The organism is Psychrilyobacter piezotolerans, from assembly GCF_003391055.1.
Taxonomy (GTDB): Bacteria; Fusobacteriota; Fusobacteriia; order Fusobacteriales; family Fusobacteriaceae; genus Psychrilyobacter; species Psychrilyobacter piezotolerans.
The window spans coordinates 1-57,671 of record NZ_QUAJ01000014.1; the positions used below are offsets into that span (position 1 = coordinate 1).

The 57,671-nt window shown below is 34.6% G+C and carries 55 protein-coding genes and 1 pseudogene (1 of these 56 running past the window's edge); 6 read left to right on the top strand and 50 right to left on the bottom strand.

Annotated elements, in window-relative coordinates:
- The 11 genes from DYH56_RS08750 to ulaG all read right to left on the bottom strand — a co-directional run bounded on the left by DYH56_RS08750 (window position 1) and on the right by ulaG (window position 8,667).
- A complete protein-coding gene (locus tag DYH56_RS08750; RefSeq protein WP_114642469.1) occupies window positions 1-930 on the bottom strand; it encodes a transketolase family protein in 930 nt (309 codons plus the stop codon).
- Window positions 931-945: 15 nt separating this feature from the next.
- On the bottom strand, window positions 946-1,779 hold the full coding sequence (locus tag DYH56_RS08755) for a transketolase (protein WP_114642470.1): 834 nt from the start codon (window positions 1,777-1,779) through the stop codon (window positions 946-948).
- Window positions 1,780-1,910: 131 nt separating this feature from the next.
- Window positions 1,911-2,552: a fructose-6-phosphate aldolase gene (gene fsa / locus DYH56_RS08760; RefSeq protein ID WP_114642471.1), complete on the bottom strand. Its 642-nt coding sequence runs from the start codon at window positions 2,550-2,552 to the stop codon at window positions 1,911-1,913.
- Window positions 2,553-2,557: 5 nt separating this feature from the next.
- Window positions 2,558-2,821 carry an HPr family phosphocarrier protein gene (locus DYH56_RS08765; RefSeq protein ID WP_114642472.1) on the bottom strand — a complete coding sequence of 88 codons (264 nt, stop codon included), beginning with the start codon at window positions 2,819-2,821 and terminating at the stop codon, window positions 2,558-2,560.
- 147 nt (window positions 2,822-2,968) lie between these two features.
- Window positions 2,969-3,664: an L-ribulose-5-phosphate 4-epimerase gene (gene araD / locus DYH56_RS08770; RefSeq protein ID WP_114642473.1), complete on the bottom strand. Its 696-nt coding sequence runs from the start codon at window positions 3,662-3,664 to the stop codon at window positions 2,969-2,971.
- Window positions 3,658-4,530, bottom strand: a complete 873-nt coding sequence (locus DYH56_RS08775) for an L-ribulose-5-phosphate 3-epimerase (protein ID WP_114642474.1) — start codon at window positions 4,528-4,530, stop codon at window positions 3,658-3,660. Before DYH56_RS08775 ends, araD begins: the two co-directional genes overlap by 7 nt.
- A 2-nt stretch (window positions 4,531-4,532) precedes the next feature.
- Complete coding sequence (locus DYH56_RS08780; RefSeq protein ID WP_114642475.1) at window positions 4,533-5,171, bottom strand: 3-keto-L-gulonate-6-phosphate decarboxylase UlaD; 639 nt, start codon at window positions 5,169-5,171, stop codon at window positions 4,533-4,535.
- Window positions 5,172-5,249: 78 nt separating this feature from the next.
- A complete protein-coding gene (locus DYH56_RS08785) occupies window positions 5,250-5,696 on the bottom strand; it encodes a PTS sugar transporter subunit IIA (RefSeq protein ID WP_114642476.1) in 447 nt (148 codons plus the stop codon).
- A 21-nt stretch (window positions 5,697-5,717) separates the two neighbouring features.
- A complete protein-coding gene (locus DYH56_RS08790) occupies window positions 5,718-5,996 on the bottom strand; it encodes a PTS sugar transporter subunit IIB (RefSeq protein WP_114642477.1) in 279 nt (92 codons plus the stop codon).
- 95 nt (window positions 5,997-6,091) lie between these two features.
- Complete coding sequence (ulaA, locus tag DYH56_RS08795; RefSeq protein WP_114642478.1) at window positions 6,092-7,549, bottom strand: PTS ascorbate transporter subunit IIC; 1,458 nt, start codon at window positions 7,547-7,549, stop codon at window positions 6,092-6,094.
- Window positions 7,550-7,605: 56 nt separating this feature from the next.
- Window positions 7,606-8,667 carry an L-ascorbate 6-phosphate lactonase gene (gene ulaG / locus DYH56_RS08800; protein WP_255414696.1) on the bottom strand — a complete coding sequence of 354 codons (1,062 nt, stop codon included), beginning with the start codon at window positions 8,665-8,667 and terminating at the stop codon, window positions 7,606-7,608.
- A 228-nt stretch (window positions 8,668-8,895) separates the two neighbouring features.
- Here ulaG and DYH56_RS08805 point away from each other — a divergent pair, with 228 nt between their 5' ends.
- The gene (locus DYH56_RS08805; RefSeq protein ID WP_114642480.1) at window positions 8,896-9,300 is read left to right on the top strand and encodes a helix-turn-helix domain-containing protein; all 405 of its coding nucleotides are present in this window, start codon (window positions 8,896-8,898) and stop codon (window positions 9,298-9,300) included.
- A gap of 96 nt (window positions 9,301-9,396) precedes the next feature.
- Here DYH56_RS08805 and DYH56_RS08810 read toward each other — a convergent pair.
- The 12 genes and pseudogenes from DYH56_RS08810 to mgsA all read right to left on the bottom strand — a co-directional run bounded on the left by DYH56_RS08810 (window position 9,397) and on the right by mgsA (window position 20,872).
- A pseudogene (locus DYH56_RS08810) lies at window positions 9,397-10,709 on the bottom strand (IS3 family transposase).
- 100 nt (window positions 10,710-10,809) lie between these two features.
- Window positions 10,810-11,739, bottom strand: coding sequence for a transketolase family protein (locus tag DYH56_RS08815; protein ID WP_114642469.1), 930 nt, complete (start codon window positions 11,737-11,739; stop codon window positions 10,810-10,812).
- A gap of 15 nt (window positions 11,740-11,754) precedes the next feature.
- Window positions 11,755-12,588: a transketolase gene (locus DYH56_RS08820; protein ID WP_114642470.1), complete on the bottom strand. Its 834-nt coding sequence runs from the start codon at window positions 12,586-12,588 to the stop codon at window positions 11,755-11,757.
- A 169-nt stretch (window positions 12,589-12,757) separates the two neighbouring features.
- Complete coding sequence (gene fsa, locus DYH56_RS08825; RefSeq protein ID WP_114642481.1) at window positions 12,758-13,399, bottom strand: fructose-6-phosphate aldolase; 642 nt, start codon at window positions 13,397-13,399, stop codon at window positions 12,758-12,760.
- A gap of 180 nt (window positions 13,400-13,579) precedes the next feature.
- Complete coding sequence (locus tag DYH56_RS08830; RefSeq protein WP_114642482.1) at window positions 13,580-14,452, bottom strand: ROK family protein; 873 nt, start codon at window positions 14,450-14,452, stop codon at window positions 13,580-13,582.
- A 106-nt stretch (window positions 14,453-14,558) separates the two neighbouring features.
- Window positions 14,559-15,431 (bottom strand): ribose ABC transporter substrate-binding protein RbsB, encoded by an 873-nt coding sequence (gene rbsB / locus DYH56_RS08835; protein ID WP_114642483.1) that lies wholly within the window; start codon window positions 15,429-15,431, stop codon window positions 14,559-14,561.
- Window positions 15,432-15,446: 15 nt separating this feature from the next.
- On the bottom strand, window positions 15,447-16,418 hold the full coding sequence (rbsC, locus tag DYH56_RS08840) for a ribose ABC transporter permease (protein ID WP_114642484.1): 972 nt from the start codon (window positions 16,416-16,418) through the stop codon (window positions 15,447-15,449).
- Window positions 16,408-17,913, bottom strand: a complete 1,506-nt coding sequence (gene rbsA / locus DYH56_RS08845; protein ID WP_114642485.1) for a ribose ABC transporter ATP-binding protein RbsA — start codon at window positions 17,911-17,913, stop codon at window positions 16,408-16,410. Before rbsA ends, rbsC begins: the two co-directional genes overlap by 11 nt.
- An 11-nt stretch (window positions 17,914-17,924) precedes the next feature.
- Window positions 17,925-18,332, bottom strand: coding sequence for a D-ribose pyranase (gene rbsD / locus DYH56_RS08850; RefSeq protein WP_114642486.1), 408 nt, complete (start codon window positions 18,330-18,332; stop codon window positions 17,925-17,927).
- Window positions 18,333-18,423: 91 nt separating this feature from the next.
- Window positions 18,424-19,332 (bottom strand): ribokinase, encoded by a 909-nt coding sequence (gene rbsK / locus DYH56_RS08855; RefSeq protein ID WP_114642487.1) that lies wholly within the window; start codon window positions 19,330-19,332, stop codon window positions 18,424-18,426.
- Window positions 19,333-19,372: 40 nt separating this feature from the next.
- Window positions 19,373-20,344 (bottom strand): LacI family DNA-binding transcriptional regulator, encoded by a 972-nt coding sequence (locus DYH56_RS08860; RefSeq protein ID WP_158539105.1) that lies wholly within the window; start codon window positions 20,342-20,344, stop codon window positions 19,373-19,375.
- 159 nt (window positions 20,345-20,503) lie between these two features.
- Window positions 20,504-20,872, bottom strand: a complete 369-nt coding sequence (gene mgsA / locus DYH56_RS08865; protein WP_114642489.1) for a methylglyoxal synthase — start codon at window positions 20,870-20,872, stop codon at window positions 20,504-20,506.
- 103 nt (window positions 20,873-20,975) lie between these two features.
- Here mgsA and DYH56_RS08870 point away from each other — a divergent pair, with 103 nt between their 5' ends.
- Complete coding sequence (locus DYH56_RS08870; protein ID WP_114642490.1) at window positions 20,976-21,308, top strand: arsenate reductase family protein; 333 nt, start codon at window positions 20,976-20,978, stop codon at window positions 21,306-21,308.
- Between the two features lie 68 nt (window positions 21,309-21,376).
- On the opposite strand, the gene DYH56_RS08875 is transcribed toward DYH56_RS08870, so the two are convergent.
- The 13 genes from DYH56_RS08875 to iolG (DYH56_RS08935) form a co-directional block, all read right to left on the bottom strand.
- On the bottom strand, window positions 21,377-23,368 hold the full coding sequence (locus DYH56_RS08875) for a metallophosphoesterase family protein (protein WP_114642491.1): 1,992 nt from the start codon (window positions 23,366-23,368) through the stop codon (window positions 21,377-21,379).
- A gap of 213 nt (window positions 23,369-23,581) precedes the next feature.
- Window positions 23,582-24,418, bottom strand: a complete 837-nt coding sequence (locus DYH56_RS08880) for a class II fructose-bisphosphate aldolase (protein WP_114642492.1) — start codon at window positions 24,416-24,418, stop codon at window positions 23,582-23,584.
- An 8-nt stretch (window positions 24,419-24,426) separates the two neighbouring features.
- A complete protein-coding gene (gene iolC / locus DYH56_RS08885; protein WP_114642493.1) occupies window positions 24,427-25,437 on the bottom strand; it encodes a 5-dehydro-2-deoxygluconokinase in 1,011 nt (336 codons plus the stop codon).
- Between the two features lie 15 nt (window positions 25,438-25,452).
- Window positions 25,453-26,526, bottom strand: coding sequence for a transaldolase family protein (locus DYH56_RS08890; RefSeq protein ID WP_199533005.1), 1,074 nt, complete (start codon window positions 26,524-26,526; stop codon window positions 25,453-25,455).
- Window positions 26,527-26,615: 89 nt separating this feature from the next.
- Window positions 26,616-28,058: a CoA-acylating methylmalonate-semialdehyde dehydrogenase gene (gene mmsA, locus DYH56_RS08895; RefSeq protein ID WP_114642494.1), complete on the bottom strand. Its 1,443-nt coding sequence runs from the start codon at window positions 28,056-28,058 to the stop codon at window positions 26,616-26,618.
- 9 nt (window positions 28,059-28,067) lie between these two features.
- Window positions 28,068-29,078 carry an inositol 2-dehydrogenase gene (gene iolG / locus DYH56_RS08900; RefSeq protein WP_114642495.1) on the bottom strand — a complete coding sequence of 337 codons (1,011 nt, stop codon included), beginning with the start codon at window positions 29,076-29,078 and terminating at the stop codon, window positions 28,068-28,070.
- Window positions 29,079-29,096: 18 nt separating this feature from the next.
- On the bottom strand, window positions 29,097-29,993 hold the full coding sequence (gene iolE / locus DYH56_RS08905) for a myo-inosose-2 dehydratase (RefSeq protein ID WP_114642496.1): 897 nt from the start codon (window positions 29,991-29,993) through the stop codon (window positions 29,097-29,099).
- Between the two features lie 12 nt (window positions 29,994-30,005).
- Window positions 30,006-31,928, bottom strand: a complete 1,923-nt coding sequence (iolD, locus tag DYH56_RS08910; protein WP_114642497.1) for a 3D-(3,5/4)-trihydroxycyclohexane-1,2-dione acylhydrolase (decyclizing) — start codon at window positions 31,926-31,928, stop codon at window positions 30,006-30,008.
- A 30-nt stretch (window positions 31,929-31,958) separates the two neighbouring features.
- Window positions 31,959-32,744, bottom strand: coding sequence for a 5-deoxy-glucuronate isomerase (locus DYH56_RS08915; RefSeq protein WP_114642498.1), 786 nt, complete (start codon window positions 32,742-32,744; stop codon window positions 31,959-31,961).
- Between the two features lie 21 nt (window positions 32,745-32,765).
- A complete protein-coding gene (locus DYH56_RS08920) occupies window positions 32,766-33,788 on the bottom strand; it encodes an ABC transporter permease (RefSeq protein ID WP_114642499.1) in 1,023 nt (340 codons plus the stop codon).
- A gap of 16 nt (window positions 33,789-33,804) precedes the next feature.
- Window positions 33,805-35,331, bottom strand: a complete 1,527-nt coding sequence (locus DYH56_RS08925) for a sugar ABC transporter ATP-binding protein (protein ID WP_202922763.1) — start codon at window positions 35,329-35,331, stop codon at window positions 33,805-33,807.
- Window positions 35,332-35,437: 106 nt separating this feature from the next.
- Complete coding sequence (locus tag DYH56_RS08930) at window positions 35,438-36,406, bottom strand: substrate-binding domain-containing protein (protein WP_199533006.1); 969 nt, start codon at window positions 36,404-36,406, stop codon at window positions 35,438-35,440.
- A 66-nt stretch (window positions 36,407-36,472) separates the two neighbouring features.
- Window positions 36,473-37,495 (bottom strand): inositol 2-dehydrogenase, encoded by a 1,023-nt coding sequence (gene iolG, locus DYH56_RS08935; protein ID WP_114642501.1) that lies wholly within the window; start codon window positions 37,493-37,495, stop codon window positions 36,473-36,475.
- 305 nt (window positions 37,496-37,800) lie between these two features.
- On the opposite strand from iolG (DYH56_RS08935), the gene DYH56_RS08940 reads away from it, so the two are divergent.
- Window positions 37,801-38,778 (top strand): LacI family DNA-binding transcriptional regulator, encoded by a 978-nt coding sequence (locus tag DYH56_RS08940; RefSeq protein WP_114642502.1) that lies wholly within the window; start codon window positions 37,801-37,803, stop codon window positions 38,776-38,778.
- A gap of 86 nt (window positions 38,779-38,864) precedes the next feature.
- Here DYH56_RS08940 and rplS read toward each other — a convergent pair whose 3' ends face one another.
- The 8 genes from rplS to DYH56_RS08980 form a co-directional block, all read right to left on the bottom strand.
- Window positions 38,865-39,215 (bottom strand): 50S ribosomal protein L19, encoded by a 351-nt coding sequence (rplS, locus tag DYH56_RS08945; RefSeq protein ID WP_114642503.1) that lies wholly within the window; start codon window positions 39,213-39,215, stop codon window positions 38,865-38,867.
- A 107-nt stretch (window positions 39,216-39,322) separates the two neighbouring features.
- Window positions 39,323-40,198: a YjjW family glycine radical enzyme activase gene (locus DYH56_RS08950; RefSeq protein ID WP_114642504.1), complete on the bottom strand. Its 876-nt coding sequence runs from the start codon at window positions 40,196-40,198 to the stop codon at window positions 39,323-39,325.
- A 348-nt stretch (window positions 40,199-40,546) separates the two neighbouring features.
- A complete protein-coding gene (locus DYH56_RS08955) occupies window positions 40,547-42,049 on the bottom strand; it encodes a YjjI family glycine radical enzyme (RefSeq protein ID WP_114642505.1) in 1,503 nt (500 codons plus the stop codon).
- A gap of 151 nt (window positions 42,050-42,200) precedes the next feature.
- Window positions 42,201-43,925 (bottom strand): ABC transporter ATP-binding protein, encoded by a 1,725-nt coding sequence (locus tag DYH56_RS08960; protein WP_114642506.1) that lies wholly within the window; start codon window positions 43,923-43,925, stop codon window positions 42,201-42,203.
- A 334-nt stretch (window positions 43,926-44,259) separates the two neighbouring features.
- Window positions 44,260-45,138, bottom strand: a complete 879-nt coding sequence (locus DYH56_RS08965) for an S-4TM family putative pore-forming effector (protein WP_114642507.1) — start codon at window positions 45,136-45,138, stop codon at window positions 44,260-44,262.
- Entirely contained in the window at window positions 45,131-45,787 is a 657-nt protein-coding gene (locus tag DYH56_RS08970) for an SEC-C domain-containing protein (RefSeq protein ID WP_114642508.1), read from the bottom strand. Before DYH56_RS08970 ends, DYH56_RS08965 begins: the two co-directional genes overlap by 8 nt.
- 1 nt (window position 45,788) lies before the next feature.
- A complete protein-coding gene (locus DYH56_RS08975) occupies window positions 45,789-46,979 on the bottom strand; it encodes a nucleotidyltransferase domain-containing protein (RefSeq protein ID WP_114642509.1) in 1,191 nt (396 codons plus the stop codon).
- 54 nt (window positions 46,980-47,033) lie between these two features.
- Complete coding sequence (locus tag DYH56_RS08980; protein WP_147269604.1) at window positions 47,034-47,552, bottom strand: hypothetical protein; 519 nt, start codon at window positions 47,550-47,552, stop codon at window positions 47,034-47,036.
- Window positions 47,553-48,904: 1,352 nt separating this feature from the next.
- Between DYH56_RS08980 and DYH56_RS08985 the strand changes: the two genes are divergently transcribed.
- The 3 genes from DYH56_RS08985 to DYH56_RS08995 all read left to right on the top strand — a co-directional run bounded on the left by DYH56_RS08985 (window position 48,905) and on the right by DYH56_RS08995 (window position 51,562).
- Entirely contained in the window at window positions 48,905-49,918 is a 1,014-nt protein-coding gene (locus DYH56_RS08985; protein ID WP_114642511.1) for a methionine ABC transporter ATP-binding protein, read from the top strand.
- Window positions 49,911-50,567: a methionine ABC transporter permease gene (locus DYH56_RS08990; RefSeq protein ID WP_114642512.1), complete on the top strand. Its 657-nt coding sequence runs from the start codon at window positions 49,911-49,913 to the stop codon at window positions 50,565-50,567. The genes DYH56_RS08985 and DYH56_RS08990 overlap by 8 nt, the downstream gene beginning before the upstream one ends.
- 203 nt (window positions 50,568-50,770) lie before the next feature.
- A complete protein-coding gene (locus DYH56_RS08995) occupies window positions 50,771-51,562 on the top strand; it encodes a MetQ/NlpA family ABC transporter substrate-binding protein (RefSeq protein WP_114642513.1) in 792 nt (263 codons plus the stop codon).
- A gap of 91 nt (window positions 51,563-51,653) precedes the next feature.
- On the opposite strand, the gene DYH56_RS09000 is transcribed toward DYH56_RS08995, so the two are convergent.
- From DYH56_RS09000 to accD, 6 genes are all read right to left on the bottom strand, one after another.
- Window positions 51,654-52,184 carry a hypothetical protein gene (locus DYH56_RS09000; RefSeq protein WP_233500020.1) on the bottom strand — a complete coding sequence of 177 codons (531 nt, stop codon included), beginning with the start codon at window positions 52,182-52,184 and terminating at the stop codon, window positions 51,654-51,656.
- Window positions 52,177-53,187, bottom strand: coding sequence for a DUF3179 domain-containing protein (locus tag DYH56_RS09005; RefSeq protein ID WP_158539106.1), 1,011 nt, complete (start codon window positions 53,185-53,187; stop codon window positions 52,177-52,179). The genes DYH56_RS09000 and DYH56_RS09005 overlap by 8 nt, the downstream gene beginning before the upstream one ends.
- 179 nt (window positions 53,188-53,366) lie before the next feature.
- Window positions 53,367-54,797, bottom strand: coding sequence for a pyruvate kinase PykF (pykF, locus tag DYH56_RS09010; protein WP_114642516.1), 1,431 nt, complete (start codon window positions 54,795-54,797; stop codon window positions 53,367-53,369).
- A gap of 58 nt (window positions 54,798-54,855) precedes the next feature.
- The gene (pfkA, locus tag DYH56_RS09015) at window positions 54,856-55,824 is read right to left on the bottom strand and encodes a 6-phosphofructokinase (RefSeq protein WP_114642517.1); all 969 of its coding nucleotides are present in this window, start codon (window positions 55,822-55,824) and stop codon (window positions 54,856-54,858) included.
- 74 nt (window positions 55,825-55,898) lie between these two features.
- On the bottom strand, window positions 55,899-56,846 hold the full coding sequence (locus tag DYH56_RS09020) for an acetyl-CoA carboxylase carboxyltransferase subunit alpha (RefSeq protein ID WP_114642518.1): 948 nt from the start codon (window positions 56,844-56,846) through the stop codon (window positions 55,899-55,901).
- Window positions 56,847-56,862: 16 nt separating this feature from the next.
- Window positions 56,863-57,671 carry the 3' portion of an acetyl-CoA carboxylase, carboxyltransferase subunit beta gene (gene accD / locus DYH56_RS09025; RefSeq protein ID WP_114642519.1) on the bottom strand. 73 nt of this gene lie beyond the right edge of the window, so 809 of the gene's 882 nt are visible here — the last part of the coding sequence; the start codon falls outside the window, past its right edge; it ends in the stop codon at window positions 56,863-56,865.

Genomic DNA, 57,671 nt, shown 5'->3' on the forward strand with positions numbered 1-57,671 from the left:
TTACATATTTTCTTTTACTTTTGCTACTATATCCTTTGCTCTTAATCCGTATTCATCCAATAATTGGTCACCTGTTCCAGATTGACCGAATTGATCGTAGATTCCTAATTTCTTGATAAGAGTAGGATGAGTTTCTCCTAAAAATTCAGAGATTGCTCCTCCTAATCCTCCTATTACTGAATGCTCTTCACAAGTTACAATAAACTTCGTCTCTTGTGCTGCCTTTAAAATAGTAGGACCATCCAATGGCTTAATTGTAGAAACATTGATTACTCTAGCTGAGATCCCTTCTGCTTCCAGTGTTTTTGCTGCTTCCATAGCTTCATGAACTAACATTCCTGTAGCTGCGATTGTAACATCTGTTCCTTCTTTTAAAGTATCAGCTATTCCAATCTCAAATTTATAATCTGTATCTTTATAGATATCTTCTGTATCTAATCTTCCTGATCTAAGATATACAGGTCCATCATATTCTGCTGCTGCAAATACCATTTGCTTAGTTTCTTCTGCATCTGCCGGACATAATACTACCATTCCCGGGATAGATCTCATAAGAGATATATCTTCTACAGATTGGTGGGATCCTCCGTCCTCTCCTACAGAGATTCCTGCATGAGTTGGAGCTATTTTAACATTTAATTTTGGATATGCTATAGTGTTTCTGATTTGCTCAAATCCTCTTCCTGCTGCGAACATTGCAAATGTAGAAGCGAATGCTACCTTTCCGGTAGTTGCAAATCCTGCTGCTGTAGCCATTAAATCTGCTTCTGCAATTCCTACATTAAAATGTCTTTCAGGGAATTCCCCTTGAAATATTGAAGTCTTTGTAGATTTAGATAAGTCTGCCTCTAAAACCACTACATCTTTGTTTATTCTTCCTAATTCAGCTAACGCTTCTCCGTAAGCTTGTCTTGTAGCTTTTTTACTCATTTTTTTGGCCTCCTATTAGTTATTACAACATTCTACGTGACTTAATTCTTCTAATGCTTTCTCTGTTTCTTCAGATGTGGGAGCTACTCCATGGAACCCGCATACATTTTCCATAAACGAGATACCCTTACCCTTAGTAGTTTTAGCTATAACCATTGTAGGCTGACCTTTATGAGCCTTAGCAGCTTCTAAAGCTCCTAATATTTCCTCGAAGTTATGACCGTCTATTACGATTACATTCCATCCAAATGCTCTCCATTTATCATCTAATGGTTCAACACCCATTACTTTATCTACATTTCCATCTATTTGTAAGTTATTAGAATCTAAGAATGCACATACGTTATCAAGGTTATAGTGAGCAGCAGTCATAGCAGCTTCCCATACTTGACCTTCCTGTACTTCTCCATCTCCTAATAATACATATGTTCTATATGATTTATTGTCTAATTTTGCTGATAATGCCATTCCATTTGCTACTGATAACCCTTGTCCTAATGAACCTGTAGAGATATCTACTCCCGGTAATTTTTTCATATCCGGATGTCCCTGTAAAGGTGATCCAAATTTTCTAAGTGTTCCTAATAACTCTCTATCAAAATATCCCTTCTCTGCTAATGCTGCGTATAATACTGGTGCTGCATGCCCCTTTGATAAAACGAATCTATCTCTGTCTGCCATCTTAGGATTCTTTGGATCGATGTTCATCTCATTGAAGTATAGTGCACTCACTATATCCGCCGCTGATAAAGACCCCCCTGGATGTCCTGATTTTGATTTACAAATCATAGTCACAATATCTTTTCTTATCTGTGTAGCTTTTTCCGTTAACATCTTGATATCTGCCATTTTAACTCCTTTTTAATCTAAAATATACTAACTATTGTCAAGTTATAAAAAATAGTACAGAATTGAGAGTCTTGAATTTTCAACTTAAAATTCAGCACTGACTCCCCCTTCCATACTATAATTCAATCTATTTATCTTACCCCTTCCCAGTCAGCTAAGAATTTAGCTATTCCTGCATCTGTTAATGGATGCTGAGTCATTTTTTCAATTACACCAAGTGGCAGAGTTCCGATATGTGCCCCTGCTTTAGCAGCTTCCTTTGCATGTAATGGATTTCTAATACTTGCAGCAATTATTTCTGATTTTATATTGTGCACATTAAATATTTGTACAATCTCTCTGATTAATTCGATCCCATCTACACCGATATCATCCAATCTTCCTAAGAATGGTGATACAAATGTTGCTCCTGCCCTGGCAGCCAATAGTGCCTGGTTAGGAGTAAAAATTAGAGTTACATTAGTTTTTATTCCTCTTTTAGATAGGGCAGAACAAGCTTTTAATCCTTCTACAGTCATAGGTAACTTGATTGTGATATTTGGATGAATTTTGATTAACTCTTCAGCTTCTTCCAGCATCTTAGGAGCTTCCAGTGAGATTACTTCTGCACTGATAGGGCCATCTACAATAGATGTTATCTCTGTTACAACCTCTTTAAATACCCTTCCTTCTCTTGCAATAAGAGATGGATTTGTAGTTACCCCACAAATAACACCCATATCATTAGCTTTTTTTATGTCTGCCACATTTGCTGTATCTATAAATAATTTCATCTATATTAGTCCTCCATTTTTATTAAATATTGAGTAAGTTGCTCTAATGCTTCTGTCTCATCAATACCATCAGTATATACTTTAACAGTAGCCCCCTCTTTTATTCCAAGAGAAAGAAGTTTGAGAAGGGATGTTCCTTTTACTTTTTTACCATTACCATTTTCCACTTCAACCTTAGAATTAAAGGTTTTTGCAAGATTTACAAAAACATTTCCTGGTCTTGTATGAAGTCCATTTTTATTCGTTATAATTACTTCTTTTACTTCCATTATTTCCTCCTAAACATCTCTCTAATAGCTCTTTTTATGTTTTTGATCTGTTTCCATTTCTTAAGTGTCATTTATCTAAACCTCCAAACCAAAATATTTAAAAATGAGTTCATCGTCTATAATATCCATTTTCATTCCTTTTTTATTTTAGTTTTGCCCATAGTAGGCATCTTTTCCATGCTTTCTATAGAAATGTTTTTCTAATAACTCAGTTTGCATTTGTTTTACTTCATTATTTAATTTTTCTGTACTATAAGCCATTTTGGCTAGTTCTTCTAGTACTACAGCATTATGAACTGCATTCAATGGAGAACTTCCCCATGTAAATGGTCCATGACTATTTACTAAAATAGCTGGCATATGATCAGGATTTAATCCCCTTTCTTTTATAGTTTCTATAATTACTGTGCCAGTTTCTCTTTCATATTCTCCTCCAATCTCAGCAGGATCCATTTTTCTAGTACATGGGATATCACCACAGAAATAGTCGGCATGAGTTGTTCCATATGCTACTAAGTCTTTTCCTGCTTGAGAAAAAATTGTAGCCCATGTAGAATGAGTATGTACGACTCCTTCTATATTTGGAAATGCTTTATATAATTCTATATGAGTAGCTGTATCTGATGAGGGTTTATAATGCCCTTCAACTACTTTCCCATTAAAATCTACTACTACTAAATCTTCTACTTTCATATTATCGTATTCTACACCACTTGGTTTTATTACTATAAGCCCTTTTTCTCTATCAATGCCACTTACATTACCCCAAGTATATGTTATTAATCCTTTTTTAGGCAATTCTAAATTTGCTTCTAGAACTTCTTTTTTTAATTCTTCTAGCATGAATAGTAACCTCCTAATTTCATTTTTTCTATCATCCACTCTTTAGCCTTTTTTATCTCTGCAATAGGATCTTCAGATTTTTCAGTCCACATCTCTATTAATAGCGGCCCTTTATAATCTAACTTTTTTAAAATTTTAAAAAAATTAACAAAATTTACGCATCCTTCACCAAAAGGAACTTCTTTAAACTTACCAGGAAATTCTGAAGTTACAGCTAGTGTATCTTTTAAATGGATAGCGCTTATCTCAGTGATTCCTTTTTTCATCTCTTTCTCTACATTGTTTCCCCATGCACTTAGATTTCCACAATCTGGATACACCGTAAGAAATGGTGAATTTAATATTTTAGAAAATTCAATATATTTTGTAATCGAGTTCATAAAAGGATGATCCATTATTTCTATCGATAACATAACCTGGGCTTGTTCAGCCCACTTCAATGATTGTTTCATTCCATCTATATAAAGTTCTCTTGTTTTTTCATTTCCTTTTTCATAATAAACATCATAACCTGCCATTTGAATATTTCTTATCCCAAGATCAGCAGCTAACTCTATAGCTTTTTTCATAAGTTCTAATGATTTTTTTCTAGTCTCTTTATTTTCACTTCCTAAAGGAAACCTCCTATGTCCGCTAAAACACATAGATGGTACTCTAATTCCTATTTCAAGTACTGCTCTAGTAAATTCAATTCTTTCTTCATTAGTCCATTCTAACCTTGCCAGTCTTTCATCTGTTTCATCTACGGAAATTTCTACAAATTTATAACCAGCATCTTTAGCTATTTCTAATCTTTCTCTCCATGATATATTTTTAGGGAGAGCTTTTTCGTATATTCCCAATTCAAGATCTGTTAACTTATACATATTTACCCCCAGATTTTAGCGATCTCTTCTTTCCATGCTCTAGCTTCTGCTCCTGGATCAACAGCATCTCTTAATGATCTTCCTGCTATAAAACAATGAACAGCTACTCCCTTAAATAATTTTAAAGTATCTTTATTTAATCCTCCCGTTACCGAAACTTTAAATCCCATTTCAATTAACTTGGTTACTTTATCAAGATCTTTTGCTCCCCAAGTTTCTCCTGCAAGAAGTGCATCTCTACTTTGATGGTAAACCACTTGAGTTAATCCTGCATCTTTCCAATTTTGAGCATGTTCATATGTCCAGTCACCATATAATTCTACCTGCAAATCATCGACTTCTTTAAAAGCTGCTTTCATTGTAGGAATAGTTGCAGAACATATTACCGTCATCCAGTTTGCACCAGCGTCATAGCAGTTCTTTGCTACTGTACCTCCTGCATCTGCACATTTAGTATCTGCTAATATAATCTTATCAGGAAAAAGTGCTCTCAGGCATCTAACTGCTCCCATCCCCTCTTGAAGGCAAAGTATTGTTCCTGCTTCTATTACATCTACGTCATCTCCCAATGCTAAAGCTGACTTTAAAGCATCAGGTAAATTATTGTTGTCTAAGGCTACTTGTAGTAAAGGCATATTCATTTATATCATCTCCTATATCGTTATATTAATAATTAATCAATAGTGTTTACATTTTGCTAACACATTAGATAAAAAAAATTATCCTACTATTTTTAAAACATCTTCTATTGTTTTAGCTGCAATCAACTTATCTATATTGTCTTCATCGTCTAAAAGATCTACAATTTGAGGTATTGCAACTTCTGCATGAGCATCAGAGCTTGTTGCAGCCAGTGTGAATAATATTTGAGCATATTCATGATCTTCTGTCCCAAATTTCACTGGATCTTTTAGTATTGTTATTGCAAAACAGTCTTTTATAACACCAGATTCCGGTCTTGAATGAGGCATAGCTATCCCAGGAACCAACATATAATAAGGACCTAACTCTTTTGTAGTCTTTACTATCTCATCGTAATATCTAGGTTCTATCGCTCCTGATTCTACCAATACATCTGTTCCTAATTTTACCGCTTCTTCCCATGTTTTTGCTTCTTGATTTATTAAAATAGAATTATTTTCTATAAGCGAGTCTCTTAAAGTCATTTTTCCCTCCATAGTTACATTTTATTTTAAAACTTCTAATAACCTAGCTTCCATCTCTTTAGCATCCATTATATTTTTTAAAGATACTAAAGTTGTTGCAGGTCTTGCTTTTAATTGACTGATAAGGTGAGTAGAAGCAATTACTACATCATAATTATTTACTATTGATTTAGCTTGTCCTACACTACAGTTCTCTGCTTGACACTCTATTTTATGTGAATCTAATATTTTTTTTGCTTTTATTTTCATCATTGTGCTTGTTCCCATTCCATTCCCACATACTGCTAATAATTTAATCATTGTTATTCCCCCAATTTATTGAATTTATAATTTATCTAGATCTAATCTTTAAATTTAGAAAGATTAGATCTAGATTTATTTTTTATTACCGTTTTTTAAGCATATTCAGCTTCTACTTCTTCATCTGATAGAGGTTCATTATCAAAATAGTGCTCTGGTGATTTAGCTCTTTTGAATTGAATTATAGGAATTGCTAACATTCCTACTATTGCAATTACATATCCAACTATACCTAAGTTATTCATAAGGAATCCTTGTGCTAACCACATTGAACTTTGGTCGATATTTCCATGCCATCCTCCAAAACCTTGTAACTTAAACATTGCTACTGCTACTGCGCCTCCAAGTACTTGAAGTATCCCTGATATGAAAGGTACTATTGCTGCGGCTTTTGCTCCACCTCTTTTTTCTGCAAATATAGCTAAAGTTGCATTATCAAAGAATACTGGTACAAATCCTGTTATGATTAATATAGGAGATTTAAATACAAGTAATCCAGCGATAGCGATAAACTGACCTAATGCTCCAAATATAAACCCAAATAATACTGCATTTGGAGAACCAAATCCATATACTGCTGCACAGTCTACTGCCGGCAATACTCCTGGAAGGATCTTATTGGATATACCTTGGAATGATTCCGTTAACTCTCCAACGAACATTCTCACACCTGTCATTAATATTGCTAAATACACAGCAAAAGATAGTGATTTTGAAACTATATAAGTTGGGAATGCTAATTTTGCAGAAAATTTAGGATCTAATTCTCTCATATATTCAGGTCCTAGTATAACCATTATTATCCCGAAAAAGACTAACATAAGCGTCCCTGTGGCAACTATATTGTCATGGAATATTGATAACCAATCAGGTAATTTTAAATCATCTAATTTCTTTTTAGGATCCCCTAATTTCCCTGCAACTTTATCTGTAGCCCATATTGCAAACATTTGTTGATGACCTATTACGAATCCTGCATTTTCTGTAACTCTTTGAGTTGGTCTTACTATTAAGTTTGTCGCCACAGCCCAATAAACTCCTACGAATACTCCTACCATAACTGCACCAGTTAAGTTTCTGTATTGTGGAAATGCCATAAATACTATCCAAGTAGCAGTTGTAGCTTGCTGCACCATTATATGTCCTGTTATAAAAAGCGTTCTACATTTAGTTATCTTTCTAGCCATAACTAATAATATATTTAAAGTAAAACCAATAAGTAATGCAATCATAGTCCAAGAAGTTGATAAACCTATACTCTCTAATGCTTTATTTACAGCATTTAATCCAAAATATGGATCAATTACCGCTGCATTAAGTCCAAATCTACCATTTAACCCAGCTAATATTGGTCTAAATGTTACTACCAATCCTCCAGCTCCTACACCTAGAATCATATACCCTACTGTAGCTTTTATAAACCCAGAAAAAGCTTCATGTATTGGTCTACTCAACAACATGTAACCTACAAATACTAAAATACCGATAAAAAATTCTGGTTTCGTCAGAATATTATTTACAAACCCTTCTAATATTACACTTATAAAATCCATTATCTTTCCCCCTTTTAATAAAATAATTTCATATAATTTTTATTTGATTAATACCTTTATAATAATGATTTAAATGGTAAGTCTGGTTCTATTGCAAATGCATCATGGAATCCTCTGTCATACATATATTCAATTCTATCTTTATCTAATGGCCAAGTAAATTTTCCTCCTACCTGCCAAATAAATGGTTTAAATTGATATTGTAATCTATTTTTTCTCATCTCCCATAAAGTCAATATTTCTTTAGGATCTGCCATAAAATTAGTCCATATATCATGATGAAAAGGTATTATTACTTTCGTTTTTAAAGATTCTGCCATTCTTAACATATCTGAGGCATTGATCTTATCGGTCATTCCCCTAGGGTTTTCTCCAAACGATCCAAGTGCTACATCTATCTTGTGATCATTACCATGTTTAGCAAAATAGTTTGAGTAGTGAGAATCTCCACTATGATAGACACTTCCACCTGGTGTTTTTATTAGATAATTAACCGCTAACTTATCCATATCTCTTACTGGGCTATCTTTTAGTATCATTCCTTTCGGTGCTGTAACTAATTCCGTCCTGTCAAAGGAATCTAAAGCTACAATTTCAGTATCCTTTATTTTAACTGTATCTCCAGGTTTTACAGTTATACATCTATCGGCAGGTACCCCCCAACTTTTCCATAGATCTGTACACGCTTCTGGTCCCACAAATTTAACTGACTCATCACAGTTTTGTAAAACCGCTGCCGCTGTATAGTAACAGATATGATCTCCATGATCATGAGTTGCTAATACTACATCTAATTCTTTTATTCCCCAAGGATCCAATACACAAGGTGAATTTCTAAGATTTGGTTGTAATGCAACACAACCTATCATTCTTTGATGTTGATGTTGTTCTTTCATCAATTTATTTTTTTTACTTCTTTTTCCACTTTTTACCCAAAAATCTATACAAATGTTTGCATTTCCCTCTGATTTTACCCAAAGTCCTGTACATCCTAACCACCACATAGCAAAAGTTCCAGGCATTACTTTTTCTTCTTCTATCTCTTCATTAAGCCAAGTTCCCCATTCAGGAAAGTTATCCATCAACCATTTTTCTTTTGTAATCTCATCGACATTCATTATTTTTTCCTCCTACTTTTTTTAAAAATAAAATTGTTAGCAATTTGTTAACGCTGTTTACAATAAAAATATACTATATACAGAACAATTAGTCAATAAATAAAACAAAAAAAATTATAACGGGTCACTTAATCCAATATTTTGTTGGGCTAGATAATTTAATTATTGTTTTTTTGTTTTTTTCATGTTAGAATTTAAATAATTTAATTCACTTGTAGGAGCTGCTTTATGTCTGGATACTTAAAAATAGATCACAATTCTTTAATTGCATTAGGAAACTATATTCGTTCTCATCGAATCAAGAAAAATATAGGTTTGAGAGAGATGGCTACTAGAATTGGAATAAGTAACGCTTACTTATCAAATTTAGAATCGGGGAAACATTCTAAAGCTAACCCTTTGTTATTAAAAAAAATAGCAGAAGAGTTAAAAATAGACCATCTAACACTTTTTAAAATAATCGGATATACAAATAAAGATATCAATGATATTCAAAATGAACTTTTGAACGATAACTCAAATAAAACAAAAAAAGAAAAAAAAATGGAACAAATGGTTGATTATATGAGAAAATTTTCAGAAGAAGAATTTGAATTAGTAGAAAAATATCTTGAACTTATTAGAAAGAAATAATTTTTTTGATGTAATTTTTTAGAAGAAAATAGAAAAAAATCGCAAACAAAATTTAAAAAAGTATTAAATAAAAGGACACTTTAAAAAAAGGTATGGTTAAGATACTATTAAAAGATGATTTCTGTATTGTGCAGGAGTCATCTTTTTTAAATTCCATTGATACCTATGGTTATTGTAATAATTCATATATTTAGATAGTTCTTTCTTTACATCATCTAATGTTTTTAAGGGCTTTAAATTTATTTCATCTTTCATATGTCCAAAGAATGACTCCATGGGGGCATTATCCCAACAGTTGCCTTTTCGCGACATTGATTGGATAATTTTGTTTGATTTCACTAATTTTTGGAACTTAGGATTAGTATAGTGAAAGCCTTGATCTGAATGAATAATACAACTCTGGGTGGAGTTTAAACTTTCTTCTAACTAAGCGCTTCACTGTATTTAAAGCAATATCAATACTAAGACTATGAGATACTTCGTAAGCTAGTATTTCATTAGTGCTGCCATCTTTTATTGTTGAAAGATAAGCTCTTTTGCCAATTCCATAAGTTAAATAGCTGATATCAGTTAAGAGAATTTTTCTGGGAACTTCTTGTTTAAATTCTCTATTCAATATATTTTGGACTGTTGAATGTTCCTTAGTTGCTTTAGCTATGTTTTTATAGGGGGTCGGTTTTCTATGAGGACATATTATTCCGTATTTTTTCATAATTCTTCTTATTTTTTTCAAGTTAAAAATAGTATCAAATTCATTCTCTAAAATCATCCTGATACTTCGTGCACCCTTCTTACACCCTCTTCTATTAAAAGCTTTTAGAATTAATTTTTTGGATTTCAAGTCTTGAGTCTCTTTATTATTTCTATTCTTTTCTGAATTAATATAGTTGTAAAAACCAGACCTAGAAACTCCCGCTTGAAAACATAAAAATTTAATTTTTGATTTCAATTTATATTTTTTAACTGTTAATTCAATAGCTTCAAAATTCTCTGTTTTATTTAAGCATCCCCCCTTTCGATCTCGTCTAACTTTTTTAAGAATTCATTCTCTATTTTTAAATATTCAATCTGTGCTTCTAAACGTTTAATTTTTTCTAAATCTGTTAACTCTCTTTTCAGAGGTCTTCCAGAAGATGTTTTTCTGGCATCCATTAAACCCAGTTCACCATTATCTTTAAAAACTTTCCTCCAACGTTTAGAGGAAGTTTCAACTCTTTTCATACCTAAAATGTCCACATCAAAACCAGCTTCCTCAAAATTACACGGGGAAGTTTTCCCTTCTTGTATTCATCAATAAATTTCTTTTTAAATTCAAAAGTATATGTAATAGCTTTATTTGAAACTTTAGAAATATTTTTATTTTTAGATAGTTTAGTTACCTCTATATCTGAAAATATTTTTTTAGACATTTAATCCACTCCCTTAAACTCTTATTAAAAAATTGTATCAAAAAACCATGAAACTGACACTCTTTTTCAAGTGTCCGGTTTCATGGTTACAGTTTAGTTATTACATATTTTCTTTTACTTTTGCTACTATATCCTTTGCTCTTAATCCGTATTCATCCAATAATTGGTCACCTGTTCCAGATTGACCGAATTGATCGTAGATTCCTAATTTCTTGATAAGAGTAGGATGAGTTTCTCCTAAAAATTCAGAGATTGCTCCTCCTAATCCTCCTATTACTGAATGCTCTTCACAAGTTACAATAAACTTCGTCTCTTGTGCTGCCTTTAAAATAGTAGGACCATCCAATGGCTTAATTGTAGAAACATTGATTACTCTAGCTGAGATCCCTTCTGCTTCCAGTGTTTTTGCTGCTTCCATAGCTTCATGAACTAACATTCCTGTAGCTGCGATTGTAACATCTGTTCCTTCTTTTAAAGTATCAGCTATTCCAATCTCAAATTTATAATCTGTATCTTTATAGATATCTTCTGTATCTAATCTTCCTGATCTAAGATATACAGGTCCATCATATTCTGCTGCTGCAAATACCATTTGCTTAGTTTCTTCTGCATCTGCCGGACATAATACTACCATTCCCGGGATAGATCTCATAAGAGATATATCTTCTACAGATTGGTGGGATCCTCCGTCCTCTCCTACAGAGATTCCTGCATGAGTTGGAGCTATTTTAACATTTAATTTTGGATATGCTATAGTGTTTCTGATTTGCTCAAATCCTCTTCCTGCTGCGAACATTGCAAATGTAGAAGCGAATGCTACCTTTCCGGTAGTTGCAAATCCTGCTGCTGTAGCCATTAAATCTGCTTCTGCAATTCCTACATTAAAATGTCTTTCAGGGAATTCCCCTTGAAATATTGAAGTCTTTGTAGATTTAGATAAGTCTGCCTCTAAAACCACTACATCTTTGTTTATTCTTCCTAATTCAGCTAACGCTTCTCCGTAAGCTTGTCTTGTAGCTTTTTTACTCATTTTTTTGGCCTCCTATTAGTTATTACAACATTCTACGTGACTTAATTCTTCTAATGCTTTCTCTGTTTCTTCAGATGTGGGAGCTACTCCATGGAACCCGCATACATTTTCCATAAACGAGATACCCTTACCCTTAGTAGTTTTAGCTATAACCATTGTAGGCTGACCTTTATGAGCCTTAGCAGCTTCTAAAGCTCCTAATATTTCCTCGAAGTTATGACCGTCTATTACGATTACATTCCATCCAAATGCTCTCCATTTATCATCTAATGGTTCAACACCCATTACTTTATCTACATTTCCATCTATTTGTAAGTTATTAGAATCTAAGAATGCACATACGTTATCAAGGTTATAGTGAGCAGCAGTCATAGCAGCTTCCCATACTTGACCTTCCTGTACTTCTCCATCTCCTAATAATACATATGTTCTATATGATTTATTGTCTAATTTTGCTGATAATGCCATTCCATTTGCTACTGATAACCCTTGTCCTAATGAACCTGTAGAGATATCTACTCCCGGTAATTTTTTCATATCCGGATGTCCCTGTAAAGGTGATCCAAATTTTCTAAGTGTTCCTAATAACTCTCTATCAAAATATCCCTTCTCTGCTAATGCTGCGTATAATACTGGTGCTGCATGCCCCTTTGATAAAACGAATCTATCTCTGTCTGCCATCTTAGGATTCTTTGGATCGATGTTCATCTCATTGAAATATAGTGCACTCACTATATCCGCTGCTGATAAAGATCCCCCTGGATGACCTGATTTTGATTTACAAATCATAGTCACAATATCTTTTCTTATCTGTGTAGCTTTTTCCGTTAACATCTTGATATCTGCCATTTTAACTCCTTTTTAAATAAAAATTAGTGTACATTATTTGTTTTTTCTAACAACATTATATGTAATATACTAGTTATTGTCAAGTTATAAAAAATAGTACAGAGTTCAGAATCTCGAATTTTTCCCTCAAAATTCAGCACTAACTCTGCCTTCTATACTATTAGTTTATTTATTTTACCCCTTCCCAGTCAGCTAAGAATTTAGCTATCCCTGCGTCTGTTAATGGATGCTGAGTCATTTTTTCAATTACACCAAGGGGCATAGTCCCGATATGTGCTCCTGCTTTAGCAGCTTCCTTTGCATGTAATGGATTTCTGATACTTGCAGCAATTATTTCCGATTTTATATTGTGTACATTAAATATTTGTACAATCTCTCTGATTAATTCGATTCCATCTACACCGATATCATCCAATCTTCCTAAGAACGGTGATACAAATGTCGCTCCTGCTCTAGCAGCTAATAGTGCCTGATTAGGAGTAAAAATTAAAGTTACATTGGTTTTTATCCCTCTTTTAGATAGTGCAGAACAAGCTTTTAATCCTTCTACAGTCATAGGTAACTTGATTGTGATATTTGGATGAATTTTGATTAAATCTTCAGCTTCCTCTAACATCTTAGGAGCTTCTAATGAGATTACTTCTGCACTTATAGGCCCGTCTACAATAGATGTTATCTCTGTTACAACCTCTTTAAATACCCTTCCTTCTTTTGCGATAAGTGATGGATTTGTAGTTACCCCACAAATAACACCCATATCATTAGCTTTTTTTATGTCTTCTACATTTGCCGTATCGATAAATATTTTCAATTTTATTCCTCCTTGGATGTTTGCTTGTACAAACATATTTAATATTACATATACTTATTTTTTAACTAATTCCCTGCAATTTATACCCCAGTAAACTTTAGATCTTATAAGTCATTTTACTACAATCCATAATTTATAAATATGCCTTTTGTCCTAAAATTAGATGAGAACTTCCCTTTTCTAACACAATACCAGGTCTGCCAGTGCCAATGCCCCGCAGATCCCTGCGTCATCTCCTAATTCAGGATAAACTATATAATCGTCTATATTTTCCAGTATATTTTTATGGGATACATAGCCATTTAATCTTTCAACTACTTTTTTTCTGATCAATGGAAATAACTGCTTTTGTTTCATGACTCCTCCGCCTAATATTATCTTTTTAGGCGATATTATCAGAATATAGTTAACCAGCCCCTGGGCTAAATAATGTGCTTCTAAATCCCATGCTATATGGTCTTTGGAAAGTTCATACGGATTTATCCCCCATCTTTCCTCAATAGCCGGGCCAGATGCCATCCCTTCCAGACAATCTCCATGATATGGGCATTTCCCCTTATACTTGTCCTCCTCTGCTCTGCCGACAAAGATATGGCCGGTTTCCGGGTGGGTCATCCCATGGACCAGGTTTCCATGGATATATACACCTCCGCCAATCCCTGTGCCCACAGTGAGGTAGATCAGAGAATCCAGTCCAATACCACTCCCCCACTTGGCTTCACCTAAGGCTGCACCATTTACATCGGTATCAAAGTTTATAGGGATATCAAAATATTTTTTCAGTTCTCCCAGAATATTGTAATTCCTCCACCCGGGTTTCGGAGTAGAAGTTATATAACCATAAGTTTTTGAATTTTTATCCAAATCAATAGGCCCAAAACAGCCTATCCCTAAAGCCTTTATCTCTTTATCTATAAAAAATCCCATTACTTTTTTCAGTGTTTCTTCCGGAGTGGTGGTAGAAAATGATATCCTCTCTAAAATTTCTCCTTTTTTTGTCCCCACTGCGCAGACAAATTTTGTTCCCCCTGCTTCTATTGCTCCCAGTAACATAAAATGCACCTCTTTTATATTTCTATTTTTCAGTATTTTACCGAATCCACTCTTTTTATAGAGTAAATGGGAAGAAATTTCTTTCCTCCCATCCTATCTAATCTTCTTATTTTGTGATTAACTTTAATTCTACCGGAATAAATTTAGGAGTTTTTTCTCCTTTCATTATCCTATTTGCTGTTTCTACCCCTTGAGATCCTATTAATTTAGGCTGTTGAGCTACAGTTGCAGCTAACCCGCCTTTTTCCACTGATTTCACAGCATCTGCAGTAGCATCGAATCCTACTACTAAGATATTTTTATTATTTCCAATAGCTTTTAATGCTCCCAAAGCCATCTCATCATTATGAGCAAATACACCGTCTATTTTCGGCTGAGCCTGGATCATATTTTCCATTACATTAAGTCCCTTAGTTCTGTCAAAGTCAGCAGCTTGTCTTCCTACTACGTCTAAGTTTCCTTTAGCCACTTCATTGAAACCCTTTCCTCTGTCTCTTGCAGCTGTTGTACCTGGAATTCCTTCTAATTCAACTATTTTAGCTCCCTTACCTAATTTTTTCAGGATAAATTCCCCGGCCATCTTACCTCCAGCTGCATTATCCGATGCAATATGAGTAACTACCTTTCCTCTGTTTGCTCCTCTGTCCAAAGTTACTACAGGCACCTTTGATCTATTGGCATTTTTTACTGCTCTATACACTGCATCTGAATCTGTAGGATTGATTAATATTACATCTACTCCCCTTACAATCAGATCTTCTACATTTGATAATTCTTTAGCCGGATCATTTTGAGAATCCAAAACTATAAGTTCCATATCTAGTTTTTTTGCTTCATCCTGCGCTCCCTCTTTTAGATCTACAAAGAAAGGATTGTTTAAAGTAGATATTACTAACCCTACCTTTCCTTTGGCAAAAGCTACAGTTGACATCATTCCAATACAAAGTCCCACAACTAACAATTTTAATGTTTTTTTCATTTTTTTATCCCCCTTTTATTTATGTGTTTTTCTATCAATTAATACTGCTGCTAATATAACTAAAGCCTTTATCATCATCTGATAATACGAAGATACATCCAATAGGTTCAATGCATTCCCCAACACTCCTATGATCAGTGCTCCTGTTATCGTTCCTGATATACTTCCTATTCCTCCGGAAAGTGAAGTTCCCCCCAGTACTACTGCTGCAATGGCATCCAATTCATACCCTGTTCCTGCTGTAGGCTGAGCCGATCCCAGTCTGGATGTAATTATAATTCCTGCTAAGGCAGCCAGTCCGCCACTTATAGCATACACTTTAACTTTCAATTTTTCTACATTAATTCCAGATAATTTAGTAGCTTCCTCATTCCCACCTACAGCAAAAACATACCTACCAAATTTTGTATTTTTTAACACATAGTTACATACTGCAAATACTGCTATCATTATATATATTGGTACCGGAATTCCAAAAAGATATCCTCCACCTATGGTATCAAATAACTCGGCATTCTCTCCAAATCCCATCGAAATCGGTTTTCCGTCTGTAAATACTAAAGTCGCTCCCCTTAATAATGTCATAGCTACCAAGGTTGTTATAAAAGCCTGTAATTTCCCATAACTTATAAAACTTCCGCTGACTGCCCCCAATATGGTTCCCAATATTATAGTTACTATTAAAACTATATAACCGTTGACTCCTCCGGCCAGCATGCTGGCAGATACTGCTCCACAGATAGCCAGGATAGACCCCACCGAAAGATCTATTCCCCCTGTTAATATTACAAAGGTCATCCCTGCTGCTATTATTGCATTTATAGATGTCTGTCGGAGTATATTCAATAAGTTCGCTGTAGATAAAAATCTGGGATTTAATATCGAAACTATCACCCCAAATATAATCAAACCTATCAGGGGTTTGTTTTTTAACAATTTATTTTCTTTTTTAATTGTTGCACCATTTAATACCGCACTAGTTTTCATCTATCTCCTCCTTCTTAACACCTATAGCACACTTCATTATCTTTTCCTGTGTTGCCTCTTCTCTGCTGAATATTCCTGTAATAGTTTTGTCATACATCACCATTATCCTGTCGCTGAGCCCTAATATTTCCGGCATTTCAGAGGAAATTATAATTATGCTCATCCCTTGATGTTTAAATTCATTTATAAGGTCATATATTTCCTTCTTTGCTCCTACATCCACTCCCCTGGTGGGTTCATCCAAAATTAATATTTTAGGATTGGTCATGAGAGCCTTGGCTATGGCTACTTTCTGCTGATTTCCCCCGCTTAGGTTTTTTATAAGCTGGTCCATTGTAGGAGTCTTTATATTAAATTTAGATATAAATTCTTCCACTTCTATCTTTTCTTTCTTTTCATCTATTTTTTTATATGTGTTTTCAAACTTCAACAATGAGGATAAACTCATATTTTCTTTTACAGAAAGTCCCAATAACAACCCGTCTCCCTTTCTATCTTCTGAGACATAGGCTATCTTATTTTTTAATGCCTCCTGGGGAGAGTTTATCTCTACTTTTTTCCCGTCTATATGGATTTGACCCCTTGTTTTCTTGAAACATCCATAGATGGTCTTAGCCAGCTCTGTTCTTCCTGCTCCCATGAGTCCGGCTATTCCTAATATTTCACCTCTTTGAAGGGAAAAATTAATATCCTTTGTAACTTCACCATTCAGATCTTCCACCCTTAGGGATACCTCTCCTAATTCCGTGTCTATTCTGGGAAATTGATCTTTTAATTTTCTTCCTACCATCTTTTCGATTATGTGATCTTCGGTTATATCAGCTACCACAGCTTCATCTATAAATTTTCCATCCCTCATAATAGTAGCATGATCACATATTTCAAATATTTCTTTCAATCTGTGGGATATGTATACGATACTTTTATTTTCAGCTACCAGTTCCTTAATCACATTAAACAGACTCTCTGTTTCAGTGTCTGTCAGGGCATCTGTAGGCTCATCCATAACTATTATTTTGGCATTTTGAGAGAGAGCTTTTGCTATCTCTATCATTTGCTTTTCTCCGATACTGAGTTTTCCTACCAATTCTTTGGAGGAATATTCCAGATTTAATTTCTTTAAGATTATATCTGCTTCACTAAACATCAGATCCCAGTCTATTCTAAAATTTTTAGTCAATTCCCTTCCTAAAAAAATATTTTCTGCTATGGAAAGGTGATCTATTAGGTTTAACTCCTGATGTATTATGGCTATCCCTGCATCCTGCGATTCTTTGGGACCGTTAAATTCAACTTCTTTTCCATTATGTTTGATGATTCCTGCATCCCTTTTGTATATTCCTGTGATTATTTTCATCATAGTTGATTTCCCTGCACCATTTTCACCAAGTAAGGCCATTACTTTCCCCTCATACACGTTCAGCCTGGCTCCATCCAATGCTCTTACACCTGGAAAATCCTTAATTATTCCTGAAATTTCTAATATTTTTTCCATATATTTTCTCCTTAGAATGTTACTCCTGATTTCAAAATAATATTGGCATATGGTGTACACTCTCCAGTTCTCACCACAGCTTTACTCTCTTTAGTTATTCCTTTAAATTCCTCATGGGATACTTCTATAATGGTGATTTCTCCGCATTTTATCTCCAGTAATTTTAATAACTTAGTGTAAAATTCACCGCTTATATCCTTCATCTCCTCAGCAATCACCACTTCTTCTACCTTTAATTCATCTAAGATCACTTCTAAAGTCCCTAAAAAAGTAGGCACTCCCTTTTCCACTGCCAAATCTATCCTCTTTACCTCATTTGGAATCGGCAGCCCTGCATCTCCTACAGTTATATGGTCTGTATGTCCCATGGTAGATATCACAGAACTGATCTCGCTGTTTAATAATCTGCCTTTTTTCATAAATTTTCCCCCTACTTCTTTTTTCTTTCTTTGCCACCAATCTTCACTAATTTATGGTACGGGTAATTCATGAATTACCCCTTCAATTTACCTAAAATTTATAATTTACCACTTCATCCCATGTAGGCAGCGAACTCTGTGCTCCCTCTTTTGTTACTGTTATGGCTCCTACACGAGCCCCGAATTCCATAGCTTCCTCTATTTTTTTTCCTTCTGCCAGCATCCTGATAACTCCGCCGATAAATGAATCTCCTGCTGCTGTAGGATCTACTGCTTTCACTTTATGGATTCCTACTTTTACTACCTTATCTTTTCCTACAAAGACCGAACCATTTTTTCCCATGGTAACTATGAGATTTTTTACTCCCATATCCATAAGTTTTTTAGCGGCCACTAATACCTCTTCCTGTGAATCTGCAGGCATCCCGCTGAGCAGCTCTAATTCGGTTTCATTGGGCACCAGGTAGTCTACATTTTTTATTATATCCATGGACAGCTTTTCAGCCGGGGCCGGATTAAGTATCGTGATTTTATTATATTCCTTTGATTTTTTCAGGATATATTCCACAACATCTATAGGAATTTCCAGTTGAAGGAGAACTATATCTGCATTTTTTATCAGGTCTATATTTTTATCTATATCATCTGTACTTATCTCAAAATTAGCTCCCGGGACTACTATTATTGTATTGTCTGCGTTTTCATCTACCACTATTGAAGCTATCCCTGTATTTCTTTCACCTTTTTTTATACACCCTGTATTTACATTGTTCTTTTTTAATCCCTCTATTAATATATCTCCATGGGAATCTTTCCCTACACAGCCAAACATAGTTACATCTCCACCTAATTTAGCTATGGCCACTGCCTGGTTGCCTCCTTTCCCTCCTGGAATCTGGAAAAAGCTTTTCCCAATAATTGTTTCTCCTAATTTAGGATGCCTTTCACTCATGGTAACCAAATCCATATTGAGACTTCCAATTACTAATATTTTTTTCATTTTCCCTCCCTGTAACCGCTTACATCTTATGTTAAAAAATTTATTTTTTTATTTCCCCTGGAATTTTTACGATCTTTCTGGATTTATCTCCATTTAATTTTCCCTTTAGGATATCTACTGCCTTTTCTCCAATAGATTTTACATCAAATTCTAAATAATCTATTTTTACCCCAAAAATTTCAGCCATTTCCACCTCATCAAAACTGAATATCAGGATATTTTCTGAAATTTTAATATTATTTTCAATAAGCCCCTTTATAACTCCCAAGGTCATCATATTGTTGGCCACAAATAGTGCTTCAGGAAGCTTGTTATCCCTGATTATTTCGGTTATTATCTTATACCCTGATTCTATTTTATAATCACCATAGTAGACTTTTTCCTCTAAGTTTTTTTCTCCCATGGCTATACTATAACCCTTTAATCTTTTAGTGGCTGTAGTGGTTCTTACAGGTCCCGAGATCATGGCTATATCACTTACCTTAGTCAATAGATATTTAGTTGCCTTATAGGCACCCTTTCTATTTTCTAAATATACCTTGGAAAAATTATCCCCTTCAATCTCTCTGTCTACAAGTACATAGGGAATTTTAAATTCATCCAGCCTGTTAAAATGTTTATAACTTGAATCTTTATCTTTTGCCACAGGGACTATTATAACTCCCTTTACCCTTTGTTCTATCAGAGTTTCTATTACTCTTTTTTCTTTTTTTAGACTGCCGTAACTGTTTAAAAGGATTATATTTAAGTTTTCTTCCTCTATTTTTTCATAGATCCCTTTTATTATCTTTCCAAAAAAAGGGTTGTCCAGGTCCGGTATCACCACTCCTATAGTATTCGTTTCCTTCTTAGCTAAATTTTGAGCTGTTATATTGGGTCTGTAATTTTTAGCCTTTATCACTTCTAAGACTATTTTTCTCGTCTCTTCTCTCACCGAAGTGGAGTTATTTATAACCCTCGACACTGTGGCTGTGGAGACACCTGCTAGTTGTGCTATATCTTTTATCCTCATTCTGTTCTCCTCATTTATATTGTAACCGCTTACATATGTTATACACCATTGTAACATGTTTGTCAAACGATTTAAAAGTTTTATTTTGGAACGTTGCAGGTATAATTTTCTAGATAATAAAAAAAGATAAAAATTAATATTAATTTTTATCTTTTTTTATTACTTTTTCATCCCCTTAATTAAAAGGTTGGCTGTAGCCGTATTTGTAGCTACTGGTATCTTGTGAACATCACATAACCTTATAAGAGCCTGTACATCCGGTTCATGGGGCTGGGAGGTAAGGGGATCTCTGAAGAAAAATATTGCCTCTATCTCATCTGTTGCAATAAGTGCCCCTACCTGCTGGTCTCCTCCAATTGGTCCCGATTGAAATCTCATAACCTCCAAATCTGTAGCTTGTATGATCCTTCCTCCGGTAGTTCCTGTACTGACTAAACTATGTTTAGAAAAGAATTCCCTGTGCTCCTTCACAAAATCCACTAATTCATCTTTTTTCCTGTCATGGGCTACTAATGCTATTTTTTTCATTTTATACCTCCCCTAAAAATATTATCTTTCTTAAGATAGAGTTTAACATTTTTTTATCTTTGTAGTAAAATATAATAATTATATTAATATGAGGAGTCAGCCTATGATACAGATATTTGGAATGAAAAACTGTAATGACACAAAGAAAGCCATAAGATTTTTTAAGGATAGAAAAATTAATGTTCAATTTATCAACCTCAAGGAAAAGGAGATCTCCAAAGGAGAGTTGAAGAGTATAACAAAAACTTTTGATATTGAGGAGCTGCTGGATAGAGAGGGGAAGGAATTTAAAAAGCGTAATTTAGAATACTATGTATTTGATACGCTGGAATTATTGATGGAATCTCCTGAACTCTTTAAAACCCCCATTCTCAGAGAGAAAGACAGAGTAAGTCTAGGATATCAGCCTGAGATATGGAAGGAATGGATAAAATAACAAAAAGTGTCGCATTTGCGGCACTTTTCGTGGTTCTGTCTCATATTTACAACTTTTTCTTCTTAAATTTATCTTTTTGTTATTGTACCATTTTTAATATCTAAGGTGAAATTTTCACTCGGAAGATCTGTAGAAAATTTTAACATAATAGAAAAAATACCATTAAACCTTTTTTGGAAAACATTTGATATACTGTTTTCCCCAGAAACTTTATTGTCTTCATAAACAAGTTTGATGTCAGTATCTGAAAGAACTTTAGATAGAAGTTTATATTGCTCAATTCTCCTAAGAGAGATATCTTTTAAAGCCAGGGAATCCGCATTTCTTAGTTTATAAAAATCAGTTATAAGGTCAAATCCACTCCAGTTTTCATAGTCTTCCAAAGATTCGTCTTTATTTAACAGATTCTCAGCTTTATCTTCTGCATTCACCCATTCAGGGGTATTTTTAAAGTCAACGTTACTCCATTGATCAAGACTTATTTCTGTTTCTAATTGTGAAAGGATAAGCATCTCTTTTCCATTGAGTTTAAAAATCATCTCTTTAATATCTTCTGGCCATTCCTTTGGTAGGAAACGAAGCCTAACCAATTCTTTAATGTGCCACTCACTAAATTCATAATAATTTTTGGAAGTTAAGATATCTTTATTCCAGATATTATCATACCCTAATTTATCTAAATAATCGTATTCTGTCTGGTAATACTCAAATAATTCATCGAATCTAGGAACTTCATCTAACATTATGGTATCTACATCTATTGTATTTTTATCCTTAACAGTAAGGACTTTATAAGCTGGAATATAAGCTGAAAGAGAAGGACTTTGGACGTTAAAAATAAATTCATCGTCAGAATATTTTTTCATTCCAGTATCATTAAAATGCATATGTCCTGCAACATTTACTTTAATTCCTATTTCAGCTAAAATTTTAGAGGTAGTTTCTTTTGGATTCCTTTTTAATTGAAAATTTCCAATACCGAATATATCCTCTATCTCTTCAGCTGCATCATTATAAAAATCGACTGCTGGAAAATGTCCTGTTGTTATAAGTACCTTATTGTTTTTTTCAGCTCTTTTAGCTACATCTTTCATCCAAGTAATTAAATGACTTTTATGGGTGATTACTGCATTAAACCCAGCATTCCCTGATCCATTAAAATTAGAACCATTTTCAGGATTATTATCTACAGGAGTTTCTTTTGGAATATAGACATTGGAATCAACTACTAAAAGCCAAACACCTTCTGTAGGTTCCACTAAATATGAACCATCTGGAACTAAGTATTCTTTTCCTACTAAATTCTCCTCGGATCCACGTTGACTTATAAGATAACTTCTTTTAGATAGATTAGATTCTTTCACTGCTTTTTCAAAGGAGTAATTATCTCCATTATAGGTTGAAAAAGGGGTTTCCCAATAGATCATTTGCTCTTGAGGATAAAGACCATATTTTCCCACTTCATTGAAGAGTCCCTCATATCCCATAAATTTAACTTCCTCTGAAACAATAGGAGGATTAGATAAATTATCTTTCTTATACATACCATTACTGCTGATTGGTTGTTTTTGTCCATTAGCTCCTAAATAATCCTTTTTTCCTCCTGGAATTTCAAAAGGTCTTGCTGGATCATGATTTCCAAAGGTAATTAAAAACTCCATCCCATATTTTTTTGAATAATCGTCTAAGATTTTTTTGAATCCTCTTACATTGATAGGTTGACCATCATCTGAAAAATCTCCTGGGAAAACAACATATTTAATCCCTTTATCTTTAATATCATCCAAAGCTGCAATAAATGCAAAATAATTTTCATTAAATAATCTAGTAGAATTAAGTTGTGACTCCATAGTTCTTATGGTTGCAGATTTTTCAGTGGTTTTACTATAAATTCCTTTAAAGCTCTCATCTTGAAATTCAGCATAAACATCATGGAAATGGACATCTGGCATAAATGCAATTTTTACTTCTGAACTGGTTTTGTTCAAAAAATTAGGGTCTTTAGTTTTACAGCCTACCAGGGTTAAAAGTAGGCAAAATAAGATGAAAAATTTTTTCATAGTTGATTTCCTCCATTTTAAATTTTAAAATTTAATAATTTTTACATCACAAAATTAGCACCTTTTTATAATATGATTTTTTTACGTGGTAATTCCTAAATTTAAAGATAAAGTGTTCATAAACAGACACTCTTAATATAAAATTGTTTTTGTTATAACAAAAATTCTATACTAAGAGTGTCTATTTTTTTATTTATTTTTGTACAAGTCGAGTTAATAAGATGTTTTTTTAAACCCTAATAATTTATATTTTTCTAAAATAACTCCCTCTATATCTTTCATAGGTTTTTCAAATAATTTTATCCTGTCAAATTCTTCAGTATTGAACTGTGATTTTAAACTTTTTCCAAAAGTCATTCGAACAGCTGTTCCTATGTTTACCTTCTTTACAGTTGTTTTAGCAAGTTGAATCAGGTCTTTGTTTTTTACTCCTGTAGAACCGTGAATTACAAGGGGAACATCCAATTTTTTTTCTATATCATTTAAAAGTTCATAGTTAATCACGGCTTCCTGGCCGGTCATCCTGTGAAGGGTTCCCACCGCTACCGCTAAAATATCTACTTTTGTTTCATCATAAAATATCTTAGCTTCTTCCACATCTGTATATTTCCCCTGAATTTTTATGTTTGGGTCACTGTATCCCACCGATCCTATCTCACCTTCAACACTTACATTATATTTCTTAGCAAACTGAACTATCCTGGATGTATTTTCAATATTTTCATTGAGGGGAAGATTAGAACCGTCATACATAACGGATGTATATCCGGATTTGACAGCTTCTTCTATCTCTTCCATAGACTTTGCGTGATCCAAGTGGATGCAGATGGGTATATCATAATCTTCACCGATAGATTTAAGCAAATTGCATAAATTTCTAGAACCCATATGCATAACAGCATCTCTATTTGTCATCAAAACAGCAGGAGCTCCCAGGGAAGATGCCACATCTAATACCACTTTAGTATCCTCATAACCATATACATTAAAGGCTGGAACCGCTTGATTTTCACCTAATTCATCTATTATTTTTTTTAAGGTAACTAGCATATTTCCTCCTATCCTCTGGCAACCATTTCTCCAAATTCAGCTTTTTTAAGATCTATAAAATTTTGGATTTCATCTGCAGTGGGCATATCCTCTGAACAACTGTGACTTGCTACCAGCATAGCAGCAGAAGCACTTCCAAACTCCAATGCATCGATGATATCCCAACCCTCCATTAATCCATAGATAAATGCAGAAGCATATGCGTCTCCTCCGCCAAAGGATTTAAGCAGTTTTACCGGAAAGGGCTTGATCTTGTAGGATGAATTTTCAGTATAAGCGACGGATCCTTCTTTCCCATGTTTTATAACAACAATTTTATTTTCATAAGCTAACCATCTATTAGCAATTGCTATATCACTTTTATCTTCAAAGTTAGCAATCCCTTCCATCAGTTCAAATTCTTCCTTAGAACCTATTATCAGGTCACTTAACCTTCCTATCAATGAATAATAGATTGCCACTTCCTCTTTAGATTTCCAGGTATAGCTCCTATAATCCACATCAAATATCACAATAGTTCCATGTTTTTTAGCGTATTCTACCGCTGTGAAACAGGCTTCCCTTGATGGGCTGGCCGATAGAGCTGTCCCGGATACAACAATTGCTTTAGCATTTTTAATATACTCTTCCGAAACTTCGCTGGATTCCAGCATAAGATCGGCAATACCATTTCTATACATCAGTATAGAACTTTCAGTTGGACTTTTTATTTCAGTAAATGTGAGCCCCAGAGATTCACCATTTTTACAAGTTGCTACCTCTGTTGTATCTATATTATTTTCTTCGAAATAATTGGTAACAAATTTTCCAAAACTGTCATCTGAAACTTTTCCGATAAATCCTACTTTTTTGCCAAGTCTTGAAAGACCTACTGCTATATTTGCAGGTGATCCTCCAACATACTTATTAAAATTTTTACTCTCCTCCAAGGGTTTATGAATATCTGTAGGATTGAAATCTATTGCAACTCTTCCAATAGGGATGATGTCCATAGGTCTGTTTTGATCAAATTTTAACATAATTTCCTCCAGTTTTTATCTGACTATAAGCATGTATCCCCTAATGATTGAAACCAGTTCATCATACCCTTCACTGAATTGAAGCAGAGTTTTTGTTACTGCTCCATAATTATCAAATTCTTTCTCTTCCATTCCCTCCGGAAGGTAAGCCTTTTTGAAGTCATCAAACTTATAGAGAAGTTCATCTATTATCTCAGGTGCTACTGAATCACCAATTCTATCCTTCACCTCTATATTTGAACTGTTGAATCTCTTCTGCCATTTATACGGGATAGTCTCCAGTATATCTCCTCCAATAAATTGAGACCACTGATGATGGTTTCTGTAAGCTGCCGCCAGGAGCTTAGTTTTATATCCTCTTTCCTGGAATATATTATAGGCATTTTTCATTACAGCGACACCGGCCCATTCAAGATATTCCGGGTTTGTAATTATATGATCTCTATTGGCTACATCTTTTAACCAGTCATCTACCCTTCCAACCATGATGGTACACACAGGATTTATGTGACTGTTGTCCAATCCATCTTCTTCTCTTCTATTAAGACCTCTTTCTACTGCTTCAGCTACAGCTATAGCCTGTGGAACGGTAAAACTAACCGTAGCATTGATGCTTACCCCTCTATATGTAGCCTCTTCAAAGGCTCTTATTCCTGCACTTGTAGCCGGAATTTTTACCTGGATATTTTCAGCAAGATCGTTGAAGTGGAGAGCCTGTTCTGTAAGAAGTTCTGAATTTCTATAATATTTAGTATTTGTCTGGATAGAGATCCTACCCCTCCCTGTCTCAGGATCAAAAACAGGTTTTAGGAGTTTAGCTCCTTCCACGGCCATATTTTCAATGAGTACCCAGGCAATCTCATCCTCTGTTGCCTCTGGATTATTGGCAATGAGTTCTTTTACCTGATTCTCATAGTTTTCAAGCTCTGCCTTTAATACATTTTTAACTATCACGGGATTTGTAGTTGCTCCTACAGCACCATTTTCTATTGCATAGGATAATTCATCTATAGAACAAGAATCATTCCAATAATCTGTTTTAGTAGTAAGAGCCATCTCATGAAGCGGTCCCCTGTATTTTTTTTCCATCTTCTCCCCCTCAATGGAACCCGCTTAATATTTTGGATTCCATTTTACAGTTATTTTTTATTAAATTTCAGTTGTATAGTTATTTTTTATTAACTCATCCAGTCCACTTTATGCTCTGGATTCCATTTTGTAGTTATTTTTATTAAATTTGTCCAAAAATCTATGGAAGAAACTCCTGTAATATCTCCGTATCCAAATTTAGAATCTTTTATCCCTCCAAATGAGAAGGGCTCTCTTGGAACCGGCACTCCGATATTTACCCCCAGCATTCCAGCTTGGAATTCCCTGATGGCTTCATCTACAAATCTACCATTTTGAGTGAAAATTGCAGCTGCATTCCCATATGGTGATTCATTTTGAATAGCTGCAGCTTCAGCTATTGTATTAGCACTTCTTATCTCCAAGACAGGCCCGAATATCTCTTCGCTGCTCATTTTTTTGCTGTTACCCCAGTCGATAATAGATGGTCCTATAAAGTACCCCTCATCTGTTTTAACTTTTCTTCCATCAACTACAATTTCAGCTCCGTTTTCCTGGGCATAATCCAGATAATCCTCTATTTTTTTTATAGCTGCCTCTGAGATAACCGGTGGAAGATCCACTCCGGGAACCATATTTTTAGCCTTGGCAACAACTTCTCCATACACTTCATCTATACTTCCTACACCGATCATTACTGATACAGCCATACATCTCTGCCCGGACATTCCAAAGGCAGATGAAATAATATCTCTACTTCCCGCATCCTTATTGGCATCCGGCATTACTACAATGTGGTTTTTTGCTCCACCCAATGCTAAAACTCTCTTGGAGTTAGCAGACCCTCTTTTATGAACAATTTCAGCTACAGGTGTTGATCCTACAAATGATACAGCTACGATATCTTTATTGTCGCAAATCCCTTCAACAATCTCTTTTCCACCGTTAACTACGTTGAAAATTCCTTCGGGTAATCCTGCCTCTTCCCAAAGTTCTGCCATTTTCATTGCTGAGATCGGTGTTAATTCAGATGGCTTTAAGATTATTGCGTTTCCAAGAGCTATTGCATTTGGAACAGTCCAGTGAGGAACCATTACCGGGAAGTTAAATGGAGTAATGGAGGCTACAACTCCTAAGGGTCTTCTCTCTTCTTTACAGTTAACCCCCTTACTGACATCCTGGGTTTTCCCTGAAATTAATTGTGGGATAGAACAAGCAAATTCAGTTAATTCAATGGCCTTATCCACACCGGCATAGGCCTCTTCCATTGATTTTCCATTTTCTTCACAGTTAACCACAGATAACTCTTCTCTATACTTCATGAGTAATTCTCTATATTTATAAATAACCTTAGATCTGGATTTTGCAGTTAAACCTGCCCAAGATTCCTGTGCAGCCTTAGCTTTAGCTACGACTTCATCCAATTGAGCTTTGGTAGCGGCTTTAAACTCACCTATAATTTCTCCATTGATAGGAGCATAAACATCATACTTTTCTCCCATCCCCGATACAAACTTACCATTTAAATAGTTTTTAATTTCGTTATATTTCATCTTTCCCTCCTAAAATATCTCAGAGATCTTCACAGGTCTCTTTTCTTCTAAAGATTTTTTTGCCGCTAACCCGATTAATACAGGTTGTAATCCGTCATTTGCATTAACAGGAACATTTTTATCATTAACTATTGCCTCTACAAATTGATTTACTTCTTCACCAAATGACTGCATATATCTCTCCAAGAAGAAATAAAGTGGTTTTTCCGATACAATACCGTCTTTTGTTGAGATAACTGCCTTTGACCCGCTGTCATTTGAGATGGCTACCGACCCAAGTGATCCGAACACCTCTGCTCTCTGGTCATACCCGTAAGCTGCTTCTCTGGAGTTATCGATTACACCTAAGGCTCCGTTTTTCAACTTCAATGTTATGATAGCCGTATCTATATCTCCGGCTTCTCCAATCTCAGGATTTACAAGTACTCCTCCAAGGGCATAAACTTCCTCCACTTCACTTTCAGATAAGTATCTGACCATATCAAAGTCATGAATAGTCATATCCAAAAACATTCCACCGGATACCTTGACATAGTCTATTCCTGGAGCTTCAGGATCTCTGGAAGTTACCTTTATGATATGAGGTGTCCCGATTTTTCCTTCTGTAACAGCATCCTTTATAGCCTTGAAATTATTATCAAATCTTCTATTGAATCCAACCTGATATTTTATCCCGGCTTTTTCTACTTCTTCTAAAACCATCTGGATCTTTGCCAGATCATGATCGATTGGTTTTTCACAGAAGATGTGCTTATTAGCTCTTGCTGCCTCTATTGATATGGATGAATGAGTATCCGTCGATGAACAGATTAAAACTGCATCGATATCTTTATTTTCCAATATTTCCTTATAATCAGTAGTTATATTTTCTATTCCAAGTTCATTGATCCACTTTATTTTATCTTCATTCATAAATGGGTCAGCGATCATATGAACACTGGCATTTTTAACATTATTAGTGATACTTGTTGCATGTACCTGCCCTATTCTTCCTGCTCCTATAATTCCTAATTTTAACATTTTTAAACTCCCCCTCTATTAAAGACCTGTTTTTTCAGCAATAAATTTTCTAGCCCTTACAGCATATTCAAATGGATTGGCAAGTGCAGGATCCTGCTCAGCTTCTACGACCATCCAACCAGTATAATCAGCATTTTCTAATATTTTAAAGAGAGGATCAAAATTAATTATTCCATCACCGGGAATAGTAAATGCACCTTTTTTTACCCCTGTTAAAAAGGAAAGGTTGTTTTCTTTAACTTCTCCTAATATATTTTCTCTCACATCTTTTAAATGAACATGGGCAATCCTGTCTATATATTTATTTAAAACCTTTTCAACCGATGATTGAGTTCCTTCCGAGTAGTACATATGACCTGAATCAAACAATAAATAAACATTATCATCAGTCATTTCCATGAATTTATCCACTTCTTCCGGAGTCTGAACACCCGTTCCCATATGGTGGTGAAGGGATACCTTCATTCCTTTTTCTTCCGCTAATTCAGCTAATTTATTGTACCCGGCAGCCACTCTATTCCATTCTTCATCTGTGAAAACAGGCTTTTCATTAAAAATTGATTTATCCAGTCCCTGAATACTGTGTGACTGCTCGGAACACCCTATGACCTTAGCCCCCATAGTATGTAAAAAATCTCTATGTTTAATAAATTCAGCAATAGTTTCCTCTTCTTTTCCTACAGCAAAGAAGGTACTGAACCATGCATTGCAAATTTGAATTCCTCTGATATCTAACTTTTCTTTTAACAGATCGGTATCTTTAGGATATTTATTTCCTACTTCACTTCCGGTAAATCCGGCTAATGCCATTTCAGATACACACTGCTCAAAAGTATTTTCACTCCCTAATTCAGGCAGATCGTCATTTGTCCAAGCAATTGGTGCAATTCCTAATTTTACTTTTTTAGAATCCATTTTATTCCTCCATTAATATTTTTTTATTTTTTTCTTTTCCTGCTTTGATGCTTCATATGCCTTATTTATTTTTTCGTTATCAGATACCGAAGCATTCCCCACATGCCACCATGAATCATATCCATCTGTCATTGTTTTAGGCAGCACCTTTATATCTATTAATGTGGACACTGTCTGTTTTTTACTGTCTTCCAGTGCCTCTATTAACTCCTTCTCATTTTTAACATTATATGTCTTACATCCATAGGATCTTGCATTCATGGCAAAATCAATAGGGATCAGTTCCCCGTCTAAATTTCCTGTTTCTGCATTTCTATACCTGAATTCGGTTCCAAAACTTCCCATTCCATTTCCCATTTGAAGATTATTTATACAGCCAAATGCCATATTATCCATTAAGATTATATTTATCTTTTGTTTTTCTTGAATAGAAGTAACCAATTCCGAGTGCAGCATCTGATATGATCCGTCTCCAACCAGGGCATACACCTCTTTAGCCGGTTCAGCCATTTTCACTCCCAGAGCTCCGCTGATTTCATACCCCATACAGGAATACCCGTATTCCACATGGTAGTCGTTTTCACCTCTGCTTTTCCACACTCTCTGCAGATCTCCAGGTAAACTTCCGGCAGCTCCTACAATTATGGAGTTCTCTAAATTGTTATTTAATACTCCTAAAACATTGGTCTGGGTTAAAGATGAACCGGTATTTTTCTTGAATTCTTCCAATACATGATCCAGTCCTCTTACTTCCGGAATAAAGTTTTCACCATAAGTTATATCCACCAATCTATTCCACTCTTTTTCCCAAAGTTCCTTAACATCTCTAATTTCATTTTTATATTCCGATCTATAGCTGTTTTCTAAGCTGTCTTTTAATTTTTTCAACGTTTTCCCGGCATCGGCAGTAATTTTAATCCCGTCTAATTTCTGTGAATCAAAATTTGCGATATTAATATTTAAAAACTTTACATGTGGATTTTGGAAAATCCATTTAGAAGCAGTTGTAAAATCAGTGTATCTGGTCCCAACACCTATTACAAGATCTGCGTCTCTGGCTATCCTGTTAGCTGCCAAATTCCCAGTTGTTCCCATCCCTCCCAGATTCAGATTATGATTTGAAGAAACAGCTCCTTTTCCAGCTTGAGTTTCACCAAAGGGAATATTAAACATCTCACTGAATTCTTTAAAAATTTCTTCTGCCTGGGAATATTTGATTCCTCCCCCGCAGATTAACATAGGTTTTTTGGCTGATTTAATTGCCTCAACAGCATCCTTTATCATTGAATCTGTAGGGAGAGTTCTTTCTATCCTGTGAATTCTTTTTTTAAAGAACTCCAATGGATACTCATAATTTTCCCCCTGCACATCCTGAGGCAGTGCTATTGTCACGGCTCCTGTATTGACAGGATCCGTCAACACTCTCATGGCATTTAACAGAGCCGTCATAAGCTGCTCCGGTCTGCTGACCCTGTCCCAGTATTTAGATACAGGTTTAAAAGCATCATTTGTTGATATGGTCAAATCATGAAATTGCTCAATCTGCTGTAATACCGGATCCGGCTGTCTGGTTGCAAATACATCCCCAGGCAGCAAAAGTAATGGTATCCTGTTTGCAGATGCAGTAGCTGCAGCGGTCACCATATTTGCGGCTCCCGGTCCTACAGAACTTGTGCAGGCCATTATTTTTTTTCTCTTCTTTTGTTTTGCAAAGGCAGTTGCTGCATGAGCCATTCCCTGCTCATTTCTTCCTTGATAGACTTTTAAACCATGATTTCCTTCTTCCAAGGCCTGGCCTAATCCAAGAACATTTCCATGCCCAAAGATTGTAAAAATTCCTTCTATGAATTTACTAACTTCCCCGTCAAATTCAACATATTGATTATCTAAAAATTTAACAAGAGCTTGAGCTGTTGTTAATTTAATTGTATTCATATTTACCCTTCCTATTTAGATTTGATATTTTTATTTTTCAGGCCAAATTTTATTTTCCTTATCATGCAGCCATGTATGTGCATCATCGTCAATTCGTTTTGTCCAGGGGTTTTCGTCTAAATGTCTTATCATCCAGCAATAATACATCCCATATCCAGGGGCTGATGTTTGTGGGTGTGTAAAACCACCATCTATCATTAAAGCTGAGTTATTTTGTATTTTATATACATTTTCTCCTACAAATGCTCCTCCAAAACCCTGAGGTTTTGTGAATTTATAAAAATAAATTTCCGGCTGAGCATGACTGTGGGGTGGATAACTTGACCATTTTCCAGGATATGTTATCACTTCTCCTAAAACCATATTTGAATAGGGAGCATTTTCATATTTAAAAATATCCCTTACAAGTCTCCTTGCAGTTCCATCCATTACCCCGTCTCCAAAAATATTATCTTTGCAGTCTTCCGGGGTATATAATTTGGAATCAAATAAATTATGATTTATGGTTTTTTGAACTCCTATTTCCCCGTCTTGGATAAACTCTATAATCACCTTTTTATCATTTGAAACATGCAGTGTGTAAGGACCGCAGTCAAAAACATTTTCCCTTTCTGCAGTCAGTTCTTTCCCTTCCCATAAAAATTTAATTTTTCCCTGAAAAAGGATAATTGCCGTTTCTTTATCCCTGTTATATAATTCCACTTTTTCTCCAGCCTTCATTTTGTATACACCAAAATCCATGAGCATCCCGCTGTCTTCCCTGGAAATTTGATTATATCCGTATTTAAAAACATTGTTATCTTGATTTTTAATCATAATTGATTCTCCCCATATAATTTAAGATTTAATTTTATTCTTTCTCATATCAAATACAACTGCTGCCACTATGATAAATCCTTCTACAATTTGCTGGATAAATGCATTGATTCCCAAGAGGGTGAATCCATTTGCCATTACTCCCAATATTAAGGCTCCTATTACAACACCCCACACAGTTCCTATCCCTCCTGAATGACTGGTTCCTCCTATTGTTGCCGCTGCTATGGCTGTAAGTTCTATCCCTGTAGCTGCTGCAGGCTGAATACTTCCACCTGTTCTTCCCATAAAGATTATTGCACACAGACCGGCCATTAACCCGGCATAGGCATAGATAATTACTGTATTTCTTTTAACCTTAATTCCTGATATTTTTGCTGCATTTATATTTCCGCCGATTGCATAAACACTTTTCCCAAATTTGGAATAATTCATAATAATAAATGTAATAATTATCATAATTCCATAAATAATAACCGGAACAGGAATGACATTAAATATTCTCGACCCAAAAATTGTTATGGAATGATTAATACTGCTTATTGGTTTCCCCCCTGTATACATGAGCGCTGCTCCCCTTGCTGCAGTAAACATCCCCAATGTTGCAATAAAAGCCGGCACCCCGGTATAAGCTATCAAGCCTCCATTTATGGCTCCGCATAAGGCTCCCAATAATAAAGCTACTATTATGGGCACTATTATGGGCAGTTCCGGCAAATTTGGAAACATCCTGTCAAAGGCATCCATAGTCTGCCCTAAACTACCGGCTACAACTCCGGCAAATGCAAGAACCGAACCTACAGAAAGGTCTATTCCTTTGGAAACAATTACAAGGAGCATCCCCAACGCCAATATTCCATAAATAGAAGCCTGGGTTATTAAATTAAATATATTTCTGATGGATAGGAAATTAGGTCTTAAAATAGATAAAACCAGTATCATAGCTATAAGAATCAAAACTATTCCATATTTTTTCAGCAATTCGTTTGTATGTTCATTCAGTAAAGATTTTTTTTCATTTTTTATAACAGTTTCTACTGCCATCTTTTAGCCTCCTTAATTATATTAATGCTAATTCTAATTCTTCTTCATCCATAACATTTCTGTGATTATTTTTTTTATTTGTTGCATACTCCATAAGTTTCTCTTGGGTCAACATCTCATCATTATCAAGAATACCTGTTATTTTCCCCTCATGCATCACTACCACACGGTCAGCCATCCCCAAAATTTCAGGCAGTTCCGATGAAATCATTATTACACTCTTCCCTTCACAGGCCAGTTTCGATATCAACCTGTGAATTTCAGATTTTGCCCCAACATCTATTCCCCTTGTAGGTTCATCCAAAATAAGTATATCCGGATCTGTTAAAAGCCACCTTGCAATCAATACCTTTTGCTGGTTTCCCCCGCTTAGATTCCCAATTTTATGATTTAAGCTTGGAGTTTTTATCCCCAATGCAGATATATACTTTTCTCCGTCTTCTTTCATTTTTTTATAGTTTATTAATTTGTTGGTCTTTATATAGTCATCTATATTGACTATAGTCATATTGTCTTTCACCGACAGCATGGGGAAAATCCCTGTTTCTCTCCTGTCCTCTGTCAATAAGGCCATTTTATTCTTAACGGCTGTAGATGAGGAATCAATTTTTATTTTTTTATTGTCTATTAAAATTTCTCCATCAATAATCGAACGAACACCAAACAGAGCTTCCATTACCTCTGTTCTCCCGGCACCAATCAACCCGGCAAAACCTAAAATTTCTCCTTTTTTCAGGTTAAAAGAAATATTTTCAAAATGATTTCCATCACTTAAGTTTTTCACTTCTAATTTTGTTCCGGATATCTCACTGGGTGTCTTGGGAAAAAGCTCATCTATGTCACGGCCTACCATCATCTTGATCATTTCATCCATGGACATATCTTTGCTGGGCTTGCTGCCTATATAATTCCCATCACGAAAAACCGTAATCGTATCAGCTATTTTAAATATTTCATCTAATTTATGGGAGGTATATATTATGCTTCTTCCCTCAGATTTCAATTTAAATATTATTTTAAACAACTGGTCTATTTCCCTGTCTGTAAGTGCTGAAGTAGGTTCATCCATTATAATTAACCTGGCATCATATGATATTGCTTTTGCTATTTCTATCATTTGTATCTTTGCAACACTTAAATCTTTCATCAAAGTTTTAGGATTTATGTCCAGATTTATCATTTTCAATACTTCTACGGTATTTTTATACATAGTCTTGTGATCGATTAAACCAAATTTATTCTTGGGTTCCCTCCCAAGCCATATATTTTCCATAATAGACCTGTATAATATCGGGCTTAATTCCTGATGGATCATTGAAATTCCTGATTTTAATGCCGTTTCTGTATCATAATTTTTCATTTTTTTACCGTTAAAAATAATCTCTCCCGATGTCTGCCTGTGTATCCCTATTATGCACTTCATAATAGTTGATTTTCCGGCACCATTTTCACCCATGAGAGCATGGATTTCTCCGGTCTTAACCTTTAAATTAACCCCTTTCAATGCCATTACACCTGGAAATTTTTTAACTATTTTATCCATTTCTAAAATATATTCATTAACCTCCACTACACCACTCCTATTTAAAATTCAAAGAATCTTAACTTAAAATAATATTTTAAGTTAAGATAATTTCAAATAATATTTTTTACTTAAAATCATTTAAATTTTCTTTTGTAATAAGTTTAAATGGAATATAAGTTACTTTGTTTGCAACCGATTTTCCTTGAATAACATCGATAACATTTTTGGCTGCTGTTGCTCCCTGGCCTTTAGCATCCTGGAATACCGTAGCACTAAGTTCTCCTTTTTCTACGGAATTAAGGGCATCAGGTGTAGCATCTAATCCAATAACCTTAACATTTTTAAGTAAACCATTATTTTTTAAAGCTTGGATTGCACCCAATGCCATCTCATCATTATTTGAAATAATTGCAGAAAGATCATCTCCATATGTTGTAATCCAGTTTTCAGCAATTGCTAATCCTTTATCTCTTTGCCATAACCCTGTTTCTTCTGCAAGTACTTTAACTTCAGGATATTTTTCTTTTATTACTTCTTTTACACCGAGAGTTCTTTTTAGGGCACCTTCATTTCCTAAAATTCCCATAAGAATTGCAATATTTCCCTTACCGTTTATTTCTTTTCCTATAAAATTCATCTGCATTTGCCCGCCTGTAATTTCATTGGCCCCCACATAATAAACATTTTCAGGCATTTTATCTTCTTTTCCTGCATATGGATTTCTATTTACATAACACAGTGGGATTTTGGCATCCATGGCAGCATCGGTAATAGGTCCCATAGCACTTGTATCGGTAGGAACTACTATTATAGCGTCTACATCTCTTTCTATTAACGAATGTACTAAATCCTGCTGCTTGATAACATCTTCTTTTGCATTTTCTACAATAAAATTAACATCATTTTCTTTTGCATAGGTTTGTGCAGCATCTAATATAAAGGTCTGGAATGTGTCATTTAAATTATTTATAACATAAGCAACTGTTGGTTTTTTATCGTCTGTTTTTTTTGCTTCCTCTTTTGATGCTTCTCCGCATCCCTGGAATAATCCCATCGTCAAAACTAACCCTATTATCATTAATAATTTTTTCATTAATTTTCCTCCTAAGTTAAAATCATGAAGTTACAGTAACAAAATTTCTACCCGACATCTATTTTATTAATTCTCTTGAATATCGATGAGTTTTCCTGTCTCAAATGACTCCTTGCAGGCATAGGCTACAATTGTAGTTCTTGTCCCGTCATATACAGTTACCTCTGGTTTTCTTTTATTTATAATACAGTCTACAAATTCTTTTAATTCATCTACATATGCAGTTTCAAATCTTTCCAAGAAATCCTGAGAACATTCTTTTCTTACACCACTGGGATCCAAAACTTCCACTAAATTTTTCTGGGGTACATTGGCAATTCTTAATATTCCTTCAGTTCCAATGATTTCAGTCTCAACATTATATCCGTGGGGAGCCGTTCTTCCGGCAAAAATAAATGCCATTGCATCATTTTTAAATTTTAAAAGTGCGGATACATTATCCCCGTCTTTATGTTTTCCAAACTCATCATGCTTATAGCATCCGCCTATTCCCCATGTCTGGATGGGTTCGGAATCTAAAAGCCATCTGGAAAGATCTATATCATGTACTGCCATATCGATAAATTGTCCCCCTGAATGGCCTGCATAGGCAATTGCTCCGGCTATTGCAGACTCTGGATCCTGGCTGTATCCTCTGAATAAAAATGGCTTCCCTATTTTCCCTTGGTCTATCATCTTTTTAGCATATACATATGAAGGATCATAACGTCTCATGAATCCCAGCATAAACACCTTATCTGGATGGTTTTCAATGGCCTTTTCCGCCCTTTTACACTCTTCCAATGTTGTTCCCAAAGGCTTTTCAGAAAAAACATGGAGCCCTGCCTCTAATGCTTTTTCAATCTGGTCACAGTGCAGATGTGATGGGGAGCATAGGAACACAGCATCCAATTCATTGTTTTTAATCATCTCGTCAAAATCAGTATATCCATATGGAACACCCCATTTTGTTTTAATTTCTTCCACTCTTTCCTCTTCAATTGCACAAATAGCAGTTAATTCTGCTTCAGGAATTTTAAAAGCAATGTTTTCAGCATGTTGAATTCCAAGTCTTCCAAGACCCACCATTCCAAACTTAATTTTCTTCATTATTCATCCTCCTAAAAGTTTTCCGATATTTAAAACGTTTTAAAAAAGTTTCTAATAATAGATACTTCTTTTTTTTTTATTTGTCAAACCTTTTTTATAACTTATTTAGAACAAAAATTCTATAAAATAAACAAAATATGCCTTAAAACTGTTATTTTTCCTAATTAAAATTAAATTATAGAAATCTAAAATATTGTTTAAAGTTATTTTTTTTTACGGATTTTTATGTAATTGTTTGATATTTAAAACGTTTTAAGTTATAATTTAAAATAAGAATTTATCAATTGAAATTATCGGGAGAGTGCATGATGGGAGTTACACTTAAAAATATTGCCAGCCAGCTGGGTTTGTCTTATACTACGGTATCCAGGGCTTTGAACGACCATAAAGAAATCAAGACTTCTACCAGAAAGCTGGTAAAAGAAACGGCTGATTCCATGGGGTATGTGCCTAATTCAATAGCCCAGGGATTGGTTATGAAAAAAACAAAAACTCTCGGGCTTATCCTTCCTGATATAACCGATGGCTTCATGGCAGAATTAGCAAGGGAGATTGAAATAGTTTCTAACCGTGCCGGGTATACAATATTTTTGTGTAACACCAACTGGAGTAAGGAACGGACAAGGGATTATGTAAAAAAATTAATAGAAAGAAGGGTAGATGGTATCATTATGATCCCTACATCCAATGATATTAGTTTTTTAGAAACTGCTCTGAAATATGATACTAGAATTATATTTATAGGTTCAAGTTTGAAAAAAATAGAGGTTAAGTCCATCCAGGTAGACAACTACAAGGCGATAAAAATAGCCATCTTTCATCTTTTAGGGAAAAACAAAAGAAAAATTGCTTATCTCGGAGGGGGAAAGGAACTTTTTGCCAACGAGGAAAGATTTATGGCCTTTAAAAATATATTAACAGACAATAACCTGTTTGATCCTAAACTTGTAGCAAACTCACATGAAATTAGAAAGGATGGTTATCTGCTGGTAGAAGAACTCCTAAAGAAAAATATAAAATTTGATTCAATTATCGCTTTTAATGACATTATTGCAATGGGAGCCATAAAAAAATTAAAGGAATTAAATATAAAAGTCCCGGAAGACGTAGCCGTTATCGGATTCGATGACAGTCCGATTTCTAAATTTTTAGGAGACGGGTTATCTACTATAAAACAGCCCATCGAAGAAATGGCCAGATTAGCCTTCAATGAAGTTATAAAAAGTAAGGATAACAAGAGAATTTTATTAGATCCTATCTTCATTCATAGGAGCAGCTCATAGCTGCTTCTTTTTTTATTTATTTTTTCCTGGAATGAAAAAATAAATAAAAAAAGCATCGAGTTTCCTCGATGCTTTTAACATTATGATTACTTTCTAAGTTCAGTGATTCTAGCTTTCTTACCAGATAATCCTCTAAGGTAGAATAATCTTGCTCTTCTAACTTTTCCGATTCTCTTAACTTCAATACTGTCGATCATTGGTGAGTTAATAGGTAATATTCTCTCTACTCCGTATCCTGCAGTTACTTTTCTGATTGTGAAAGTCTTAGCAACTCCTCCACCATTTACTCTGATTACTACACCTTCGAAATGTTGGATTCTTTCTTTAGCTCCCTCTTTTACTTTTAAAGACACGTTTAAAGTATCTCCAGCTTTAAATTCAGGCATATCAGTTCTGATATAGTCTTTTTCTACTAACGCGATTAATCTCTCTTTCATTTTTGTTCCTCCTAAGTTCTAAGACATTCTTAATAACGCATATAGGTTACAGAGGAATATCCGATTTTTAACTTAATCATTTTACCATATCTGTTATTATCTGTCAATCAGATTATAATTACTTTTTCCACTCCATTTTCTCCTGCAAGCTTAGATAACCTTTCCATCACTTCATCTGCAGGACTTTCTATCTTTAGAAGTTCCCCTTCCAGAATCTCTTTTCTTACACCTATGGGTCTGTATTTTATGAGTTTGTAGATAATATCCCCTAATTGATTTTTTGAGTTGATCTCCCCTATGAGCCGGGATACCCTGTCCACAGTCTCTACATTATCCAGTAGTCCGGGTACAACTACCGTCCTTACTTCATACAGTTTATCCAAACTTCCTAAAAACTCTATATTCTTTTTCACAAGAAGGTTATCCCTCCCTGTAAGATCCCTATGAGTTTTTTCGCCCCATCCTTTCATATCTACCATAAATTTATCTGTCATCCGGACAAATTCACTACAGATATCCTCCCTCAGATCCAGTGATCCATTGGTGTCTACAAAGGTGGTGAGTCCTAGTTTTTTAACCTCTTTAAATAATCCGGTTATGAATTCATAGTTCAGGGTAGCTTCGCCACCGCTTACGGTGATCCCCCGGATAAATCCGCTGACTTTTTTTATCTCCTCTAAAAGTTCTTTTACACTATAATCCATGGTTTTAGGAGATGAATCTCTCATACAGATCTCTGTACACCTGCCACACTCTGTACAGGTTTTCTTATCCCAGCAGACCTTTGAACCTGCTGCCATACTCAATGCCCCTGCAGGACAACTCTCCACGCAAACTCCACAGGAATTACACCTGTTTATCGTCTCTGGATTGTGACAGTACAGGCAGTTATAGTTACACCCCTGAAAAAATATACTCATCCTATTTCCGGGACCGTCTACATTGGAAAACTTTATTATCTTATTTATTTTTGCTCTTTTCATGAACTCACTCTTCCCTTACTAAATTCTAAACCTTTTTTTGCCACCAAAGGTATACGAGTATTAAATTTCTTTATCATTTAATAAAGAAATTCAAATGTATCACTAATTATCCTCAATTCAATTTCATATTTTTTTGACACAGAGTTTCACAGAAAATGCTTTTGTTATAATTCTTTTTCTAGACGTTATCCTACTCCTCAGTTAAGGAAAAAGATCATTCCAATACAGAGTTTCGCAGAGATTTAAATTAAAGTTTCACAGAGTTTTTATTTTTTCTCTGTGTGACTTTCTTTCCTCTCAGTGTATCTCTGTGACTAAGTCTTTTTACCCCTGTAACTAAGCAAATCATTATTTTTTCCTTAATTTTCTCTCCAAGACCCTTCCGTTATCTCTGGCACCTTTTCCTAGGACAGTGGTATCTCTCAAGACTACCTTTCCTTCATCTAATTTTTCCATTTCGGATTTTTTCACCAGATACCCTGTGACTCTCACTACATCACAGTCATTGCCGTACATGGAAAAAAACCTGAGCCCCATGTTAAATCCTCCATTTATTATATCCAGGATTGCATGGGGATTCTTTTTATAGGTCTCGTCGAAGGAATAGATGTCTCCTATCCCGCTGGCAAAATATTTATGAAATGGAGAAGCCTGTACTATATGTTCAAATATCTCCGGTTCCTCACCGATTGGAATCCTGCATCCCGGGCTTTCTCCTGCATCGGTTTCAATACCTACCTGGGAATGCAGAAGATGTTTTTTCTCTTCATTTTCAAAATATTTACACCTGTGATCCTTTAGTATTTTTGTAAGAGCTTTTACTATATCTTCCCCTAATTCATTGGCTGTGTCATTACTTCCAAATCTTCCGGACTTTCCTTCCAGTTCCATAAGGTGATTTACACACTCAGCCAGTCCGACCAGCCCGAAGAGTCCTGTAAATTTTTCCTTATGCAGAAATCCTTCTGCTACCAGGAAATTCACTTTGAAAAATACCGACTCCTCCAATATAAATCTGATCCTTTCATCTATGTATCCCAGCATCTCATGGGCTGCTTTTGGCAAAACTCTCCCCATAAAATCAGCACGATCAGCAGCTTTTTTAGCTAATTTCCCCAATCTTACCCTTACCAGGGTATGGGCTCCTCCCCCTACTTCCAGACCATTGTAACAGCTCACTATCCCATATTCATTCCCGCCAAAATCCTCTTTGTACATACTGTCTTTGGCAAAACTAGGCTTTGCCGTAACCAAAGCTGTATTTATAGATTCAATGGCTAACCTGTCGGAAGTTTCTTCACTGTATTTTAATGTCAGATTAGGAGTAGGTAATTCCAACTCCCTCATGGCTTTTAATATGAGCATCCCGGCTTTAGTTTCCCGGGGTCCTATATTAGCATGACAAAATGAATCTGTGATAGTTGTGTCTATATGTTTTAAAAATAATTTTATGGCTCTATAGCATTCATTTTCATTTTCATCTGTCACGAATTTTTCCAGGAGATAATCTATATTTCCTATATATACCGGCATAGTCGTTATGGACGGTACATGTTTATAAAACATCAATAGATTATTTACAGCTTCCCAAATATCTGCAGGAGGAGTAATATTCAGGAACTCACACCCATCTTTAATAAATTTATCATAATCGGGCAGGATATATCTCGGTCTGTAGGGTGCATTCCCCTCAAATAGGTCGCATATAATTCCCTCTTCCCTGTATTCCTTTACATAATCTGTCATCTCCAGCACATCTAAGCTGTTTTCAGCAGCACGGGCTAATCCCAATACCCTCTGTTCAAAGGTAATATTTGTATCTTTTATAATATTTAATATCGTTTCTTTCATCTTTATACTCCTTGTCGCCTGTAGCGAAACTGTAAGGATAATTCATAAATTACCCTTGATATATTCAAAACATTTTCTTCTTGTCACGAATTTACACAGATTATCACAAATAAATTCTAGCTTAAACTGGCTAAAGTTCTATCTAATTATATCATACAAATCCATGAAACTCAGAGTTATACAATTTTTCATATTTTCCCTTTTTCCCAATGAGTTCTTCATGGGTCCCCTCTTCCTGGATCCCGTCTTTATCCAGATAGATTATATTATCTGAATTCTTTATGGTGGTCAGCCTGTGAGCTATGGTAAGGGTAGTTCTCCCCTCTGATAATTTAGCCAGGGAATCCTGGATATATTTTTCCGTCTGATTATCAAGGGCACTGGTAGCTTCATCCAATATTAAAATCTTTGGATTTTTCAAAAATATCCTGGCGATGGATATCCTTTGTTTTTGTCCCCCGGATAATTTTACTCCCCTTTCTCCTACCAGGGTATTCATTCCATCGGGTAATTCATTTATAAATTCCAGTGCATTAGCCATGGATGCCGCTCTCTCTATCTCATTTTCAGTGGCATCAATTTTTCCTAAACCGATATTATCTCCTATACTTCCATGAAATAAATATACATCCTGCTGAACAATCCCTATATTTTTCCGGAGGGAATTCTGGGTTATTCCTTTGACATCCACACCATCTATGGTGATCTTTCCTCTGCTTACGTCATAAAACCTGGGGAGGAGACTGCAGATTGTAGATTTCCCGGCCCCGCTGGGACCAACTAAAGCTACCTTCTCACCGGCTTTTATCTCTAAATTGAAATTTTTTAAAATTACCTCTCCATCATTGTATGAAAAATCTACCGATTTAAACTCCAGGTTCCCGGAAATATCTTCCAAATCTTCAGCTCCTTTACCATCCTTTATGTCGGGATCGATAGCCATGACTTCACAGAACCTTTCATAACCTACGGTTCCCTGCTGGTACATCTCCAAAAAAGATATCATTCTTTTTATAGGATCTAAAAACCTGTTTACAAAGAGTAAAAATGCAATCAATATACCGATTGTCATCTGCCCTTTCATCACCATGATTCCGCCTAAAACTAAGATTATAATCTGTATTCCGCCGGAAAATAATCCCGTTGCACTGGTCAATATACTTATGGGTTCAAATGCTTTCATGAGACTGTCGGCTACATTTTTATTATGCCTGTCGAATTTTTTCGAGCTCGTTTTCTCATTTCCAAATGCTTTTACAACTCTGATCCCTGCTATACTGTCCTCCAGGTGGGAATTGACCTCTGCCGAGACCACCCTGTAATCTTTAAAGGCACACTTCATCTTTTTATTTTCTTTTATGACAAAATAAATATAAAAAGGCAGGATCATAAATACTACCAGGGTAAGTGTAACATTTAAATTTATCATCAGGATAAAGGATCCTATGAAGGTAACAACTATTATAAATAAGTCCTCAGGACCATGATGTGCCAGTTCAGAAAGGATCTCCAGATCTCCCATAACTCTGGACATTATAGTCCCCGTTTTAGCATTATCATAGTAAGACAGGGATAATTTCTGCAGGTGAGTAAATAGTTTATTTCTCATATCATACCTTATATTTATCCCCATCTGATGACCGTAATAGGTCACTATATAGGCCAGAACAGCCCTTATCCCCTGCAGTACCACCAAGATGGAGATCAAAATCATAAAAAATTTATAATTCTTATTTGGCAGCTCCACGTCTATTATCCTCTGGGTAAATACCGGGAATGCCAGGTCTATCATTGCCATAAAAAATGCACTTGTAAAATCCAAGATAAATAATTTTTTATGAGGTTTAAAATGTTCAAAAATATCCGTTAATTTCATTCTTCCTCCTGCTTATACTTTCTTCGTGATCAAGGTTTTATGTAATTATATCATACGAATCCATAAAATTCAGAGTTATAGAATTTTTCATATTTTCCCTTTTCATAATAAATTAATTTTGATATTCATGAAATCGCCATCAGAAGGAAGAAAAGACCTAGTAAAATTAATTACTAAGTCTTTTTCTTTCTATTTAGATGTCGATCTTCTATGTGGTTTAACTTTTGTCCCATCTTTTTTTGTATACCCATCAACAGGAACTATTTTTTTCTGTTGTTTCCCAGAAGTTGAACTTTTTGTCTTAGCCATAATAATTACCTCCGTTATACTTTTATTAAAACGATAATAAAAAACTCAATAAACTTTTCCATTTTTTATGTAATTTTTTTGAATTGATTTTATGAAAAAAATCTGGAACTATCAGTAGCAAAGACCTTCTCTCATTAATTTTATCTTGAAGTTCTTTTAAAACTACAATTTCATTTATAACATTATTTTTTCCAAGAATATCAACCTTTTCATCCATAATAATAGAACAAGTAAAATATGTTTTAATACTGTGTAAATCTCTTACTAATATAGATAAAAAATTAAAAAAGCCAAATATATGAAATAATACAATATTAAGTGAGTTATTATATAAATCAAACAGTAAAAAAACAAATAAAATAAAAACAATACTCATTAATAATTTCTTGTATATATTTAATAAATTTTTATCCCAAAAAATATTCTCTTTTTGACACTGAAAAATTGTCTTGTTAAAATTAGTGGTTTCTTTAGGGTCATACCAATCCTTTACTCCACGAGCATCAGAATCGCCTCTATTTTTTATTTGCCTCTCATATTCTTCTGGATATTTTTCTTGAAGTTTTAAAGCCCCTTCTTTTATCTTTAAAATATTAGATGAAGAAAATTTAGTTGGGAACTCAAAAAGTGTTTCATCTATTAATTTTTTGGTTTCTGCCCCTCTTTCTATATTTTGTTTTATAAAATAATGTAAAATTACTCCAATAATAACTAATACTAAAAGAATTATAGAATTATTTTCTGAACTAATATCGAAATAATTAGTAACGCTAAATATACCCGTTATAATACTAAGCAACCACAAATAATTATTCAATTTTGAAGCTTTATTGTAATTAATTCTTGCTGAAAATAATAATTTTAATATATTTTCTTCATTTTGTTTTACTTTAATATCAATCATAATTTTTTTCCTCCTCAAGTATCATATTTAAATCATCTTTATAAAAAGTGCAATACTCAGGATTCATCAATTTATAAATTTTTTCTTTATGACAATTTCTTATTTTTTTACCACTTCCACAAGGACATAAATAGTGACCTTTATACTCTTTTTTAGAAACTATTTTTAAATATTCTCTAGCCTCTTCTAGCTTATTTACTTTAAAAAATTCCACATAATATTCTAAAATTCCTTTTGCCCCATGAGACCTATCTCCAAAGGGATATACACCATTATATTTTTTATAATAACTATAGCTATAAAAGTAAGGAATAACATAATTATTCATCCAATCAATTAATTTAAAGTTTGGAAACAAATTAATTTTCATATCTCCTTCCGTAGCTAAACATAGACTTCTATCCAAATAAATATGACCATATTTAGGATCTATCTTATTTCCAATTTCTTTTATTTTAGGAAGGATTTCAGGATAATTAGAATGGATAGTTATTTCTATTTCAAAATCATCAACCATTCTAATTCCATTATATGAGTCATTCAATTCGAATTTCCCTGAAATTATTTTTTCTTTTTTTAATGATTTTTTTATTGACAATCCAGGGAAGTTATCAATAACTTCCTGGATTTGAATCATATCTATGGGCATTTTATTGTCTCCAAGATTGACTAAGTCTTGTTATTTCTCTTGCTGGTTCAAGGTTATAATCAACAGTATCAATAATTGAGCTTAAATGTGTCTTCCCTATAGCCCCTTCTAATATACTTATGAATTTTTCATCTTCTAAACCAAAAGAATCTATAAGTTCTGTTTGGATATTCTCAACCCACTGGAAAAATAGTTTTGCCTTTTCTGGATCACTATTCCATTGATCAGCTAAATTATCTTCAGGATTTACAGGGTTTATAATACTCCAGTTACCTCCAGATTTTTTAATAACTATTCTTTCTTTATATCTTTGATCAAAACTAGATTCATCTAATATTTGTCTCTCTGAATATATTTTAAATTCTTTTACAATAAATTCTAATAAGTCATTTACCTCTAAATTAAAAGGAGCTGTCTTTGCAATCTCTGCACATATAGTTGTAATAATAGCAGATATTGTTTTTTTATTTGATTTTTTTATTTTATGAAAATAAATATCTCTATGTCTTTTGAAAATTTGAATAACTTTTTGAAGAGGCGTTTTTAAAAGTAAATCTGGAATTTCTTCAACTGTATTATATACGCCTTTATACGATTCCATAAATGCCTGACGTTGATTATCTCTATTCCAATCTAAAAATGGTTTATTTATATAATTGAACCACTCAATATAACCTTTAGGGTTAGATCTAATCCAAGTATAAATCGTTCCTGAATTTTTATTAGTTATAGCAATACTTTGTTTTGTTACATCATAACTAAAAATTAATTCCTCGTCTTCAGCAGCAGGAATAATATCAATATTAAACCCTACTCCATTAATATCTGCATAATTAAGAGTCCAACATTTATCCCATTCAATCAACATATCACTATAAATTTTATGTCCTTTTAAAAGATCACCTATAAGGTTTTTAATCTCCTTAGGATCTGTTGAATTTTTATTTTTTTTAATAAGACAAATAAAGTCTAGATCATAAGCCGTATCTTTTCCTTCTTTATAGGGTTTTACAACTGTTCCTAATGCAAATGATCCCTGGGGATAAATATCGCAATCAATTCCATTTTGTTTAAAAAATTCAGCTAATGCTTTATATTTTTCAATCGCATTTTTATACATTGTAGGTGTTATATCTAATCCTGTTATTAGTTTATTAAAATCTTTTCTTCTCTTTATTTTATTTTGTATCATTTTTTACCTCCGGTTATATTTTTTTGATGTTTTGTTATATCTATCAAAAAAATTCTAATTCAGAAGCACTCTATTTTTTTCTAACGCAACAGATCCTAGCAATAGTTTGGTAGATCTTTGAATAGAATAAAAATATTTTTTTAGTGTATCTAAAGTTTCCTTAAATACATGAGAAATAAACTCAGCAAGTAAAATCCATCCTAATTTTTCACTAACACATTCTATTAATATGCTTAGTTTTTGAGAATTAAAGCCTTTACTTTTCAACTCTTTTAATTTTTCAATCCTAAATTCTTTGTCTTCTAATTTCTGTTTTTTATTTTTCTCTTTTATATATTCTCTTTCAAAACAAGAAAGAGCTTCACTCAAAAAACTTTCAGAAGCAATAAATTTTGCTCCGATAGCTGTTTTATATTCTTTCTTTATAAATTTATAATTAATCTTATTTTGTTTTTTTATAGATGCTTTCTTTAACGATTCTATACTTTTTTCTATATTTTTTAGATAACGCACTTCATTAGAAAAAGAAGAGGTAATATTTAGTTCTTTTCTTTTGAGTTTTAATTTTTCCATTAAACTATGCAAATTTAATCCCTCCTTTTTCCACTATATATAGTTTATCCATACAAAATATTAGCACATATAGTAAAAAGTGTCTAACTCATTTTATAAAATAGGAGTATATAAAATTTATATACTTAGGTTTAAGATTGATAAATAAGGAGTATAAAAAGATAAAAAAACAAAAAACAATTCTTCCTTGACATTAGATTTTTTTGTTTTATGAATGTTTTTTAAAAAAACTTACGTTATTTTATATTTTTCTAAAATAAATAATTTAGTTTCTTTTTCTAGATGTTCTCTAGCTTCCTAATAAATATTCTACTCAGTCGTCCTACAGGATAAGTTTTCTCAAGATTCTTAGATTGTGTAATAATCTCTATCTCAAAATTTTATGTTTACAAAGTAAACTACTAGTATTTTGGTGATGCCATTCACTGGTAGAAATCTTGGGGATGCCCCTTGCGAGTACGCAGTGAAGCGAGGACTGTTACAGTAAAAAGACGGAAATTACCCCTGACTTACTCCTATAACATCATTTGGAAAAAGTCTGCTTTTCTTTCCTCTATTTCTTTTTCAGATAAAAAGAAACAGAGCCACTTAAGGGTGGCACCCTTAGAACCTTATTTTTTAAATATTTACTTAAAAGTTAAAAATATATTTAATAATTGTATATCAATCAAATTCCAAAGTTTCCGCCTTTGATACGGGTTACTTTTTCTCTGCAGCAAGAAATAAGTATCCAAAAAGTGCCGGAAGTTTATAATTATCTTTGTAAGCGAGTCCATAGATCCCCGTTTCTTAGCGGGATGCCTGACGGGCATGGCGGGCACGACGAAACCCGCCAGATATTTACCGTGGAGTTAAACGACTATAAACTTCATTTTTAAATCTAAAGAAATCTGTGTTGATTGGTGGCAAAAACAAGATAGGGGAAGAAAACACTAAAAAAAATACTTTATTTCATTTTCTGGCCTAAAAAAACAATACTAAAGTATATTTTTTTAAAAAAGTCTTTACATCTCAAAAAAACCATGTTATTATCTAAAAAAAATTATTAAGCGAGGAAGATTGTTATGAAAAATCTTGAATTCAGACAATTAAATATGATGATGATGCTTTGGAAGGGTTTGTAACTTAAATTATTTAATTTAAGGGCAGACTCATTTTGTATTAAATTACATGAGTCTGCCAAACATCTTTCAAGCAAGTACGAAAGCCTGTGGTAGACGCCGCAGGCTTTTTTTTATATTATTTTTCCCTCTTTCCACCGGTTGATGAGTACGGAAAAATTATATTTAGTAAATATAATTTTTCCTATGTCAAAGGTGCCAAAGGCAGGGTAACAAAAAGGAGATAAAATTATGATTCAGATCAAAAACATCAAAAAAACTTACACCAGTAATAATATCAGAGTAGATGCACTAAAAAATATAAACTTAGATATTGAAAAAGGAGATTTCTACGGGATTATCGGCCTCAGCGGAGCCGGGAAATCAACCCTTATCAGGCTATTGAACAGATTAGAAGAGCCAACCAGCGGTGAGATCCTGGTGGAGCAGAAAGATATCTTGGGTTTTAATAATTCTGAGCTTCAAGAGTACAGAAAGAAAACAGGGATGATCTTTCAGCACTTTAACCTCATGAATTCCAGGAGCGTAGGAGGTAATATAGCCTTTGCACTGGAGGTAGCCAACTATCCCAAGGAAAAGATTAAACCCAGGATTATTGAGCTCCTAAAATTAGTGGAATTAGAAGATAAGATCGACAGCTATCCGGCCCAGTTGTCCGGAGGACAAAAACAAAGGGTCGCCATCGCCAGAGCTCTGGCTAACCACCCGAAAGTTCTTCTTTCAGATGAAGCAACCAGTGCACTGGATCCAAAAACTACCAAGAATATCTTAAACTTATTAAAGGATATCCAGAAAAAATTAAACCTGACTATTATCCTCATCACCCATCAGATGGAGGTTATCAGGGATTCATGCAATAAGGTGGCAGTCCTGGACGGCGGTAATGTGGCAGAAGTAGGAGAGGTCGTAAATATATTTTCAAACCCCCAGACTGTAATTACCCAGGAATTTATAAAACATCTGATCCCGGAGGAAGAAGCAGAGGTTGCATTCAGCCAGAAGAGTGGCAGAAAGATAGTAAAACTCTCCTATGTAGGAGTGGCTGTTGATAAACCTATTATCTCTCAATTAGTCAGAAAATTTGATGTGGATATAAGTATCCTGGCCGGGAGTATCGACAAGTTAGTAACCAGCAGTGTAGGCCACCTTATATTAGAGCTAAGCGGTGAGATGGAAAAACAATTGAAAAGTATAGAGTGGCTGAAACAAAATAAATTAGGAATCGAGGTGTTGTACAATGGATAAAATTATAAGTCTGCTTTTACCGGCATTCAGCGAAACTATATACATGGTGTTATTTTCAGTGGTATTTTCCCTCCTCATAGGGATCCCCGTGGGAATATTATTATATGTCACAAAACCTGATAATATCCTGCCTATGAATAAATTAAATAAAATTCTAGACCTTATTGTCAACGTAGGAAGATCCTTTCCATTTATCATATTGATGATCTTGGTTTTACCCATATCGCGATTTATCGTAGGAACAACCATTGGATCTACAGCCAGCATTGTACCCCTGTCTATCTCAGCAGCTCCCTTTGTTGCCAGGATCATCGAGGGAGCTGTAAACGAAGTGGACAGGGGAATCATAGAAGCATCTGTCTCATTGGGAGCTTCTAAATTTGAAATTATTACCAAAGTATTGATACCGGAAGCACTCCCCGGTCTTATTCACGGTATCACCCTGACTATAATAAATTTAATCGGTTATTCTGCCATGGCAGGAGCTATCGGAGGAGGTGGTTTAGGAGATGTGGCAATCAGATACGGGTACCAGAGGTTCCAGGTGGATATCATGTTTATATCGGTCATCAGCATAATAATACTGGTTCAAATAGTTCAATTTACAGGAAATAGTATAGTAAATAATATTAATGCCAAGAGGAAGTAGAAGTATTTTCGACATAGCCACCAATGAACACTAATATTCACGAAAGAAAAATTAATCACAAAGAAATGAGAACACAAAGAGAAACAAAGATTAAATGTTTTAATTCGAGTTAATTGGTGTAAATTAGTGGCAAAAAGAAAAATATTTTGAATATATAAAGGGGTAATTCATGAATTATCCGTACATATAAGGAGGAAAAAATTATGAAAAAAATTATATTATTATTGTCACTTATTGCTATATTTGTCGGATGCGGAAAGAAAGAGGCCGCAGAAAACAACGTGCTGAGAATCGGAGCATCACCATCTCCCCACGCTGAAATTTTAAACCTTATAAAGGATGACCTGGCTAAGGAGGGAATCCAGCTGGAAATTGTTGAGTTTACAGATTATGTTACCCCTAATCTGGCCCTGAATGACGGAGAGATCGATGCTAACTTTTTCCAGCATCTGCCGTATTTAGAAGCTTTCTCAAAGGACAGGGAATTGGACCTCAGTTCTGTTGGAGGAGTATTCGTATCCCCACTGAGTCTTTTTTCAGATAGAATAAAAGATTTAAAAAATCTGCAGGATGGTGCTGTCATTGCCATCCCCAACGATCCTTCCAATGGCGGAAGAGCTCTGATCATATTGGAAAAAACCGGGCTTATCAAATTAGATCCCAAGGCTGGATTGAAAGCTACGGTGCTGGATATCACAGAAAATCCTAAAAAATTAAATTTTAAAGAGATCGATGCAGCTCAGCTCCCTAGATCCTTACAGGATGTAGATTGTGCATTTATCAATGGAAACTATGCTTTAGATGCCGGCATTGATCCCGTAAAAGATGCTATATTGAGAGAGGGAAAAGACTCACCTTATGCCAACATTGTAGCAGTTAAAACAGAAAATAAAGATAATAAAAAAGTAGAAGCTCTCATGAAAGCACTCCACAGCGAAAAAGTGAAAAATTTTATCATCGATAAATACAAGGGTATTATAGCACCAACATTTTAAGAGAAAGAAGGCCTAAGCCTTCTTTTTTATTAATTTTTATTTCAAAAAAAAAAGAGGCTCTTAAATCTTGAGTTCAAGCCTGCCTCTATCCTTATTTTACCCTTTTAACTCCCCATATGGCTCCCCATATTAAAATTAAAAGACTTCCGGGAATCAAGAATACCCTTATCTTTATAAAAAATAAAGTCAAACCGCTAAAAATCGGCCCCAATACAATTATAAATGTAGGAACACAGCATGCAAATCCTCCTAAAAAACTTGCAAATACACCTAAAAATCCGGTTTTCATTCCCAGAGGGCAGCTCCCGGGATGTTTCTTGGCATACAATGCTGTAGATATATTGACAAAAATTAACCCCGATAAAATAACCCCTAATAATATATTTAGCGGAGAAATAGCCATATAAATATTTTTGCCTGAAATCACTCCTACAGCCTCCCAAATAAAGGTGCTTTTCATTTTAAAAATCACGTCTCTCCAGTTGGAAAGAAAAAATATCCCCCCCTGAATATCATTTTCTAAAGATATATCTCCAACACTATAGAGATATAGTATGAAGTAGATTAATCCAGCTAAAAAACCAATCCGTCTACTACTCTTGTCCCTTAAAATTTTATTCAAATTTGTCACTTGAATCACCTACCGCGGTATCTGGATAAAAGGCATACCAGGCAAACCAGAATGCATCCATCCCTTTATAATGATCAAGGTAATGTTTTCCAGATTCTCCTTTATAATTCCACACCCTTTTCTTTACATCATCCACTATCTTTCCATCTGTCATCTCAAATTTCAGTTCATCTCCCTCAAAAATTCTGGAAAACCCCCGTACCGTATTAAGTTCTTCATCATAGAAGAGGACTGCCTTTATTTCTTTTATATCTATATTTACGATTTTTTTTCTCTTCACTTCATACCAGGATACCGCTGCCTGACTTTCCTCCCCTGCAAGCCCTCGAACCACAGTTTTAGGAGATAATCGATCACTTTTGGCCATAAGGGGAAAAAAAGATCCCCCTTTATTATAGTAACTATTTTTATCTGAAAAATTTCCATAGGGATCCCGTTGGTAATTTCGTATGGCTCCTGTCTTTTGCGAAAGTACATATGCATCTGGATATTTCTTTTTAGCTCTTTCCCATGTGGTCCATACCAGAGGAAACTGCTCTAATTCTTCTCCCTTTCTTTTTCCTTCTATGGAGACTCCCATTATCTGCGGCCAAAGGCTCTTTGTTTTTCTGTCATACATCACCAGATTGCTGTTTAAAAGTTTTCCCGAAACCCCCATGGTAGTTCCTGAAATTTTATAACCAATTACTGTAGATGTGAGGGGACAGTAAGTTATAGCCACCTCCCTACCCCCAACCTTGTCATTGATAATCTCATGCCATACCAAAATTTTCTGGGGAATAATTTTTATAAAATCATCCCCTTCCCAGAGAAAAACTATGTCACCATCTCTCATAATTTTTTTGCCGTCCTCCACCCTTATATATTCAGGTGCTCCTATTGCCGGTATCCCGTCTCTAGGGACACCTCCGCTCAAAATATTTTTGTTCAGTTCTTCAAAACTATAACCAAAAGTAATTATCGAATAAAAAATAAATATACATAACTTCAACAAAATAATCAACTCCTTTTTTTATAAACCCTTATGAACTAATACAAGAAATAAAATTTTATCCTTTTTAAGGGATTTTCTCTTTAAATAAAAAAACAGCGTGATGTTTCGTACAGACTTCTATACTATAAAAAAAAGGAGCTGAAATTTTCAGCTCCTTCAATATATTTATATGATTTCTATTATTTAATAGTTAATACTTTTAAAGTATTTGTAGTTCCCGGCTTATATAACTCTTCACCACAAGATAATACCACTACATCTCCTGCTACAGCATCTATATATCTCTTAGATATAATTTGTGCAAATCCTTCAAATGCTTCGATAGTCTTTACATTATCATCGATTGCTGAATCTGTATTCATCACTGGGTAAACACCCTTAGTCAGCATAAGCTGGTTAGCTGTAGTTTCATTGTTTGTAAGTGCTACTATATGTGCTGATGGGAAGTATTTTCTTAAGTTTCTAGCTGCTCTTCCAGTTTCAGTCGCTACGAAAATTAATTTAGCATTTAACGTCTCTGCTACTTCTACAGTTCCTTTAGAAACTGCTTCAGTTATACTCATTTCACCTCTGAAGTCATGGTGAACATATCCCATTACTGAATCTGTTTTTCTACAGATTTGGGCCATAGTTGACACAGCTTCCACCGGGTATTTACCCTTAGCTGTTTCCCCTGAAAGCATTACTGCATCTGTTCCGTCTAGGATTGCATTGGCTACGTCTCCGGCTTCTGCTCTAGTTGGTCTTGGGTTTTGGATCATTGAATCTAACATTTGAGTTGCTGTGATTACCATCTTTCCAGCTTCGTTACACTTGTCTATCATCATCTTTTGTGCAAATGGTACTTCTTCTACAGGTATCTCTACCCCTAGGTCTCCTCTGGCTACCATGATAGCATCAGATAATTCTAAGATTTCATCAAAGTTGTCCACACCCTCTTGATTTTCTATCTTAGAAATAATTTGGATCTTAGCTCCTCCGTTATCATCTAAAACTTTTCTTACTGCTCTTACATCATCAGCTTTTCTGATAAATGAAGCTGCCACAAAGTCTACCCCTTGTTCGCAACCAAATTTAAGGTCATTGATATCTTTTTCTGATAATGCCGGTAAGTTTACAGATACACCTGGTAAGTTTACCCCTTTATTTTCTCCCAATGCTCCAGTATTATTTACAGTACAGATTACCTTGTCTCCGGTAACTTCTTTAACTGTAAGTCCTACTAAACCATCATCTAATAAGATTGTGTTTCCAGCTTTTAGATCTTCTGTTAATCCTTTATATGTAACTGCTGCTATATCCTTGTTTCCAACGACAGTTTCATCAGTTGTAATTGTAAATTCCTGACCTGCTTCTAAGATTACGTCTTCTCCACCTTCTAATTTGATAGTTCTGATCTCAGGTCCCTTTGTATCTAAAAGGATAGCTGCCATAATTCCAGTTTCCTTTATTACTTCTCTCATTGTATCTATTCTACCACCATGTTCAACATAGTTTCCATGGGAAAAATTTAATCTCATTACATTCATTCCAGCTTTTAAAAGGCTGGTTAACATTTCCTTTGATTCTGATTTTGGACCAATGGTACATACGATTTTCGTTTTTTTCATTGCTTTCCTCCTGAATTTTTAAAAAATTATTATAAATGAGCTTCTGCTCAGCATTATATTATTTGGTTAAGATATGAGCTAATTCTATATCTTTTCTTTTTTGAGTATTATCCACTATTCCATTCCATGCATAATCAATGAATTTTGTAGTTATCTTATTGCTCTCAGAACAAATCATCATTCCACTTTCTCCTGCCATAAGTTCTTTTACAGCCTTAGCACCCATTTTTGTTGCTAATACTCTGTCGAATGCAGATGGTGATCCCCCTCTCTGAATATGTCCTAATACAGTTATTCTCAGCTCTGTATCTACAATTTTCTTTAATTCATTTCCGATTTCATAGGCAGACCCCACTCCCTCAGAAACTAAGATAATATCATGTAATTTACCCATAGCTCTTCTCTCTTTTATAACATCAGCTATATCCTGTACAGTATCCTTTGCTTCCGGTATGAAGAACCCGTCTCCTCCAGCAGCTAAGGATGCATATAGTGCTAAATCTCCTGCATCTCTTCCCATTACTTCTACTAAATAAGTTCTCTCATGGGAAGTGGCAGTATCTCTCAACCTAACCATAGCTTCTATGATTATATTTAAAGTTGTATCATATCCAATGGTAAAATCTGTTCCGATTATATCATTATCTATTGTCCCTGGAATTCCAATAACCTTAATTCCATGTTCCTTGTATAAAAGATCTGCTCCATGAAATGATCCGTCTCCACCGATAACAATAAGACCCTCTATCTCATGAGCCTTTAAATTAGCTGCAGCAATTTTTCTTACTTCCGGATCTTTAAATTCAGGCAGTCTGGCACTCAAAAGTACCGTTCCTCCCCTGTCTATAATTCCACTTACATCAGAACTAGTCATCTTAAAGATATCATTATCTACCATACCTTTATAACCTCTTCTTACTCCAAACACTTCTATTCCTTGGTAAAATGCAAACTTTGCTGCTGATCTAATGGCAGCATTCATCCCTGGTGCATCTCCTCCACTTGTTAATATGGCTATTTTTTTCATATCCAAACACCCCTTCAATATAACTTCTACGGTTATTTTCTAATAATTTAATAATTACTCAAGAGGTTTTTTATCTATACCCCTTGATTTACTTCACCCATTTTTCTAAATTTTTCATATCTATGATCTTTTAATTCCATCATAGGAAGATCTTTTATTTCTGCATATGCTTCCAATACTTTTGTTTTTAAATTTTTAGCCATGACCTCATGATCCCTGTGAGCGCCCCCTAAAGGTTCCTCTATGATATCGTCTATTACCCCTAATTGTATCAACTGCTTGGCTGATATTTTAAGGTCATTTGCTGCCTGTGATGCTCTTGAGGCATCTTTATATAAGATTGCTGCACATCCTTCCGGTGATATTACAGAATATACACTGTTTTCAAGCATAAATACTCTATCTGCCACTCCCAGAGCCAATGCACCTCCAGATCCACCTTCTCCAATAACAACTGCTATAATCTGAGTTGATAAACCGGCCATCTCCATAAGATTTCTGGCTATTGCTTCTCCCTGCCCATGTTTTTCTGCATCGATCCCCGGATATGCTCCAGCTGTATCTATCAGTGTTAAAACCGGCAGTTTAAATCTTTCTGCTAACTTCATAAGACGAAGAGCTTTTCTATATCCTTCTGGGTTTGCCATTCCAAAGTTTCTATATATATTGGACTCCATATCCCTGCCTTTTTGATGTCCGATTATTACAAATCTCTTTCCATCTATCTTTCCAATTCCTCCTACAATAGCCGGATCATCTTTAAATAATCTGTCTCCATGCAGTTCTTCGAAATCTTCTACAATGTGTTCTATATAATCCAGAGTATATGGTCTCTTTGGATGTCTGGCTACCGACACCCTCTCCCACGAACTCAAATTTTTATAAGTTTCCACTAACATCATTTCTTTTTCTGCCTTTAATTTCTCGATCTCAGCAGATAGATCGATCTCTTTCTCTTTAGAAAAATTTTCTAATTCAACTATTTTTATTTCTAACTCTTTTAATTTTTTTTCAAATTCCATATTATTAACCCCCGAATTATAGTCCAAATAAATTATCTAATACCCTATGTACAGTTTTTTTCAAGTCTTCCCTCTTAGCAATGATATCCACCATTCCACATTCTTGGACGAATTCACTCAATTGAAACCCTTCAGGTAATTTTTGTTTTATTGTCTGTTCTATAACTCTAGGTCCTGCAAATCCTATTAGAGCTTTTGGCTCACTGATGATTACATCTCCTAACATGGCAAATGATGCAGTTACTCCTCCAGTAGTTGGATCTACCGGAATAGATATAAATGGTATCCCCTTTTCACGAAGTCTGTCCAACGCCGCAGAAGTTTTCGCCATCTGCATAAGTGATAAGATCCCCTCATGCATCCTAGCCCCTCCGGAAGTTGCTACTACTATTACAGGTATCTTTCTTTCGACACCTCTTTCAATTGCACGGGTTATCTTTTCCCCTACAACTGTTCCCATACTTCCACCTAAAAAAGAAAAATCCATGGCAGCTATACTGACTTCCATCCCAAACATCTTTCCGATTCCAGAGATAACTCCTTCTTTTAATTTAGTCTTTATCTTTGCATTTTCTATTTTTTCTGCATAATCAGGAAATTTAAGGGGATCTCTTGTAGACAGGTCTACGTCAAACTCCTCAAAAGTATCCTTATCTATCAACAATTCAATCCTTTGCTTTCCACTCATCTTGAAGTAGTTGTCACAATTCGGACATCTCATCTCATTTTTTTTGATATCTTTTTTGTAGATTATTTCATTGCACCCAGGGCACTTAACCCACAGCCCTGATCCTGTTATATTCGGCTCCACCTTTTTAGGTTCTT

Excerpts from the sequence above, each read along its gene's own strand:
- rbsD (WP_114642486.1), bottom strand. The coding sequence starts at position 18,332 with ATGAAAAAAGGCAGATTATTAAACAGCGAGATCAGTTCTGTGATATCT.
- DYH56_RS08975 (WP_114642509.1), bottom strand. The coding sequence starts at position 46,979 with ATGATACAAAATAAAATAAAGAGAAGAAAAGATTTTAATAAACTAATA.
- DYH56_RS08995 (WP_114642513.1), top strand. The coding sequence starts at position 50,771 with ATGAAAAAAATTATATTATTATTGTCACTTATTGCTATATTTGTCGGA.
- DYH56_RS08750 (WP_114642469.1), bottom strand. The coding sequence starts at position 930 with ATGAGTAAAAAAGCTACAAGACAAGCTTACGGAGAAGCGTTAGCTGAA.
- DYH56_RS08875 (WP_114642491.1), bottom strand. The coding sequence starts at position 23,368 with ATGAAAAAATTTTTCATCTTATTTTGCCTACTTTTAACCCTGGTAGGC.
- DYH56_RS08960 (WP_114642506.1), bottom strand. The coding sequence starts at position 43,925 with ATGAAATTAACGGATATTTTTGAACATTTTAAACCTCATAAAAAATTA.
- DYH56_RS08950 (WP_114642504.1), bottom strand. The coding sequence starts at position 40,198 with ATGAAAAGAGCAAAAATAAATAAGATAATAAAGTTTTCCAATGTAGAC.
- pykF (WP_114642516.1), bottom strand. The coding sequence starts at position 54,797 with ATGAAAAAAACGAAAATCGTATGTACCATTGGTCCAAAATCAGAATCA.
- DYH56_RS08815 (WP_114642469.1), bottom strand. The coding sequence starts at position 11,739 with ATGAGTAAAAAAGCTACAAGACAAGCTTACGGAGAAGCGTTAGCTGAA.
- DYH56_RS08860 (WP_158539105.1), bottom strand. The coding sequence starts at position 20,344 with ATGAGGATAAAAGATATAGCACAACTAGCAGGTGTCTCCACAGCCACA.
- iolG (WP_114642501.1), bottom strand. The coding sequence starts at position 37,495 with ATGAAGAAAATTAAGTTTGGAATGGTGGGTCTTGGAAGACTTGGAATT.
- rbsA (WP_114642485.1), bottom strand. The coding sequence starts at position 17,913 with ATGGAAAAAATATTAGAAATTTCAGGAATAATTAAGGATTTTCCAGGT.
- DYH56_RS08920 (WP_114642499.1), bottom strand. The coding sequence starts at position 33,788 with ATGGCAGTAGAAACTGTTATAAAAAATGAAAAAAAATCTTTACTGAAT.
- iolD (WP_114642497.1), bottom strand. The coding sequence starts at position 31,928 with ATGAATACAATTAAATTAACAACAGCTCAAGCTCTTGTTAAATTTTTA.
- DYH56_RS08820 (WP_114642470.1), bottom strand. The coding sequence starts at position 12,588 with ATGGCAGATATCAAGATGTTAACGGAAAAAGCTACACAGATAAGAAAA.
- DYH56_RS08970 (WP_114642508.1), bottom strand. The coding sequence starts at position 45,787 with ATGCCCATAGATATGATTCAAATCCAGGAAGTTATTGATAACTTCCCT.
- mgsA (WP_114642489.1), bottom strand. The coding sequence starts at position 20,872 with ATGAAAAAAATAGCATTAGTAGCCCATGACAGGAAAAAAGATGAATTA.
- DYH56_RS09020 (WP_114642518.1), bottom strand. The coding sequence starts at position 56,846 with ATGGAATTTGAAAAAAAATTAAAAGAGTTAGAAATAAAAATAGTTGAA.
- DYH56_RS08965 (WP_114642507.1), bottom strand. The coding sequence starts at position 45,138 with ATGATTGATATTAAAGTAAAACAAAATGAAGAAAATATATTAAAATTA.
- DYH56_RS08980 (WP_147269604.1), bottom strand. The coding sequence starts at position 47,552 with ATGGAAAAATTAAAACTCAAAAGAAAAGAACTAAATATTACCTCTTCT.
- rbsB (WP_114642483.1), bottom strand. The coding sequence starts at position 15,431 with ATGAAAAAAACATTAAAATTGTTAGTTGTGGGACTTTGTATTGGAATG.
- fsa (WP_114642471.1), bottom strand. The coding sequence starts at position 2,552 with ATGAAATTATTTATAGATACAGCAAATGTGGCAGACATAAAAAAAGCT.
- rbsK (WP_114642487.1), bottom strand. The coding sequence starts at position 19,332 with ATGAAAAAAATATTAGTAATTGGAAGTCTCAATATGGATTTGGTTACC.
- DYH56_RS08880 (WP_114642492.1), bottom strand. The coding sequence starts at position 24,418 with ATGCTAGTTACCTTAAAAAAAATAATAGATGAATTAGGTGAAAATCAA.
- ulaG (WP_255414696.1), bottom strand. The coding sequence starts at position 8,667 with ATGAATGTCGATGAGATTACAAAAGAAAAATGGTTGATGGATAACTTT.
- DYH56_RS08985 (WP_114642511.1), top strand. The coding sequence starts at position 48,905 with ATGATTCAGATCAAAAACATCAAAAAAACTTACACCAGTAATAATATC.
- DYH56_RS08990 (WP_114642512.1), top strand. The coding sequence starts at position 49,911 with ATGGATAAAATTATAAGTCTGCTTTTACCGGCATTCAGCGAAACTATA.
- DYH56_RS08780 (WP_114642475.1), bottom strand. The coding sequence starts at position 5,171 with ATGAATATGCCTTTACTACAAGTAGCCTTAGACAACAATAATTTACCT.
- iolC (WP_114642493.1), bottom strand. The coding sequence starts at position 25,437 with ATGTTAAAATTTGATCAAAACAGACCTATGGACATCATCCCTATTGGA.
- DYH56_RS08765 (WP_114642472.1), bottom strand. The coding sequence starts at position 2,821 with ATGGAAGTAAAAGAAGTAATTATAACGAATAAAAATGGACTTCATACA.
- DYH56_RS08775 (WP_114642474.1), bottom strand. The coding sequence starts at position 4,530 with ATGTATAAGTTAACAGATCTTGAATTGGGAATATACGAAAAAGCTCTC.
- pfkA (WP_114642517.1), bottom strand. The coding sequence starts at position 55,824 with ATGAAAAAAATAGCCATATTAACAAGTGGAGGAGATGCACCAGGGATG.
- DYH56_RS08940 (WP_114642502.1), top strand. The coding sequence starts at position 37,801 with ATGATGGGAGTTACACTTAAAAATATTGCCAGCCAGCTGGGTTTGTCT.
- mmsA (WP_114642494.1), bottom strand. The coding sequence starts at position 28,058 with ATGAAATATAACGAAATTAAAAACTATTTAAATGGTAAGTTTGTATCG.
- DYH56_RS08915 (WP_114642498.1), bottom strand. The coding sequence starts at position 32,744 with ATGATTAAAAATCAAGATAACAATGTTTTTAAATACGGATATAATCAA.
- DYH56_RS08755 (WP_114642470.1), bottom strand. The coding sequence starts at position 1,779 with ATGGCAGATATCAAGATGTTAACGGAAAAAGCTACACAGATAAGAAAA.
- rplS (WP_114642503.1), bottom strand. The coding sequence starts at position 39,215 with ATGAAAGAGAGATTAATCGCGTTAGTAGAAAAAGACTATATCAGAACT.
- ulaA (WP_114642478.1), bottom strand. The coding sequence starts at position 7,549 with ATGGATTTTATAAGTGTAATATTAGAAGGGTTTGTAAATAATATTCTG.
- rbsC (WP_114642484.1), bottom strand. The coding sequence starts at position 16,418 with ATGAAAACTAGTGCGGTATTAAATGGTGCAACAATTAAAAAAGAAAAT.
- DYH56_RS08830 (WP_114642482.1), bottom strand. The coding sequence starts at position 14,452 with ATGTTACTGGGAGCAATAGAAGCAGGGGGAACAAAATTTGTCTGCGCA.
- DYH56_RS08805 (WP_114642480.1), top strand. The coding sequence starts at position 8,896 with ATGTCTGGATACTTAAAAATAGATCACAATTCTTTAATTGCATTAGGA.
- DYH56_RS08955 (WP_114642505.1), bottom strand. The coding sequence starts at position 42,049 with ATGAAAGAAACGATATTAAATATTATAAAAGATACAAATATTACCTTT.
- DYH56_RS08790 (WP_114642477.1), bottom strand. The coding sequence starts at position 5,996 with ATGATTAAATTATTAGCAGTATGTGGGAATGGAATGGGAACAAGCACA.
- araD (WP_114642473.1), bottom strand. The coding sequence starts at position 3,664 with ATGCTAGAAGAATTAAAAAAAGAAGTTCTAGAAGCAAATTTAGAATTG.
- iolG (WP_114642495.1), bottom strand. The coding sequence starts at position 29,078 with ATGTTAAAATTAGGAATTATAGGAGCAGGAAGAATAGGGCAGGTACAT.
- DYH56_RS08925 (WP_202922763.1), bottom strand. The coding sequence starts at position 35,331 with ATGGATAAAATAGTTAAAAAATTTCCAGGTGTAATGGCATTGAAAGGG.
- DYH56_RS08890 (WP_199533005.1), bottom strand. The coding sequence starts at position 26,526 with ATGGAAAAAAAATACAGGGGACCGCTTCATGAGATGGCTCTTACTACT.
- DYH56_RS08870 (WP_114642490.1), top strand. The coding sequence starts at position 20,976 with ATGATACAGATATTTGGAATGAAAAACTGTAATGACACAAAGAAAGCC.
- DYH56_RS08930 (WP_199533006.1), bottom strand. The coding sequence starts at position 36,406 with ATGAAAAAATTATTAATGATAATAGGGTTAGTTTTGACGATGGGATTA.
- DYH56_RS08785 (WP_114642476.1), bottom strand. The coding sequence starts at position 5,696 with ATGACTTTAAGAGACTCGCTTATAGAAAATAATTCTATTTTAATAAAT.
- iolE (WP_114642496.1), bottom strand. The coding sequence starts at position 29,993 with ATGGATTCTAAAAAAGTAAAATTAGGAATTGCACCAATTGCTTGGACA.